The sequence below is a fragment of the Nocardioides mangrovi genome, from assembly GCF_020073815.1.
In the GTDB taxonomy this organism is placed as follows: Bacteria; Actinomycetota; Actinomycetes; order Propionibacteriales; family Nocardioidaceae; genus Nocardioides; species Nocardioides mangrovi.
Map to the genome: position 1 here is coordinate 511,336 of NZ_JAIQZJ010000001.1, position 55,299 is coordinate 566,634.

Sequence of the window (55,299 nt, forward strand, 5' to 3'; positions counted from 1 at the left end):
GGTCCACGACCCGCCGCCCAGGTCGGACGACGCCTCGAGGAGCGAGTCCGGCACCCGCTCGAGCCCGGCGTACACCGGCAGGATCATGTAGGGCAGCCACAGGTAGGACAGCGTGATGATCACGGCCGGGAGACCGTAGCCCGGTGTGTCCAGCCCGAAGGGGTTCGCGATCCACGCGATCGGCCCGTCCGCGGAGAGCATGCCGCGCCACGCGTAGGCCTTGACGAGGTACGACGCCCACAGCGGCGTCAGCACCGCGATGACGAGGAGCCGCTGCGTCCGGGGTGAGGCGACCTTCGCCATGTAGAGCGCGATCGGGAAGGCCAGCACCGCGTCGACGACGGTGACGAGCGCGGCGATCCCGATCGTGCGCAGCGTGATCGTCCGGTAGACGTCGACCGTGAACAGCTGCCGGAAGTTGTCGAGCGTCCAGATCCGCTCGATGTTCCCGGTGAAGTCGTCCTGGGTCCACAGGGAGGTGACGAGGAGGGCCGCCAGGGCCCCCAGGTAGGCCACGCCCAGCCACAGCATCGGTGGCGTGAGCAGCAGTCCCACCCGGAGGCCCGGGCGACGGTCGAGCATCGACAAGGTGTCGGAGTCCTAACCCTTGATCTCGGTCCAGGCGGTCGTCCAGTCGCCGTAGTCGGTGCACTCGGTGTCGGTGCGGCCGTCCAGGCACTGGGAGATCGGCGTGGTCCAGTAGTGGATCTGCGAGGCGAAGTCGGAGTCCTCGGCGTGGTACGTGTCGCAGAACGACGTGTCGGTCGTCAGGTCGCAGGCCTTGGTGTTGGCCGGCGCCTCACCGAAGTACTCCGCGACCTGCGCCTGCGCCTCCGGGCTGGTGATGTAGTCCATCCAGAGGTAGCCGCAGTTGGGGTTCTTGGCCTCGGAGCTGATCATCCAGGTGTCGGACCAACCGGTGGAGCCCTCCTCCGGGAGGACCGCCGCGACCGAGTCGCCGATGGTGGAGGCGATGACCTGCCAGGTCGTCCCGATCACGGAGTCGCCGCTCTTGAACGCCGCGACCTCCTTGAGGTAGTTCGACCAGTACTCCGAGACGTTCCCCTTCTGTGCCTTGAGCAGGTCCACCGCGGCGGCGAGCTGGTCCTGGTCGAGGGCGTAGGGGTCCTCGATGCCCAGGTCGGGCTGGGTCGCCATCAGGTAGAGCGCGGCGTCCGCGATGTAGATCGGCGAGTCGTACGCCGTGACCTTGCCGGCGTACGTCGACGCGTCGTCGAAGACCGCACCCCAGCTGGTCGGCGCCGGCTTGACGACGTCCTTGTTGTACATGAGGAGGTTCGCGCCCCAGCCGTGCGGGACGCCGTACATCTGCCCGTCGACGGAGTTGAACTTCTGGTCCTTGAGGAACGGCGCGATGTCGGCGTAGTTCGTCAGCAGGTCGGTGTTGACCGGAGCGACGTCGCCGCCCGCGATCAGGCGCAGCGTCGCGTCGCCGGACGCCGACACCACGTCGTACTCGCCGGTCTTCATCAGCTGCACGGCCTGGTCGGAGGTGTCGAAGTACTTCACGTTGGCCTGGCAGCCCGACTCCTTCTCGAAGGGCGTGACCCAGTCGATCGACTTGTCGGTGCTGCCGTCCTCGGCGTAGCCGGGCCAGGCCAGGATGTTGACCTGGCCCTCCGGGTCGCCGATCGACTCCTGCATGGGGACGTCGGGGGCGGTGAAGCCGCCCTGGTCCGCGTCGGCCTTGGTGCCGCCGTCGCTGCCACCCGAGCTGGTGCCGCACGCCGAGGCCAGGGCGAGCACGCCTGCGCATGCCACCGCCGCCAGGGTCTTGCTGCGGGTCTTCCTCATGCCGTCTCCTTCTCCGTCGCGACCGGCTCCGCCAGTCGGACCAGGTGGTCACGTCGCCAGGTGAGGACGACGCGCTGCTCGCGCCGCTCGAGGGCGGCGTCGATCGTGGTGTCGGTGTTGGGGTGCGACACCGTCATCGTGGGACCGGCGTCGAGCTCGACGACGGTGCTGGTGCTGGCGCCGAGGTAGACCACCTCGCGCACCACGCCCGGCGCGACGCACAGCCCTGCGGCGTCGGCCGGGACGTCCTGGCTCTCCGGGCCGAGGCCCACCTTCTCCGGGCGGATCACGAACGTGCCGTCCTCGCCGACCACCTGCCGGGCGGCCTCGCCGTGCAGCAGGTTGGAGGTGCCGACGAAGCCGGCCACGAAGGCGCTCGCCGGCTGGTCGTAGAGCTCGACCGGCGTCGCGAGCTGCTCGATGCGCCCCTCGTTGAAGACCGCGATGCGGTCGCTCATCGTGAGCGCCTCCTCCTGGTCGTGGGTGACGAAGACGAAGGTGATGCCGACCTCGCGCTGGATCTCCTTGAGCTCGATCTGCATCTCGCGGCGCAGCTTGAGGTCGAGGGCGCCGAGCGGCTCGTCGAGCAGCAGCACCTTGGGCCGGTTGACCAGCGCCCGGGCCAGCGCCACGCGCTGCCGCTGGCCGCCCGAGAGCTGGTGCGGCCGACGCTCGCCGTACCCGCCCAGGCGGACGGTCTCGAGCGCCTCGGTCGCGCGCTGGCGACGCTCGGCCTTGGCGACCTTCTTGACCCGCAGGCCGTACTCCACGTTCTGCAGCACCGTCATGTGCGGGAAGATCGCGTAGTCCTGGAAGACGGTGTTGACGTCACGCGCGAAGGCCGGGCGCCGGGTCACGTCGTCCTCGCCGAGCAGGATGGTGCCGGCCGTCGGGTCCTCGAACCCCGCGATCAGCCGCAGCACGGTGGTCTTGCCGGAGCCGGACGGGCCGAGCATCGAGAAGAACTCACCGTCGGCGATCTCGAGGTCGAGCTCGTCGACCGCCCGGACCGGGCCGAAGTGCTTGCTCACTCCGCGCAGGGAGATCGCGGTCGCCGTCATCGAGCTCCTCGTCATTGCCGTGTCATTGCTGGCACTGTGCTGGTCATCAGTGCTGTCGCTCAGGGGTGGACGGCTCTTAAGATATGGAACCAGACATTAGATTGAACAGACCTGGTTCGGTAACAACTCTGTTGCGAGGGGACGCGATGAGCGAGGTACGCCGGCACGGCAGCCGCGCTCACAGCGCGATCTTCGCTCCGCTGAGCGACGTCGGCCGCGCCGGACAGGTCGAGCAGCGGCTCGCCGAGGCGATCCGCTCCGGTGTGCTGGTCGAGGGCGAGCGGCTGCCCAGCGAGCCTGAGCTCGCGGGGATGCTGCGGGTCGCGGTCGTCACCGTGCGCGAGGCGCTCACCGGCCTGCGGGCGCAGGGGCTGGTCACCACCACCCGCGGACGGGGAGGCGGCACCTTCGTCGCCGCCGGCGCCTCGGCCGACGAGGACGCCCTCGCCGACCGCCTGGGGTCGATGACCCGCGCGGAGCTCCAGGACCGCGGCACGCAGTACGCCCTCGTGCTCGCCGGCTGCGCCGAGCTGGCCGCCGAGCGCGCCGACGCCGGCGAGGCCGCGGTGCTGCGCGGGCTGCTGGCCGAGGAGGACGACCCGGTCGGGACCTGGCGGCACGCCGATGCCGAGCTGTGGCTGTCGGTCGCGGCGCTCACGCAGTCGGCACGGGTGACCCGGGACGTGGTGCGCCTGGAGGCCGACTTCGGCATGATCGTGCGCATCCCCCTGAGCGACCCGGAGGTCCGGGCCCGCACGCTCGTCGGGCTGCGGCGCCTGATCGGCGCCGTCGAGGCCGGCGATCCCGAGGGCGCCCGCCGGGTCGCCCGGACCCACCTGCAGGAGACCCTGGACCGGATCGCCCGGATCCAGGCCGACGTCCACGCCCGCGACGCGATGCCGAGGAGCGCCTCATGACCAGCTTGCCCAGCACCGTCTCCGACTCCCTGTCCGGCTCGGTCGCGCGCTGCGCGATCGCCGTCACGGCGTACTTCGGCGCCCTCTTCGGCTCGCTCGAAGGCATCGGTGAGCAGGTGCTGCAGACCTTCACCCAGGGCCGCACGGTCTCGGCCGCCGCGCTGAGCGAGGTCGTCGAACCGCTCGCCCGGACCACCCTGGCGGGCCATCCGGTCGTCGGCGCGGGCTTCGTCGTCACGCCCGGCGTGCTCACCGACCGCGAGCTGCACCTCGCGTGGTGGCAGGGCGAGGAGCAGCAGCCGCTGCCCGAGCGCGGCGTACCGATCGGCCACCACGTCTTCGACTACACGCGGCACGAGTGGTTCCGGACCCCGCTCGCCACCGGGCTGCGCCACGTCACCGGGCCGTACGTCGACTACGTGTGCACCGACGAGTACGTCCTCACCGCGACCGTGCCGGTCCTCCTCGACGGCCGGATGATCGGCGTCGCGGGCGCCGACACGCGGCTGGAGACCTTCGAGCAGCTGATGCGCGCGCCCCTGCAGGACGCCGGTGCGGTCGCGCTGGTCAACACCCACGACCGGATCGTCGTCGCGGCCGACCCGCTGCTGCGCTCGGGCCAGAAGGTCGACCCCGCGTCGTACGCCGTCGCCCACCCACTGCCGGGCCTGCCCTTCCGGGTGCTCGACCAGACCTAGTGTCGCGGGCGGAGAGTATCTGGATGGTTGGTGTCGTCAGGGTGCGTGCCTGGCACGGCGGCGTCGCGCCGGGCTACCGGGCGTCACTCCAGCGATGCCAACGCAGCCAGGTGCGTGCCATGGCGGCTCGAACCGTCCAGCGACTCTTCGCCCGTGACCGTAGTGTCGAATCCGGCCGAGCTCGCCCGTCACCCTGGGTGAGACCACCCGACCGAGGAGGACCCGTGTCCGACGATCGCCGCTACCTGCTCCTGCTGCCCGCCCCCGAGGCGGAGTGGGCCGAGCTGCCCGAGTCCGAGCACGAGCTGGGGATGGAGAACCACCGACGCTTCCACGAGGCGCTCGCCGCGCGGGGTCACACCCTGGTGCTCGCGAGTCCCCTCGAGCCGTCGAGCGCCGCGATCTCGCTGCGCAACACCGGACGCGGGTCGGCCGTCGTGACGGACGGGCCGTTCGCCGAGTCCGCCGAGCAGGTCGTCGGCTTCTACCTCGTCGCGTCCGCGGACGAGGACGACCTGCTCGAGGTCGTGCGCGCGTTCGCCGAGGGCGGCGACCACGTGGAGCTCCGTCGGTTGGCCTGACGATCGCTGGCCGGGCTCGGCAACCCGGAGCGCCCCTGCTGCGTCGCACGCACGGACAGGTCGGCAGGATGGGGTGATGGGTGTGCGCCGGTGCTTCGTCGCGGCCGCGACGCTGCTGCTCGGCGTGGTCGCCCTCCCCTCCGCTGCGGGTGCGCCGCGGGACCGGAAGGTCGAGCCCTGCTCCCGCGGCCTGGTCGCGCTCACCTTCGACGACGGTCCGTCGGCCTCGGTGACTCCCCGGCTGACCGCGCTGCTGCGCCGCGAGAAGGTGCCCGCGACGTTCTTCATGATCGGCGAGCACGTGGCGGCGCACCCCGAGCTGGTGCGGATGGTCGACCGCCGTGGCTTCACGATCGGCAACCACACCTGGGCACACACCGACATGACCACCCAGACCCCGGCCCAGCTCCGCCGCGCGATCCAGGAGACGGCCCAGGCGTTCGAGGACGCCGGCGTCGAGCCGACCGACCTGGTGCGGCCGCCGTACGGCGCGATCGACGACGGGGTGCGCCGGGTGATCGCCCGGGTCGGGCTCGAGCCGGTGCTCTGGACCATCGACTCGCGGGACTGGACGGGGCTGACGCCCGCCCAGATCCGGACCGGCGTCGTCTCGGCGGTGCGTCCGCACGCGACCAACGTCGTGCTGCAGCACGACGGCGTCACCAACTCCCCCGCCACGCTGAAGGCGCTGCCCGGTGAGATCGCGACGCTGCGAGAGCGGGGCTACTGCTTCGCGGGCCTCGACGCCGACGGCGACCCGACCCCTCCGGTCCCGGTCGTGAGCGTGGTGCCCGACCGTCGCCGGGTCATCGAGGGCGGCCGGGTCCGGCTGACGGTGCGGCTGGACCGGCCGACCACGCGGGTGACCGCGGTGCGCACGGTCGCGGGGACGGTGCGGATACCGGCCGGCGACCAGGTGGCGCACCAGTCGTGGCGGGTTCCGCAGGACCGGGTCGACGAGGCACCGGAGGACGTCACGGTCCACGGGCACACCGTCGTGCGCGTCGTCGACGACGATCCGGCGCCGGTGGTCAGCCTGCGCGACGTGGAGGTGGCCGCGTCGCCGCTGATGCCGACCGCGGTCCAGGTCGACGTCGACCTGGACCGCCCTCGCGACCGGCCCCTGCGGGTCGACGTGCACAGCACGCTCGGCACGACGGAGGTCGTGGTCCCCGCGCGGGAGCAGCACGCGACCGGCAGCCTCGCCGTACCCCGGGGTCGCCCCGATGACAAGATCCGCCGGATCACGCTCCGCGGAGCCGGCGCCGCGGCGACACTCACGGTCCGGCCGCCCGACCAGACCTGGCTCCAGGCCGCCCGCGCGGCGGTGGCGCAGGTGCGCTGGCCGACGATCTCGGTGCCGCGGGTCTTCTGAGCTGGATCAGGGGCGGAGCGCGACCAGGACCGGACGGAGACCGGGCGCCAGGTCCTCTGCGGCCGGGTCGTCGCGGCCGACCATCGACCGTCGGATCCGGCCGACGTCGCGGCGTACGGCGCCGCCGGGAGGCTGGTCCAGCTCGTGCAGAGCACGGACCGCGGCCAGCTGGGCGCGGGCCCGCGGATGGCTGCGCGCACCGGCGCGCAGCGTGGGGGCGAGCTGGTCGAGGGCGGCGAGCGCGTCCGGGAAGGACCCGTCCTGGTCGTTGATCGCGCGGAGACAGTCGGCCACCCGGGCCCGGAAGACGTCGCGGGTGCGGACCGGCAGCACCCACCACGCCGCCGCCAGGCCGATCGCCGAGCCGAGGAGGACGCCGACCATGCGCTCGCGGAGCTGCTCGGCACCGCTCTGGCCGAAGCTGCCGTAGTAGGCGTGCAGCAGGGACAGCATCGCGGTCATGCCCGCCGCCCAGAAGGCGTAGCTCCAGTGCCGCAGCACCAGCGCCACCGCCATCACCACGAAGAGGACGACCAGCGTCGACCGCTCCCCCGGCGGGACGTGCAGGACGCCGACGGTGGCGAGCACGGTGCCGGAGACGGCACCGACCACCCGCAGCCCGGCCTTGTGCGCGACGTCGCCGCGGCCGCGGTTGCCGGAGGCGACGACGTAGGCCGACAGCACGCACCACGCCCACCGGTCGTCGAAGAGCAGGCGGCCGACGACGAGGGCGACGGCGAGCCCGACGAACATCTGGACCGCCATCCGGGTCGGGGTGTCGATCCGGCGCCGGCCGGCTCGCGGCGGCCGTTCGGCAGCAACATCGACGCTCCGGAACCGGGCGGTCAGGGCGGCCCAGGCGATGGCGACCAGCGCCGCGACCGTCGACCAGACGAAGAGGTCACCGGTGGAGCCACCACCGGCCACCACGGGCACCGGTGTCACGAGCAGCGCCAGGAAGGGGAGCGCCACGACGCGACCGGCCCGTCGGACGACGCCGGACCAGCGGCGCGCGAGGATGCCGATGCTCAGCCCCACGACGAGGAGGGCCTCCCCCAGGCTCCGCGCGTGGAGCAGCAGCCAGGCGACCCCGGACGCCGCGACGGACACGACCACCACCTCGGCGGCGGTCTCCAGACCGACGTGCAGGCCCCGCTCGGCCGTGCGGCCGAGCATCAGGGAGAGCACGACCGCGAGCACGCTGGCCTGCGCCGGTACGTCGGTCACCTGCCCCAGGAGCAGCGTGGTCACCAGCGCGCCGAGGACGACAGCCATGGTGGCGGCCGCACTCCGGACCGCCGCGCCGACTGCCGGGGTCACGGCTCGACCGGGACGACGCGGTCGCCGTACGCCGCGACGCGCAGCATCACCTCCGCCGCCCGGGCCAGGAGCTCCTGCTCCTCGACGGTGCAGACGGCGTTCACCGCCTCGGTCAGCCAGCGGTCGCGCGGCGCCATCTCGTCGCGCATGGCGCGGCGCCCGGCGTCGGTGGCGTCGATCAGCGAGCCGCGCCCGTCGGCCGGGTCCGGGGTCCGGCGGACGAGTCCGTGGCTCTCGAGGCTCGCCAACGGCCGGGTCAGGGACTGGGGCGTCATCGCGAGCTGGGCGCCGATCTCACCCGGCGTCAGCGGGCCGTCGACGAGGACGCGGCCGAGCACCGCGACGTGACCGAGGCTCAGGTCACCGCCGCGCTCGGCGCGCGCCCGCGACGCCAGCGCCGTGACCGACCGGCGCAAGAGCGCCGTCGAAGTAGTACGCACATGCGTACTATATCCGTTCGGCCGACTCCGCGGCGCCCATCGCCTGTAACGCCTGGTTACGACTTGTTCTCACGGTGCTGCAGCACCGTGGGAGGAGGAGGTAACCGGGCGTTACAGGCGGAGCCCCGCTCGGTCAGAGCTCCTTGATGCCCCACGGGCTGCCGTACTCGGTGAGCAGGTCGAGGAACGGCACGGCGTCGAAGGCCTCGGGGCCGAGGACGCCGTCACCGCTCCAGGTGCCGCGCGCGAGCAGCTCGAGCGCGACGACCGGGTTGATGGCGGTCTGCCAGACCACGCACTGGTGGCCGTACTCCCGCATCGTCCACTCGTTGTCCACCACGTGGTAGAGGTACGTCGAGCGGGCGGCCCCGTCCTTGTCCTTGCCGGTCACCCACAGGCCCGCGCAGGTCTTCCCCGTCATCCGCGGCCCGACGGTCGCCGGGTCCGGGAGCACCGCCGCGACGACGTCGCGAGGCGACACCTCGACGCCCTTCACGCGCACCTTCTCGGTCCGGTCGAGGCCGAGGGTGTTGAGCACCCGGAGGATGTTGATGAACTCCTCGCCGAGGCCGTACTTGAAGGTCGCCCGCTTGCAGTCGACCCACCGCGGCATGAGGAGCACCTCCTCGTGCTCGACGTTGACGCACTCGACCGGGCCGATGCCCTCCGGGAAGTCGAAGACCTCCGGCTCGCTGAAGGGCGCGGTCGTGTGCCACTCGCCGTCCTGCCAGATCACCGGCGGGTTGAGGCACTCCTCGATCGTGGTCCACATCGAGAACGACGGCGCGAAGATCTCGTTGCCGTCGTCGTCGGTGACGACCAGGTTGGCGCCGTCGCGGGTGCCGAGCTCGTCGATCTCGCTGAAGAGGTGGTCGGCGGCGTACCGGGCGAAGACGTCCGAGAGACCCGGCTCCACGCCGATGCCGACGAGGGCGAGCCGGCCGGCCGTCGCCCAGTCGTCGGCCACCGCGAACTGCTCGTCGCCGAGCTTCACGCCGGTCTTCTCGTACGGCGAGGTCGGGTGCGGCTTCGACAGCGACATCGCCATGTCGAGGTAGTCGGCGCCGGCCTCGAAGGCCCCGTTGAAGATCGGCATGTTGAAGACCGGGTCGACGGCGTTCATCACGTGCGTGATGCCGTGGTCCCGGACCAAGGCACTCACCGCCTCGGCCGACGACGCGTCGATCTGCGCGGCGACGTACCGCTCGTCCTGGGCAGCCGCCTTCTCCGCCCGCTCGAGCGAGTAGTCGGCGACCACGATCGTCTCGAAGAAGTCGCGGCGAGCAGCGATGGCCGCGAACGCGGACCCGACGCCACCGGCGCCGACCAGCAGAATTCTCATGACGGGCTCACTCTCCGATGAACGACATGACGTGCTTGATGCGGGTGTAGTCCTCGAAGCCGTAGCCGGAGAGGTCCTTGCCGTAGCCGGAGTGCTTGAAGCCACCGTGCGGCATCTCGGAGACGAACGGGATGTGGGTGTTGATCCACACCGCGCCGAAGTCGAGCTTGCGCGACATCCGCATCGCGCGGGCGTGGTCCTTGGTCCACACGCTGGAGGACAGGCCGTACTGCACGTCGTTGGCCCAGGCGAGGGCCTGCGCCTCGTCGTCGAACTTCTGCACGGTCATCACCGGGCCGAAGATCTCGGTCTGGATCTGCTCGTCGGTCTGCTGCAGGCCGGAGAGGACGGTCGGCTCGTAGAAGTAGCCGCGGTCGAACTTGCGGGCGCCGCCGGTCGCGATGCTCGCGTGGTCGGGCAGCCGGTCGACCATGCCGGAGACGTGGGCGAGCTGGTTGGCGTTGTTGAGCGGGCCGTAGTACGTCGCCTCGTCGTCCGGCAGGCCGGTCGGCATCCCCTGCGCGGCCTCGGCCAGCGCGGCGACGAACTCGTCGTGGATGCCGGCCTGCACCAGCACCCGGGTCGCGGCGGTGCAGTCCTGGCCGGCGTTGAAGAGGCCGGCGCCGGCGATGCCCTCGGCGGCGCTCGCGATGTCGGCGTCGTCGAAGACCACGACCGGCGCCTTGCCGCCGAGCTCGAGGTGCACGCGCTTGAGGTCGTGCGAGGCCGCCTCGGCGACCTGCATGCCCGCGCGGACCGAGCCGGTGATCGCCACCATCTGCGGGGTCTTGTGGGCGACGAGCGCGCGGCCGGTGTCGCGGTCGCCGCAGACGACGTTGAGCACGCCCGGCGGCAGGAACTCCTGGCAGATCTCGGCGAGCAGCGTCGAGCTGGCGGGCGTCGTGTCGCTGGGCTTGAGGACGACGGTGTTGCCGGCGGCCAGCGCCGGGGCGATCTTCCAGATCATCATCAGCAGCGGGTAGTTCCACGGCGTCACCTGGCCGACCACGCCGATCGGCTCGCGGCGTACCCACGAGGTGTGGTCCGCCATGTACTCCCCGGCCGCCTTGCCCTCGAGCAGCCGGGCGGCGCCGGCGAAGAACTTGAAGTGGTCCGAGGCGTAGGGCATCTCCTCGTCCATCGTGAGCTGGACCGGCTTGCCGGTGTCCTTGCACTCGACGGCGTTGATCTCCTCGACCCGCTCCTCGATCGCCTGGGCGATCTTGAGCAGCGCGTTCGAGCGGTCCTGCGGCGTGGCGTAGCCCCATCCCTCGAACGCCGCGTCGGCGGCGGCGTAGGCCCGGTCGATGTCCTCGTCGCCGGACCTCGCGGCCTGGGCGTACACCTCGCCGGTGGTCGGGTCGATGACGTCGTAGGTCTCCCCCGACGCGCTGTCGACGAGCTCGCCGTTGATCACGTTCTTGAAGGTCTGGTCGGCCATGCGTCAAACCCTAGTGATCCGACAACGGAATCTGTAGGGTCAGATCGCATTCGAAGACGGAATTCGTTGAATCGAGGCACTCATGCCGTTGGGTACGACGATCCCGGCCCTTCCGGCGGCCGACGTACCGGCGGCCACCGCCTTCTACGTCGAGCGGCTGGGCTTCACCATGCTGCACAGCGACGGCCACTTCAGCGTGCTGCGCCGTGACACGTCGACGATCCACCTCTGGGAGTCGGCGGACACGTCCTGGCAGGGCCGCGACGACCTCGCCGCACGCCCCGTGGTCAGCGGTGCCGAGTCGTTCCTCGCCGGCACCGCCAGCTGCCGGATCGAGGTCGACAGCTCTCGGGCGATCGACGATCTCTACGTCGAGATGGACGCCGCCGGCGTGCTGCACGGGGTCAGTGGCAGCGGCCCCGTGGACACCGACTACGGCACCCGCGAGTTCCACGTGCTCGACCTCGACGGCAACCTGCTGACCTTCTACCTCTGGCGGTAGACCGCCTCCCCGTCGACCCAGGTCGACACGACCGCGGTCGCGCCGATCTCCGCGGGCGACCCCGCGAACGGGTCGCGGTCGAGCACGACGAGGTCGGCGACCGCGCCCTCCCGCAGGACTCCGGCGTCGTCGCGGTGATTGATCCACGCCGAGCCGGAGGTGTACGCCGCGAACGCCGACTCCAGCGAGATCGCCTGGCCGGGCAGGAAGGGCTCGTGGCCGGCCGGGCCGTCCTCGCCGTACGCCGTGCGGTTGACGGCGACGTGGATCGCCTCGAGCGGGTTCGGCGTGCTGACCGGCCAGTCGCTGCCGGCGACGAGCCGGGCGCCGTACCGCTCGAGGTCGCCGAAGGGGTACTGCCAGGCTGCCCGCTCCGCGCCGATGAACGGCAGCGTCAGCTCGATCATCTGCTGGTCGTAGCAGGCCCAGAGCATCTGCAGGTTGGCCGCGACGCCGAGCGCGGCGAACCGTGGCAGGTCGACGGGGTCGACGAGCTGGAGGTGGGCGACGTGGTGGCGGCGCGCCGGGTCGGTGCCCTCGAAGGCGTCGAGCGCCTCGCGGGCGCCGCGGTCGCCGATCGCGTGCACGTGCACCTGGAAGCCGGCGTCGTCGAGCAGCGCGACGTACCGACGCAGCGCCCCGGGGTCCACGAAGGAGTGACCGCGGTTGGCGGTGGCGTGGCCGCAGCGGTCGAGGTAGGGCTCGGCGAGGGCGGCGGTGTAGTTCTCGGCGACGCCGTCCTGCATGACCTTGATGCTGGTCGCGCGGAAGCGACCGTGGGTGTAGCGGGTGCGGCGCGCCACCAGGTCGGCGACCTGCTCCTCGCCGCGGGCGCGGTCCCACCACAGCGCACCGACCACGTGGGCGGTCAGGTCCCCCGCCTGCGCCGCACGCAGGTACGTCGGCCCGGGGTCGTCCATGCCGGCGTAGTCGCCGACGATCGCGTCCTGCCAGCCGGTCACGCCCACCGAGTGGAGGTAGTGCTGCCCCTCGAGGAGAGCGGCGTAGTACTCGTCCTCGGTCGTGTCGGGCGCGTGCCGAGCCACCAGCGCCATGGCGCCCTCGTGCAGGGTGCCGGTGGGGTGGCCGTCGACGTCGCGCTCGATCCGGCCGTCGGCGGGGTCGGGGGTGTCGCGGCCGATCCCGGCGACCTCCAGCGCCCTGCTGTTGACCCAGGCGCCGTGGTGGTCGCGGTTGGGCAGGAAGACCGGACGGTCCGCGACGACGGCGTCGAGGTCGGCCGCGGTCGGCGTGCCGCCGGGGAAGGCGGACATCGCCCAGCCGCCGCCGAGCACCCACGGCAGGTCGGGCCGTGCCTCGGCGTACGACGCGACGATCCGGAGGTACTCCTCGCGGGTGGCGCCGTCGGTCAGGTCGCAGCGGGTCCGCTCGAGGCCGCCCTGCACCGCGTGCACGTGGGCGTCGGTGAAGCCCGGCGCGAGCAGGCCGCCGCCGAGGTCGACGACCTCGACGTCGCGGCGGTCGGTCCCGGCGAGCGATCCGACGGCGACGACCCGGTCGCCGTCGACCAGGACCTCCCCGGCGCCGAGGTGGCGATGGCCGTCGAAGAGGGTGCCGTTCGTGAACAGGATCGCCATGACGTCATTCCTACAACGAAATCAGCGAAAATCACATGTCACAACCACGGATTCACTTGCATTGCCCCCCTCGCGCGGCGCACCATGGGGGCATGACCTCGGACTACGAGCACCTGCAGCGCGCCGCGAAGGACCACCTCTGGATGCACTTCACGCGGCACTCGTCGTACGCCGATGCGGACGTCCCGATCATCGTCCGCGGTGAGGGTGCCTACATCTACGACGCGCAGGGCAAGCGCTACCTCGACGGCCTCGGCGGTCTCTTCGTCTCCCAGCTCGGCCACGGGCGCACGGAGCTGGCCGAGGCCGCGGCCGCGCAGGCCAAGGAGCTGGCCTTCCACCCGCTGTGGTCCTACGCCCACCCCAACGCGATCATGCTCGCCGAGAAGATCGCGGGCTACGCGCCCGGCGACCTCAACCGCGTCTTCTTCACCAGCGGCGGCGGCGAGGCCGTCGAGACCGCGTGGAAGCTCGCGAAGAACTACTTCAAGCTCACCGGCAAGCCGATGAAGCACAAGGTGATCTCGCGCGCGATCGCCTACCACGGCACCACCCAGGGCGCCCTGTCGATCACCGGTCTGCCGGGCCTCAAGCAGCAGTTCGAGCCGCTGGTGCCCTCCACGTTCCGGGTCCCCAACACCAACGTCTACCGCGCCGACCAGATCACCGGCGGCCTGCTCGACGGCAGCGACCCCGAGGCCTTCGGCCGCTGGGCCGCGGACCAGATCGCGGTCGCCATCGAGAACGAGGGCCCCGACACCGTCGCCGCCGTCTTCCTCGAGCCGGTGCAGAACGCCGGCGGCTGCTTCCCGCCGCCCCCGGGCTACTTCCAGCGGGTGCGTGAGATCTGCGACCAGTACGACGTGCTCCTCGTCTCCGACGAGGTCATCTGCGCCTACGGCCGGCTGGGCCACATGTTCGGCGCCGAGCGCTTCGGCTACGTGCCGGACATCATCACCTCCGCCAAGGGCATCACCTCCGGCTACGCCCCCCTCGGCGCGATGATCGCCTCGGACCGGCTGATGGAGCCCTTCCTGGCCGACGGCGAGATGTTCGCCCACGGCTACACCTTCGGCGGCCACCCGGTCTCGACCGCGGTCGCGCTGAAGAACTTCGAGATCTTCGAGGAGGAGAACATCCTCGACAACGTCCGCTCCAACGAGGCGGCGTTCCGCTCGACCCTCGAGCGCCTCAAGGACCTGCCGATCGTCGGCGACGTCCGCGGCGAGGGCTACTTCTACGGGATCGAGCTCGTGAAGGACAAGGAGACCAAGGAGTCCTTCAGCGACGAGGAGTGCGAGCGCATCCTCTTCGGCTTCGTCTCCAAGCAGCTCTACGCCGAGGGCCTCTATTGCCGCGCCGACGACCGCGGCGACCCGGTCATCCAGCTCTCGCCGCCGCTGATCTGCGACCAGTCGCACTTCGACGAGATCGAGCACGTGCTGCGCACCGTGCTCGACAAGGCCGGCTCGATGTTCTGACCGCCGAGTCGGCGCTGACTCACCCGCGAGCCGGCGCTGACTCACCCGCGAGCCGTCGCTGACTCACCCGCGAGCCGTCGCAGAATCACCCACTATCCACAGCCAGCGCTGCCCCGTGGTGCCTTACGGCACCAGCGGGGCAGTGCTGCTGCATGGACAAGCGCACCTGGTTCGACCGACTCGACGACCTGCCACCCGGCAGGCCGTTCACCACGGCCGACGCCCGCGAGGTCGGTCTCAGCCACAACGCGCTGCACCGCCTGACGAGCGGCGGGATCCTCCGACGTCCGATCGCCGGTGTGTACGTCGGCGCCGCGGTCGAGGACACGCTGATGCTCCGCTGCGCCGTCCTCCGTCTCGTCGTCCCCGACGACTGCTTCGTCAGCGACCGCTCCGCCGCCTGGCTGCATGCGGGCGACCGCGCGCTGGCTCCGGGCGAGCACCTGAGCATCCCGAGCATCTCGTGCTTCCGCCCGAGCGACGGCGGCCGGCTGCGCAACGGGATCACCGCCAGTGGCGAGCGAGCCGTGCTGCCGCGCGACCTGATGGACGTCGACGGGTTGCGGGTCACCACTCCCCTCCGTACGGCGTTGGACCTCGGCCGCCTTCAGCGGACCCAGGACCTCAAGCTCCATGGCATGGACACCATGCTGTCGCTCGGGCGCTTCTCGCACGAGGAGCTGGTCCACGAGGTGTCGCGTTTCAACCGCCAGCGCGGCGTGGTCGAGCTGCGGGTGCTCGCCCCGCTCGCCGACCCGGGCTCCGAGTCCTTCGGCGAGACGGCCCTCCGTCTGCGCTGGGTCGGGGCCGGCCTACCGCGGCCCGAGACACAGATCTCGATCCGGGTCGACGGGCGCGAGGCTTATCGGATCGACCTGGGTCTCGAGGAGCTCCTCCTCGGCGCCGAGTACTTCGGCCAGCAGTGGCACGACGACGGCACGCGTGCGTACGACGACGAGCGTCTCGAGTGGCTCGACCGAGAGCGCGGCTGGCTGATCGAGGTCTTCCGCAAGCAGCACGTGTTCGGCATCGACCAGGACGCCGAGCGGCGCTTGCGGGCGGCCTTCGACGCCGCCCGAGCGCGGCGCGGACTCCCACGGCGGTTCTTCTGAGGTGAGTCAGCGCCGACTCGAGGGTGAATCAGCGCCGACTCGCGTCAGCTGGCGGTGGCGAGGGCCTTCGACCGGCGGCGGTTGTTCAGCTCGCCGCCGACCACGATCAGCACCGAGATCGCGAACATGACGGTGCCGACGACGTTGACCTGCATCGGGATGCCGCGCTGGGCGACACCCCAGACGTACATGGGGAAGGTCGTCGTGTTGCCGGCGTTCAGGTTCGTGATGATGAAGTCGTCGAAGGACAGCGAGAAGCTGAGCAGCGCGGCGCCCAGGATGCCCGGGAAGACCAGCGGGAAGGTGATCCGCCAGAAGGTCTCCCGTGGAGTGGCGTAGAGATCCATCGCCGCCTGTTCGAGGTTGTCGTCCATGCCGGCGAGCCGGGCGCGCACGGTGACGACGACGAACGACACGCAGAACATGATGTGCGCGATCAGGATCGTCCAGAAGCCCAGCTGGCCGGAGAAGCCGGTGGCCACGAAGAGCGCCAGGAGCGAGGAGCCCATCACGATCTCGGGGGTGGCCATGGGCAGGAAGATGAGCAGGTTCATCGACGACCGGCCGAGGAAGTCGTGGCGGACCAGCGCGAAGGCCATCAGGGTGCCGAGGATCGTGGACCCCAGGGTGGCGAGCAGGCTGATCTGGATGCTGGTGCCGAGGGCGCTGCACAGGCCCTCCGGCTCGCACGGGTGCAGCCAGTTGTCCATCGTGAAGCCGTCGAACCGGTAGATCAGACGGCTCGACGGGTCGTTAAAGCTCATCAGCACGACCACGAAGATCGGGATGAAGGTGTAGAGCAGGATCGCGATCCCGAGGATCAGCACCACGTGCTCACGTAGCCAGCGCATCAGAGCAGCTCCTCGGTCCCGGCCCGGCGTACGTAGAACAGCACCATCGCGATGATCACGACCATCAGGATCATCGAGAGCGCCGCCGCGGCCGGGTAGTCGTTGGCGTCGGTGAAGAGGTTCTGGATGACGTTGCCGATCATCCGCTGGTTGGTGCTGCCGAGCAGCTGGGCGTTGATGTAGTCGCCGGCTGCCGGGATGAAGGTGAGCAGGGTGCCCGAGACGACGCCCGGCAGCGAGAGCGGCCAGGTGACCTTGAAGAAGCCCACGAACGGGTTGGCGTACAGGTCGCCCGACGCCTCGATCAGCCGGTGGTCGATCTTGTCCAGGCTCGCGTAGAGCGGCAGCACCATGAAGGGCAGGAAGTTGTAGACGATGCCCGCGATGACCGCGACCGGGGTCGCGAGGAGCCGGCCGTCGGCGCCGAGGATGTGCACCGCCTGCAGCACGCTGACGACCGGGCCGTCGTCGCCGAGGATCAGCTTCCAGGCCAGGGTGCGGACCAGGAAGCTGGTGAAGAACGGCGCGATGACGAGCACCAGCATGAGGTTCTTCCAGCGGCCCGCCTTGAACGCGATGGCGTAGGCCAGCACGTAGCCGAGCACGAGGCAGATCACCGTCGAGAGGCCGGCGTACCAGAAGGACCGCAGCAGCGGACCCCAGTCCGACCAGCTGTTCGGCTTGCCGTACTCCTTCAGCGCGTCCCAGTAGTTCTGGACGTGCCAGGTCATCTCGTAGCCGCTGAAGACCGAGCCGCCGGGGTCGAACAGGCTGGCCGCGACGAGCGAGTAGAACGGGATGACGAAGAAGAGGGCGAGCCAGACGACTCCCGGGACCAGCAGGAGGTAGCCGGTGAGGCCGCGGCGTCGGGTCATCTCCGCCATCAGTCGGTGCCCTCCTGCGCACCGGCCTTGGCGTCCTGGCTGGCATCGAGGAGGAAGGCGTAGTCGGGCCGCCAGGACAGCTCGACCGACTCCCCGGGCCGGTAGATCCGGCGATGTCCGGTGTTCTGCGCGAAGACCTGGATCTCCTGGCCCCACGGCATCCGGACCTGGTACTGCGTGCTCACGCCGACGAAGCTGACGTCGGTGACCACGCCGCCGGGGATGGAGTTGCCCGGCGCGTCCAGCTGCTCGCCGGGATCGCCGATCAGCACCTTCTCCGGGCGGATGCCGATCCAGCCCTCGTCGCCGTCGGCGTGGCAGCGCGCGGCCGGGATGGAGACGTCGACGCCGTGCATGTCGACGGTGACCACGTCGGCCGCGCGGCTCTTGATCGTGCCGCCGATGAGGTTGGACTGGCCGAGGAAGTTGGCGACGAACGTCGTCCGCGGGTTCTCGTACAGCTCCTGCGGTGCGCCCATCTGCTCGATGACGCCGGCGTTCATGACCGCGACCGTGTCGGCCATGGTCATGGCCTCCTCCTGGTCGTGGGTGACGTGGATGAAGGTCAGCCCGACCTCGGTCTGGATCCGCTTCAGCTCCAGCTGCATGTTGCGCCGCAGCTTGAGGTCGAGCGCGCCGAGCGGCTCGTCGAGCAGCAGCACCTCGGGCTTGTTGATCAGCGCGCGCGCGAGCGCGACCCGCTGCTGCTGGCCGCCGGACAGCTGCGCGGGCTTCTTGCGCGCCTGGCTCTCCAGCTCGACCAGCTCGAGCATCTCGGTGACCTGCGCGTCGACGTTGCCGACCTTGCGGCGCTTGAGACCGAAGGCGACGTTCTCGTGGATGTCGAGGTGCGGGAAGAGCGCGTAGCTCTGGAAGACGGTGTTGACCGGCCGCTTGTACGGCTTGGCGTAGGTGATGTCGTTGCCCGCGAGGGTGATGCCGCCGGAGGTCGGCGTCTCGAGGCCGGCCACCATCCGCAGCGTCGTGGTCTTGCCGCAGCCCGAGGGGCCGAGCAGCGCGAAGAAGGATCCGCGGGGTACGTCGAGGTCGAGGTCGTCGACGGCGGTGAAGCTGCCGAAGGACTTGGTGACGTTCTCGAGTCGCAGCCCGTCGAAGGAGTCGGTCCGAGCAGTGGCGCGCGCGGCGCCCTGGTCGGCGAGGTCAGCCGGCGATGACATTGTTGAAGTCTCCTTCGTACTGCTGGGACTGCTGGTCGGTCAGGGGCATGAAGTCGAAGGCGTCGGCGAGGTCCTCGGTATCGGGGAAGATGAGCTTGTTGTCGACCAGCGAGGGATCGATCTTCTCCATCTCCTCCTTGGCTCCCTCGACCGGACAGATGTAGTTGACCCAGGCGGCGAGCTTCGCGGCGGTCTCGGGCTCGTAGTAGTAGTTGATCCACTCCTCGGCGTTGGCCTGGTGGGTCGCGAGGTTGGGCACCATCATGTTGTCGGCCCAGAGGGAGAGTCCCTCCTCGGGCGTCACGAACTTGATGTCCGGGTTGTCGAACTGCGCCTGGATGACATCGCCCGACCAGGCCTCGCAGGCGACGATGTTGCCGGCCGCCAGGTCCTGGATGTACTCGTTGCCGGTGAACGAGCGGACCTGACCGCTCGCGACGACCTTCTCGAGGCGCTCGATCGCGCTGCTCCACTCGGCGTCGGTGAACTTGTCGGGGTCGGCGCCGACGACGCGGAGCATGAACGCCATCGTGTCGCGCATCTCGGTCAGCAGGGTCATCCGGCCCTTGAGGTCCGAGCGGGTCAGCAGCTCCTCGAAGCTCTTGATCTCGGGCACCTTCGCCGCGTTGTAGGCGATGCCGGTCAGGCCGGCCTGCCACGGCGCGCTGTAGGTGCGCTTGGGGTCCCACTGCCGGTTGCGCAGCGGCTCGATGAGGTTCTGGTGGAGGTTGGGCACGCTCTGCGCGTCCAGCGGCTGGATCCAGCCGAGCCCGATCATCCGGGCCGCCATCCAGTCGGTCATCACGATCATGTCGCGGTTGATCGGCTCGCAGGAGCCCATCTGGTTCTTCACCTTCGCGAAGAACTCCGCGTTGTCGTTGACGTCGTCGGTGTAGTCGACGGTGATCCCGGTCCGCTGCTGGAAGACCGACGTCGTCGACGTCGACTTCTTGCGCGGGTCGATGTACGCCGGCCAGTTGGAGATGATCAGCTCCTTCTGGCTGCTCGACACGTCGGTCGCGCGGCACTGCGCCGGGTCCTGCTTGGCGCCGGAGACGCCGAACATCGGCAGCTTGAGCGCGGCGATGCTCAGGCCGGCGAACGCGACCCCACCCCCGGTCTTCAACAGGCCACGCCGCGAGAAGCGAGCGCCACCCACTCCCGCGGTCGGATCTGGTCGGTCCACCATGCACCCATCCCTTCGCCGAACCTCAGCAACCCTCGGATCGTGCCACGGGTAGCGCCCCCCGACAAGCGATCCCGTCGATCCGAAACATCCTCGCAACGAAATCCTTCGTCAAAGGCCACGTTGACCCCGTCGCCACCGCTAAGGAACCATGTCCCACCATGAGGAAGGGCGAACGCGCGGCCGTGACCTTGGACGACGTCTCCAAGGCGATCATCGAACAGCTCCAGCAGGACGGGCGCCGCTCGTACGCCGCGATCGGCAAGGTCGTGGGCCTCTCCGAGGCCGCGGTGCGCCAGCGCGTCCAGCGGCTGATCGAGTCCGGCGTGATGCAGGTCGTCGCCGTCACCGACCCGCTCGAGCTCGGCTTCGCCCGGCAGGCCATGGTCGGGGTCCGGGTCACCGGCCCGCTCGAGCCGGTCGCCGACGTCATCGCCGCGCTCGAGGAGGTCGACTACGTGGTCGTCACCGCCGGCAGCTTCGACCTCCTCGTCGAGGTCGTCGCCGAGAGCGACGAGCACCTCCTCGAGATCATCTCGGGCCGGATCCGCACGATCGACGGCGTGGCCAGCACCGAGACCTTCATGTACCTCCGACTGCGCAAGCAGACCTACTCGTGGGGAGTCCGCTGACCGCCGTGTCCGACCCCGATCCGCACTGGGAGCGTCTCTCCCTCTGGCACGATACGGTCGGCGAGCCGACGCCGTGGACCCCACGCCCGGCCCTCGACGGCGACACCGACGCCGACGTCGCGATCGTCGGCGCCGGCCTCACCGGCCTCTGGACCGCCCGCTACCTGGCCGAGGCCGACCCCGAGCTGCGCGTGGTCGTGCTCGAGGCGGAGACCGCCGGCTTCGGCGCCTCCGGCCGCAACGGCGGCTGGTGCTCGGCGCTCTTCCCCGCCTCGCTCGGCACCCTGGCCGGGATGTCCGACCGGACCGGCGCGCTCGCGCAGCACCGCGCGATGCGGGAGACCGTCGGCGAGGTCGCCCGGGCCGCCGCGGACGAGGGGATCGACGCCGATCTCGCGAAGGGCGGCACGATCGTGCTCGCCCGCAGCCGGGCCCAGTGGCGCCGGGCGCGCGCCGAGGTCGCGGAGGCCCGTGAGTGGGACCGCGGCGAGGACGACCTGCGGCTCCTCGACCGCAGCGAGGCGACCGCCGTGCTGCGGGGCAGCCGCACCGTGGGCGCGACGTACACCCCCGACTGCGCGGCCCTCCACCCCGCGCGCCTGGTGCGCGGCCTCGCGTCCGCGGTCGAGCGCCGCGGCGTGACCGTCCACGAGCGCACCCGTGTCACGGCGATCGAGCCCGGCACGGTGCACACCCGGCAGGGCCGGGTCCGGGCCCGGACCATCCTGCGCGCGACCGAGGGCTACACCTCCGGCCTGAAGGGCGAGTCCCGCACGATGGTGCCGGTCTACTCGCTGATCATCGCGACCGAGCCGCTGCCGGCCGCGGTGTGGGACGAGATCGGACTCGCCCGGCGCGAGACCTTCTCCGACCACCGCCACCTGATCATCTACGGCCAGCGGACGGCCGACGACCGGCTGGTCTTCGGCGGTCGTGGTGCGCCCTACCACCTCGGCTCACGGATCCGGCCGGAGTACGACCGGGACGAGCGCGTCTTCGCGCGCCTCTACGCCACGCTGATCGACCTCTTCCCGATGCTCTCCGGCACCCGCGTCACCCACGCCTGGGGTGGCGCGCTCGGCATCCCCCGCGACTGGTGCGCCTCGGTCGGGCTCGACACCGAGACCGGGCTCGGTTGGGCCGGCGGGTACGTCGGCGACGGGGTGAGCACGACGAACCTCGCCGGCCGCACCCTGCGCGACCTCGTGCTCGGCCACGACACCGAGCTCACCCGACTGCCGTGGGTCGGCCACCGCTCGCCCCGGTGGGAGCCGGAGCCACTGCGCTGGCTCGGCATCAATGCCGGCCTGCGCGCCATGACCTTCGCCGACGCGGAGGAGTCGCTCACCCGGCTGCCGAGCCTGACCGCGAAGGTGGTCAGCCCGCTGCTGGGCTGAGGTCCCCCAGGCCGTTGGCCTCGGTGTCGGCCGGCTTCGTCGAGCTGTGCAGCCAGGCGTCGAAGAAGCCGCCGAGGTCGAGGCCGGTCTGCTCCTCGGCGTACGCCTCGAACTGCGCGGTCGAGCCGTTGCCCCCGGCGTGCGCGGCCGCCCAGCCGCGCAGCAGCGCGAAGAACGCGTCGTCGTCGCCGATGAGGTTGCGCAGCGCCTGGATCGCCATCGCGCCGCGCTGGTAGACGAAGCCGTCGAAGATCCAGTTGACGCAGGCGTCGTGCTCGGGGCACGGGTCGGCGACCTCGTGGTGCCAGAAGTCGTCGACGGCCAGGCGGTCGTCGTACTGCTGGCGCAGCGCCTCGTTGGCGGTCTGGTCGCCGAGGTGCTCGGCCCAGTAGTCCTCGAAGAAGGTCGCGAGCCCCTCGTTGAGCCAGATGTCCTGCCAGTGGTGCACGGCCACCGAGTCGCCGAACCACTGGTGCGCGAGCTCGTGGACCACCGTCGAGACCATCGCCGGACCCGCGCCCCACCACTCGTACGTCGGACGGGTCTGGTTCTCGAGCGCGAAGCCGGGGCTCAGGTTGGTGATCACGCCGCCGGTCGACGAGAACGGGTAGTCGCCGAGCGACTGCTCCAGCCAGGACAGCAGCTCCGGCGTGCGCTTGACCAGCTGCATCGCCTTCTTCTCGGTGCCCGGACCCCAGCCGCTCTGGTCGAGGCGCTTCGACACCGCGACGTACCACGGGGTGCCGTCGTCGCCGGTGCCGTGGGCCACGGCGTACGGGCCGGCGGCGAAGAACGCGAGGTAGGGCACCATCGGCTCGTCGGCCTTCCAGTGCGTGGTCGCCAGGCGACCGTGGACGGTCCGGCCCTTGCGGGTGCCGTTGGCGACCACGGTCTTGCCCTTCGGCACCGTGACGTGGATGTCGACCAACGCCTTGTCGAGCGGGTGGTCGTTGGAGGGGAACCACCAGGGCGCCATGTGCGGCTGGTTCATCGCGACCACCTCGTGGCCGTCGGCCAGCCAGTTGCTCTCGCCCTCGTAGGAGTAGCGGCCCGGGTGGCCGGCGTAGCGGACGACGAGCCTGGTCTTCTCCCCGGCGTCGAGCGGGAGCTTGATCCGCAGCTCGTGGTCGGCCTGTCCGCTGCGGGAGAAGGACAGCTTCCTCCCGGACGACGTGACCTTGCTGACCGGCAGCAGGAAGTCGAGGTCGAAGCCCTTGAGGTCCTCGGTCGCCGTCAGCGTCACCCGGGTCCAGCCGCTCAGCCGGCGGCTGTCGAAGTCGTAGCGGTCGTGGATCTCGTAGCGCTGGACGTCGATCCCGCCGTTGCCGTCGAGCGGGAAGTAGGGGTCGCCGATCCCGGGGGCACCCCACGTCGCCCCCGCCTCGGCGCCCTCCGCCGTCGGGGCGACGACCGGGTTCAGCAGCAGGGCCGCGGCGGCAGCGGTGGCGAGAGCGGCGGTACGGCGGATCACGCGGTCAACCTAACCGACCCGCCGGGCCGGGGTGTCGCCACGCGACGCCCTCACTGCGATGACTCTAGTTATGCACTCGACTTCGACGGAGGTGCCACGGAGGTCCTCCCACTGGAGGTCCCCGGTCCGGGGAACCGCTGCTACGTGGTGCACGACGGACGGACCCGGCCGGTCGCACCCCCGGGCGGGGCGTTCCTGTCGTGCTGGCCGGCGACCTGCATGAGTCCCCGGTGCACCGGGGACTCCCGCACCTCGGGGTTGCAACGGCCCCGAGGTGCCAGGACTGCCCGAACGCTGTGACCAGTGGGGCTGTCGGGGCGGGCCGAGTGAGCGGAAATTCGGTTGCCGCCTGTCGTACCGAGGTCCCACACTCGCTACCAGCGTCCGGAGGAGCCGGGTGCCCGGTGAGAGGAGCGTGACATGTCCGTGACTGTCCTTGGCCTGTCCGCAGACCACTTCTCTCACCTCTGGAGCACCTCCACCGATGTCTTCCGACTTCACGTACTACCCCTCTGACACCTCCGACCTCTCCGACGTCGATCCCCGCTTCGTCTTCGACTTCCGGGCCGCCGACGACCTCGCCGACGGCCAGCGCTGGTCGACCTGGCTCTCCGTGGAGCCGCTCTCCCGCGGCCCCGAGCCCCGCCCCGACTGGGTGGTGACGTCCCAGGCGGCCGTCGACACCGAGCTCGGGATCCTCAAGACCGGCAAGGAGGCGGACGCGTTCCTCCTCGAGCGCGCCGTCCCCGGCTCCACTCCGCCCGATCAAGGGGAGCCGGGCGAGGCGGTGGTGATGGTGGCCAAGCGCTACCGGTCCACCGACCACCGCACCTTCCACCGGGCCGCGGCCTACACCGAGGGCCGCAGCATGAAGCGCTCGCGCGACGAGCGGGCGATCAAGCGCAAGAGCACCTTCGGCAAGCTGGTCGCCACCGGCGAGTGGGCCGTCTCGGAGTGGGACGCCCTCAAGCGCTGCTGGTCGCTCGGCCTGCCGGTCCCCTACCCCGTGCAGATCGACGGCACCGAGATCCTCATGGAGTGGATCACCGACGACGACGGCGAGAGCGCCCCGCGGCTGGCGCAGACCCGGCCGGAGCCGACGCTGCTCGCGTCGTACTTCGACCAGCTGCGCGACGCGATGGCGATCCTCGCCCAGCACGGGCTCGTGCACGGCGACCTGTCGGCGTACAACCTGCTCGCCGCCGGCGAGCGGCTGGTGATCATCGACCTGCCGCAGATGGTCGACCTGGCGGGCAATCTCAACGGCGCCGACTTCCTGATGCGCGACTGTGCCAACGTGTGCGGCTGGTTCCGCTCCCGGGGACTCGACGTCGACGAGCACGCGCTCTTCGCCGAGCTGCTCGCGGTCGCCTTCTAGGGTCTGGGGTGTGCGCAGACGCAAGGTGGTGCGGGGCGAGCCCGACGAGCTGGTCCTCCGGCTCGAGCGACGGGTCGCGGCCGCGCCGGAGATCCCCGTCGACGCGGCGCGGGAGCGGCTCTACTCCCCCGGCGAGCTCTACGACACCCCGGCGTACGCCGACTCGCTGGACGCCCGGGCCCACGACTGGGCCCGGGCGCCCCGCACCCCCGAGGACGCCCTCTGCCGGGCACTGCACGACCACGCGATCGACGTCGCGCTCGAGCAGTGGGTGGCGGGCCGGCACCTGGTCGGCGTGATGGGCGGCCACCGGGTCGATCGCGGCGAGGCGGCGTACGCCGACGCGGCCCGGCTCGGCGCCGGGCTCGGTCGCGACCACGTCGTCGCCACCGGCGGCGGCCCGGGCGCGATGGAGGCGGCCAACCTCGGCGGCCACTTCGCCGACGCCCCCGACACCCTGGCCGACGCGCTCGAACGACTCGCGGCGGTACCGTCGTACCACCCCTCCGTCGACGCGTGGGTCGGGCTCGCCTTCGGAGTGCTGGCCGACCACCCCGGCGGCCGCGACAGCCTGGGCATCCCGACCTGGCACTACGGGCACGAGCCACCCAACCCCTTCGCCACGGCGATCGCGAAGTACTTCCGCAACTCCCTGCGCGAGGCGATCCTGCTCGAGGTCTGCGACGCCGGGATCGTCTTCCTCCCGGGCGTCGGCGGCACCGTGCAGGAGATCTTCCAGGACGCCTGCGAGAACTACTACGCCGACGAGGAGCACGTCGCGCCGATGGTGCTGGTCGGCACGTCGTACTGGACCGAGGAGCTGCCGGCCTGGCCGCTGCTCCGCGAGCTGGCCCGGGGGCGGCCGATGGAGCGCCACGTGCACCTCGTGCCCGACGTCGACGCCGCAACACACCTCATTGTTTCGGGGACGTGAACGCCGGGCGAAGCATAGATTGACGCGGTGCAGATCTCTCGTCGTGACCTCTTCAAGACCAGCGCCGTCCTCGGCGGCACCCTCGCCCTCGGCGGCCGCGGCCTGGCCGACGCCGCCGTCGCCGGCACCACCAGCGCACCCCGCGCCACGGCCAAGGTCGCGACCCTCGCGAAGACCCTCGACAAGGGCACGCCCGGCGCGGGCGGCTGGGTCGAGGTCGTCGAGCTCGCGGGCGAGCCGCACCGGGTCCGCACAGGCCTCGGTGCCTCCGCCGGCAAGAAGCGGGCGGCGAAGCGCAAGGGCCTCCTCGCCTTCGCCCAGCTCTCCGACGTCCACGTGATCGACGCCCAGTCGCCGGTCCGGGTCGAGTACGCCGACGAGGGCGTCAGCAGCAGCGCCTACCGGCCGCAGGAGATGCTCAGCGCGCACGTCGCCGACGCCATGGTCCGCGAGATCAACGCCATCGGCACCGGCCCGGTCACCGGGAAGCCGCTCGCCTTCGCCCTCCAGACCGGCGACAACTCCGACACCACGCAGTACAACGAGATCCGCTGGAACATCGACATCCTCGACGGCCAGACCGTCCGGCCGGACTCCGGCGACCTGACCAAGGTCGAGAGCGTGATGGACCAGGACCCGGCCTACTACAACGCCTCGTTCTGGCACCCCGACGGCACCCCGGACGGGTTGACCGACGACATCTACCGGAGCACCTACGGCTTCCCGACCGTGCCCGGTCTGCTGGACGCGGCCCGCGCCTCCTTCCAGGCCGAGGGCCTCGACATGCCGTGGTACGCCGCGATGGGCAACCACGACGGGCTCGTCCAGGGCAACTTCACCGTCACCGACAGCTACAACGCCCAGGCCATCAGCGCCACCAAGAAGGTCTGGGACCCGAGCGGAACGGTGGTCAACCGCCCCATCACCGCCGACCCCGACCGTCGCCTGCTGCACCGCACCGACTGGGTCGCCGAGCACTTCACCACGGCCGGCACCCCCGTCGGTCACGGCTTCACCGCCGAGAACCAGGCGAAGGGCACCGCCTACTACACCTTCGACCAGGGCAAGGTCCGCTTCATCGTCCTCGACACCGTCGCGACCTTCGGCGACAAGGGCGCCCTGGACGCGGCGCAGTTCGCGTGGCTGAAGAAGCTGCTCGCCCGGAGCACGAAGAAGCTCGTGGTGGTCGCCAGCCACCACCCGCTCGCGTCGTTCTCCGACCACTCGCTGGCCGGCCAGATCAAGAACACGCTGCTCAAGTACGACAACGTGATCGCCTGGGTCAACGGCCACACCCACACCAACCAGATCTGGGCGCACCCCAAGAAGAAGAAGGTCAAGGGCAAGAAGAAGCCCGTCAGCGGCTTCTGGGAGATCAACACCGCGTCCCACATCGACTGGCCGCAGCAGTCCCGTCTCATCGAGATCGTGGACAACAAGGACGGCACGGTGTCGATCTTCACCACCATGCTCGACCACGCGGCGGCGACGACGCCCGACCTCGAGGACCTGAGCGACCCGATGAACCTGGCGTCGATCTCGCGGCTCATCACCGCCAACGACTACCAGGAGCGGGACAACCACCGACGGGGCGCCCGCAACGCGCGCAACGTCGAGCTCCTGGTGCCTGCCCCGGCGTTCCTGCGCTAACCGGTCGTCACGCGACCGGGGCCGGAGCGGCGCTCAGGCCTCGGTCGCGGCCAGCTGGCCGCACGCGCCGTCGATCTCGCGGCCGCGGGTGTCCCGCACCGTCGTCGGGATGCCCTTGGCCTCGAGCCGGCGGACGAACTCGCGCTCGTCGGCCGGGTCGGACGCCGTCCACTTCGAGCCGGGGGTCGGGTTCAGCGGGATCAGGTTCACGTGCACCCAGCCCCAGTCGCCGCGCTCGCGGAGCACGTCGGCGAGCAGGTCGGCGCGCCAGGCCTGGTCGTTGATGCCGCGCATCATGGCGTACTCGATCGAGACCCGGCGCTTGGTGACCTTGGCGTAGTTCCACGCGGCGTCGACGGTCTCGGCGACCGAGAAGCGGGTGTTGATCGGGACCAGCTCGTTGCGCAGCTCGTCGTCGGGGGCGTGGAGGCTGAGCGCGAGGGTGACCGGGATGCCCTCGTCGGCCAGCTGCAGCATCCTCGGCACCAGGCCGACCGTCGAGACGGTGATGCCGCGCGCGCTCATGCCGAGGCCGTCGGGGGTCGGGTCGGTGAGGCGGCGGACGGTGCCCATCACGGCCTTGTAGTTGGCCAGCGGCTCACCCATGCCCATGAACACGACGTTGGACACCCGGCCCGGGCCGCCCGGCACCTCGCCACGGGCCAGGGCCCGGGCGCCGGCGACGACCTGCTCGACGATCTCCGCGGTCGACATGTTGCGCTGCAGGCCGCCCTGGCCGGTGGCGCAGAAGGGGCAGGCCATGCCGCAGCCGGCCTGGCTCGAGACGCACATGGTGGCGCGGTCGGGGTAGCGCATCAGCACCGACTCGACCAGCGCGCCGTCGAAGAGCTTCCACAGCGTCTTGCGGGTGGTGCCCCGGTCCGCCTCCATGGTGCGGAGGGGGGTCATCAGCGAGGGCAGCAGGCCCTCGACGAGCTCGTCGCGCTGGCCGGCCGGCAGGTCGGTCATCTCGGCCGGGTCGTCGACCAGGCGGGCGAAGTAGTGGGTCGAGAGCTGCTTGGCCCGGAAGCCCGGCAGGCCCAGCTCCTCGAGGCGGGCCTTGCGCTCGTCGGGGGTGAGGTCGGCCAGGTGCCGCGGCGGCTTCTTGCGACCGCGCGGCTCGTCGAACACCAGGGGCAGGGGCTTCGGCTCGGACATCGCCACCGATCATCCCACCCGGGCGGCCGCGGCCGCGATTCGTCAGCTCTGGTAGGTGACCATGTACCAGAGCACGAGGGCCGCGACCCCGGCAACCACGATCGCCGTGACGAGCATCCCGACCAGCATGAAGAGGCCGAACCGCCGCGTCCGCGGCACGACCACCAGCCCGATCGGGATCACCAGCGTGACCAGGACGAAGGGGAAGAGGTCCTCGGCGGTGTTGTAGGAGAAGAGCAGGTTCAGGATCGCGATGAAGAGGCCCGGCACCAGGATCACGAAGCCGAGACCGGTGAAGAAGCCGGTGAGCGCGGTGAACGTCGGGTGGTCGCGGTGCCACCAGTTGGGCTGCCGCTCCTCGCCACCCGCGTCGTCCGCGGACCCCTGCTCCTGCTCGGGGCTCCGCTCCTGGTCCGTGCTCATCCCACCCACCCTAGGCGGCACCACCGCAGGTCGACGTACGCCGCTCCGGGGCCGGTCACACGTCCACCTCGATGACGTCGGGCATCGCGAGGGTCCGCCACCGGTCGAGGTCCGGGGCGGTGCCGGTCAGGTCGGCGACCAGCACCGTCCAGGCGGTGCCGTGGCCGACGAGGACCAGGTCGCTCCCCCGGTGCTCCGCCAGCAGCGTGCGCACCGCACCGACCACGCGGGTCCGGGTCACCTCGATCGGTTCCCAGCCCGGATGGGCGGACAACCCCGGCTCGGCGAGGGCACGGCGGACGACGGCCGGCAGGTCGCTGATCCAGTCGGCGGTGTCGCGCACCTGCTCCCGCAGGGCGTCCACGACGCCGACGTCGGCCTCCGTCAGCAGCTGGGCCGTCGCGATGGCCTTCGGCTCCGGCGAGGTGAACCACAGCGCCCGCGTCGGCAGCCGTCCGGACTCCCGCAGCGCCCAGACGTCGTCGAAGCCGGCCGGGTCGAGCTCCCAGGCAGCGGGCAGCAGCCCCTCCTCGACGAGCGGTCGGCCGTGCCGGACCAGGTAGAGCATGGGCGCCTCGGCTCCGGAGCTAGAACACCGCGTAGTGGAGCAGCAGCCAGATCGGGGCGACCGTCGCGAGCAGCGAGTCGAGCCGGTCCATCAGGCCGCCGTGACCGGGGATGACCTGGCTCATGTCCTTGATGCCCAGGTCGCGCTTGATCACCGACTCGCACAGGTCCCCCAGTGTCGCCATCACGACGGCGATGACGCCCAGGGCCAGACCGACCCACCAGTCGCCGTCGAGCAGGTAGACCACGAGGGCCCAGCCGGCGACCAGGCAGAAGACGGCCGAGCCGGCGAAGCCCTCCCAGGACTTCTTCGGCGAGATGACCGGGGCCATCGGGTGCTTGCCGAAGAGCACGCCGGCGACGTAGCCGCCGGTGTCGGAGGCGACGGTGATCGCGATGAAGGTGATGATCCCCTGGACGCCGGGGTCGTCGAGACCGGCGGCGTTGAAGCCGCCGCCCTCCGCGAGCAGCAGCGCCACGAACGAGCCGAGGAACGGCACGTAGATGAGGCTGAAGACCGCCGCCGTGGCGTTCTGCACGTAGCCGTCGACGCCGCGGCGCAGCAGCCACAGCATCGTCATCAGCGCGGTGACCGCGGTCGCCGTGACCAGGGCGGGGGCACCCCAGACGTAGGCGACGACGACCATCACCGCACCGCCGATCATCAGCGGCTGCTCGGGGATGTCGATGTCCTTGGCCTGCAGCCCGCGGTGCAGCTCCCAGATCGCCACCACCACGGCGATCGCGACGATCACCATGAAGGCCGTCTTCCAGAAGAGGAGCGACAGCAGGATCGCGCCGATCAGGACGGCAGCGGACGTGATGGCGGCCGGCAGGTCGCGACCGGCGCGGCCGTGGTCCTTGACCTCGGTCATCGAGATGGGTGCCGAGCTGCTCAGACCTCGAGCAGCTCGGACTCCTTGTTCTTGAGCATCTCGTCGATCGCGTCGGTGTGCTTCTTGGTCATGACGTCGAGCCGCTTCTCGGCGCCGGTGACGTCGTCCTTGCCGACCTCACCGTCCTTCTCCAGCTTCTCGAGGCTCTGCTTCGCCGTCCGGCGCAGGTTGCGGACAGCGACGCGACCGTCCTCGGCCTTGCCCCGGGCGACCTTGATGAACTCCTTGCGGCGCTCCTCGGTCAGCTCGGGGAAGACGCAGCGGATGACCTTGCCGTCGTCGGCCGGGTTGACCCCGAGGTCGGAGTCGCGGATGGCCCGCTCGATGGCCTGCATCGCGCTCTGGTCGAAGGGCTGGATCAGGATGACCCGCGCCTCGGGAGCGGTGAACGACGCCAGCTGCTGGAGCGGCGTCGGGGTGCCGTAGTACTCGGCCACGATCTTGTTGAACATGCTCGGGTGGGCGCGACCGGCCCGGATCGCCGCGAACTCCTCGCGCGTCGACTCGACCGACTTGTCCATCTTGCCGTCGGCCTCGTTGAGGATGTCGTTGATCACGGGTTCTGCTCCTTCGGTGGTCGCGGTCAGCCAGCGCTGACGAGCGTGCCAATCTTCTCACCCTGCACGACGCGCAGGATGTTGCCCTCGGGCTCCATGCCGAAGACGACCATCGGCAGCTTGTTCTCGCCGCAGAGGGCGAACGCGGTCTGGTCCATGATCCGCAGACCCCGCGAGATCGCCTCGTCGTAGGACAGCTCGTCGAACTTCGTGGCGGTCGGGTCGACGTGCGGGTCGGCGGTGTAGACGCCGTCGACGCCGCTCTTGGCGACCAGCACCACGTCGCACTTGCTCTCCAGCGCCCGCTGGACGGCGACGGTGTCGGTGGAGAAGAACGGCATGCCCATGCCGGCGCCGAAGATCACGACGCGGCCCTTCTCCATGTGCCGGATCGCGCGCCGCGGGATGTACGGCTCGGCGACCTGGCCCATCGTGATCGCCGTCTGCACCCGCGTCTCGACGCCCATCTTCTCCAGGAAGTCCTGCAGCGCGAGGCAGTTCATCACGATGCCGAGCATGCCCATGTAGTCGGCGCGCACCCGGTCCATGCCGCGCTGCTGGAGCTCGGCACCGCGGAAGAAGTTGCCACCGCCGGTGACGACCGCGATCTGGACGCCCGCCTCGACGACGGCCGCGATCTCGTGCGCCACCTTCTGGACGACGTCGGGGTCGACGCCGACCTTGCCACCGCCGAACACCTCGCCGGACAGCTTGAGCAGGACACGCTTGTACCCGGTCACGTGGGTCTCCCTGGTCGTCTCGTCGGAGTCGGCCGGCCCGGACAGGGCCTTGGAGCAACCTATCCGATGGGGCTAGGCCAGAGCGAAGAGCGCGATCACCAGGGCGACCAGCGCCACCGCGGCGACGACGGCCGCCGTGATCTTCACCGCACTGTAGGGCCGGTCGCCGACGACCTCGCCGGTGTTGGCGTTGACCAGCACCGTCCACGACTTCCCGTTGTAGAGGTACGTCGCGATCCACAGCGGCATCAGCACCAGCTTGAACATCGCCTGGGAGTAGGTGATGTCCATGTCCGAGACGCGCTGCTCGTCGCCGCCGATGTCGGAGCGGCAGTCGTCCTCGACGACGTCCGCCATCCGCTGGCGTGCGAGCGCGGAGCCGTCGTCGGGGTCGACGTCGTAGCGCAGGGCGGAGTAGCCGGTGAGGAAGTCGGACTGGAAGGGACGCGCGTCCTCCAGCCGCCACGGCCCCATCTTCTCGACCTTGTCGGGCTCGATCCGGTGGCTGCCGACCACGAGCACGTCGTCGAACGAGCGGGCGACGTGCCCCGAAGCCCGCGACCAGCGCGTGTGCCGCTCCTGGTAGGTCTCGGTGCGCGTGCCGCCCTGGCCGTCGGAGACCTGGCGGGTCTTCGTCACGTAGTAGTAGTCGCCCCGCTCACCGACGTAGTCGGTCTCCGTGTGGGCGTCGTAGGTCCAGTGCGGCAGGTAGGTGCCCTGCAGACCTTCGGTGGAGTTGACCGCCTTGAGGGCGTCGGGCGCGAACCAGCGCGACTTCACCCAGCCGCCGAACGCGTCCTGGGCGCCGCGCCGGTCGACGTGGAAGGGGATGATGGCCTCGGGCTGCACCAGCCCCTCCGGCTGCTCGACGGCGATGAGGGCGCCGCCGCAGAACTGGCAGGAGCCGGCGATGTCGACCGTCTCGGTGCTCGCGCCGCATCCCTGGCAGCGCAGCACGTGGGCGCCGATGGTCGCCACGTCGGTGCGGCCGTGGGCGGCGTGCCACTCGTCGTACGAGTGCTCGCGGATCACGGCCGTCGAGGCCGCGATCTGCTGCTCGCTGCCGCAGGAACCGCACTTGAGCACGGTCGTCCCCGGGGCGTACTCCGTCTGCGCCCCGCAGGAGGGGCAGGTCGCGGTCGCCACGTCAGGCCTGCGGCGGGAGCGGCGGCGGGGTCGCGCCGAAGAGGTCCTTGACGCCGGGCGTCTCGCCCGCGGGCGTCCACGCGCCCATGCCCTGCTGCCAGACCAGCGTGGCGGGGGTCAGCTCCCCCGACGCGACCTTGGCGGGCAGCTGGTCGAGCGGGAAGGGCCCCGCCTGCTGACCGTTGACCGCCAGGAACCACGGCTGGGCGGCCCCCGGGATCGGCGGCGGCGCGGCCGCGGCAGGGGGCGCCGGCGGTGCGGCCTGCTGCTGGTTGAGCGCGTTGGCCATCTGCTGGCCCATCGCCATGCCCATGCCCAGACCCATGCCCTCGCCGGCTCCGCCGGGGTTGTTGGCAGCGTCGCCGATCGCCTCGGCGGTCTGGAACTTGGTGTACTGGTCGAGGTTGCCGAGGACGCCCATCTGGGTGCGCTTGTCGAGCGCCGCCTCGACCTCGGGCGGCAGCGAGATGTTCTCGATGATGAACCGCGGGATGCTGATGCCCATCTCGGTGAGGTTCGCGGTCAGCGTCTGCGCGAGCGCGGTCGCGATGCCCTGCTGGTTGGCGGCCAGGTCGAGCATCGGGATGTTGGCCGCGGCGATCGCCGTACCGACCTCGGAGACGATCTGCTGGCGGAGGTACTCCGCGACCTCGTCGGTGCGGAACTGCGGGTCGGTGCCGACGAGCTGGCGCAGCAGCTTGCTCGGGTCGACGACCTGGAGCTGGTAGGTGCCGAACGCGCGCAGCCGGACCATCCCGAACTCCGCGTCGCGGAGGGTGACGGGGTTCTGGGTGCCCCACTTCATGTCGGTGTAGAGACGGGTGCCGACGAAGTAGACCTCGGCCTTGAACGGCGAGTTGAAGCCGTACTTCCAGCCCTTGAGGGTGGAGAGGATCGGGATGTTCTCGGTCTCGAGCGTGTAGGTGCCGGGCCCGAAGACGTCGGCGATCTCACCCTCGCTCTCGAAGACCGCTACCTGACCCTCGCGGACCACCAGCTGGGCGCCCATCTTGATCTCGTTGCCCTGGCGGGGGAACCGCCACACGAGCGTGTCGCGGCTGTCATCGAGGAACTCGATGATGTCGATGAACTGTCCACGGACCTTGTCCATGAATCCCATGTGCGAGCTCCCCCGGGGATAGGTGGCGGTCCGACGTGGACCGCAGACGGACAGTACTCGACATCGGTGTCCGCGGAGCGCTCCTGAGGACAAATGCAGCGGCCGGGCCGACGATCTCTCGTCGGCCCGGCCGCTACGGGTGCTGCGGTGGTGCGGGCGTCAGGCGCCGACCTCGAACCGGGCGAACTTGGTCACCTGGGTGTTGGCGGCGTCGAGCACCTGCTTGACCGACTTCTTGGCCTCGAAGACCGACTCCTGGTCGAGCAGGACGATCTCCTTGAAGAAGGCGTTGATGCGACCCTCGACGATCTTCGCGACGGCAGCCTCGGGCTTGCCCTCCTCGAGCGTCTTCTTGGTCAGCACGTTCTTCTCGGCCTCCACGACGTCGGCCGGGACCTCGTCGCTGGTGAGGTACTGCGCCTTGAGGGCCGCAGCCTGCTGGGCGGCCTGCTTGGCGGCGGCCTCGTCACCCTCGAACTGGACGAGCACGCCCAGGGTCGGGGGCAGGTCGCTGGCCTTCTTGTGCAGGTAGACCGTGGTCGCGCCGTCGAAGTAGGCGACCTCGCCGAGCTCGATCTTCTCGCCGATCGTGCGGGCGAGCTCGTCGACGGTCTCGCCGACGGTCTTGTCACCGAGCGAGACGGCCTTGAGCGCCTCGGCGTCGCCGACCTGGTTGGCGTCGGCGGCGTCCGCGATCTGCTGCGCGGCGGAGATGAAGGCCTCGTTCTTGGCGACGAAGTCCGTCTCGGCCTTGAGGCTGATCAGGGCGTTGCCGGAGGCTGCGACCAGCCCGGCCGAGGCCTCGCGCTCCGCGGCGCGGGCGGCGGCCTTGGCCGCACCCTTGACGCGGAGCAGCTCGACGGCCTTGTCGAAGTCGCCGTCGGTCTCGTCGAGCGCCTTCTTGCAGTCCATCATGCCGGCCTGGGTCAGCTCACGGAGCTTCTTCACGTCGGCTGCGGTGTAAGCCATGTTCCTTCTTCCTCGAATTCCTCGAAGTGGTCCGAAGTGGTTGCGGTGCTCAGGCCTGCTCGGCCGGAGCCTCGGCCGGGGCGTCGGTCGCCTCGGCGGCGGCCTCGGTGGCCTCGACGGCCTCAGCGGCCTCGGTGGCGGCACCGGTCGCCTCGGCGGCGGGGGTCTCGGCGTCGGCGTCGCCGGTCGCCTCGGCGGCGGCCTGCTCGGCGTCACCGGTGAGGAGCTCGCGCTCCCACTCGGCCAGCGGCTCCTCGGCACCCACGGCCTCGGTGCCCTCGGAGGCCTTGGCACCGGAGCGGGCGATGAGGCCCTCGGCGACGGCGTCCGCGACCACGCGGGTCAGCAGGCCGACGGCGCGGATCGCGTCGTCGTTGCCCGGGATCGGGAAGTCGACCTCGTCGGGGTCGCAGTTGGTGTCCAGGATGCCGATGATCGGGATCCGGAGCTTGCGGGCCTCCTCGACGGCGAGGTGCTCCTTCTTGGTGTCGACGATCCAGACGGCCGACGGGGTGCGACCCATCTCGCGGATACCGCCGAGGGTCTTCTCCAGCTTGTCGCGCTCCCGCTTCATCTGCAGGAGCTCCTTCTTGGTGCGACCGGAGCCGGCGACGTTGTCGAAGTCGATCTCGTCGAGCTCCTTGAGGCGGTTGATCCGCTGGTGCACGGTCGAGAAGTTGGTGAGCATGCCGCCCAGCCAGCGCTGGTTGACGTAGGGCATGCCGACGCGGGTCGCCTGCTCGGCGATCGCCTCCTGGGCCTGCTTCTTGGTGCCCACGAACATCACGGTGCCGCCCTTGGCGACGGTCTCCTTGATGAAGGCGTACGAGCGGTCGATGTAGGCCAGCGACTGCTGCAGGTCGATGATGTAGATGCCGTTGCGCTCGGTCATGATGAAGCGCTTCATCTTCGGGTTCCAGCGACGGGTCTGGTGTCCGAAGTGCACGCCGCTCTCGAGAAGCTGGCGCATGGTCACGACTGCCATGTGAATCTCCTGGTGTGTGGAGCCCGCGCCCGTTGGCGCCCGACCTTGGGACCCCATCGCTGGTGACCAGTGACGGGGAGGTCGGACCGAGGCGTGCTCGCGTGTGGTTTTCAGTTGCTGCCTCGGGCGGGTGCCCTCGGCCCTGACGCCTGCGCGCGACCCGACCGGCTGCTCCATCGCTGGAGACCGGACTGAGGGTCACGCCCACGGGTGGCCGGGTCCTCGGAGTGCCAGGTCCCGTCGCGGTCTGCGGACGTGCGAAGTCAACCCATGCGGGTTGCGCCGACAAGAGTAGTCCACAGGCGTCGCTCAGGCGAATCGCCGGGAACCGTCCACAGGCTGGCTCCGGAGCGGCGTTTCCACAGGTCAGCGCGCCCGTGGTCGCGGCCGTCGCCGGACCGTCGCACGCTCGTCCCATGACACCACGACCCGCGCTCGGCGCGCTCCTCGTCACCGCCCTCCTGCTGGTCGCCGCGCCCGCCGTGGCGGACCCGGACCCGGTGGGCGTGTGGCCGCTGGCGCCGCAGCCGGAGGTCGTCGCCGGCTTCGACCCACCCGACGACCCGTGGGGTGCCGGCCACCGCGGGGTCGACCTGCTCGGGAGCCCGGGTCAGGCGGTGCACGCTGCCCTCCCCGGCCGGGTGTCGTGGGCCGGGGTGCTCGCCGGCCGCGGCGTCGTCGTGGTCGACCACGGGTCCACCCGCACCACCTACGAGCCGGTCGAGGCGACCGTCGGGACGGGCGACGTCGTCGCGGCCGGCGACCGGATCGGCCGGCTCTCCACCGCCGGCTCCCACTGCCTGCCCCAGGCCTGCCTGCACTGGGGCTGGATCGAGGACGAGACCTACCTCGATCCGCTGCGCCTGGTCGGCGCCGGGCCGGTGCGGCTCCTCCCGCTCTGGCAGGACCAACCGGTGCCCGCGGCGCGCGCGACGGCTCCCACCTCGCCGTACGCCGGGTGGCGACCGCCGCTCGACGCCCTCACGCCCGCGGATGTGCTTGCTGGTAGGCCCGTCGCAGCCGGTCCGTGGTGACGTGCGTGTAGAGCTGGGTGGTCGCGAGCGAGGCGTGGCCGAGCAGCTCCTGGACGGACCGGAGGTCGGCGCCGCCCTCGAGGAGGTGGGTCGCGGCGGTGTGGCGCAGCCCGTGGGGACCGATGTCGGGCGCACCTGGCACGTCGGCGATGCGCCGGTGGACCATGCTCCGCACCGCGCGCTGGTCGATGCGCCGTCCCCGGGCGCCGAGGAAGAGCGCGGCGCCCGATCCCTCGACCGCCAGGGCGGGTCGACCGTGCCGCGCCCAGAAGTCCAGCGCGCGGGCGGCGGGCCGCCCGAACGGCACGGTCCGCTCCTTGCGGCCCTTGCCGAAGACGCGGACCACGTTGCGCTCGCGGTCGACGTCGTCGACGTCGAGCCCCACGAGCTCGCCCACCCGGATGCCGGTGGCGTAGAGCAGCTCGAGCATCGCGATGTCGCGCAGCCCCACCGGGCTGCCGTCGTCGGCGGCCTCGGTCGCGGCGTGGATGAGGTCGACGGCCTCGTCGGTGCGCAGCACCGGCGGCAGGGTCTGGTGGGTCTTCGGTGAGCCGAGGCTGGCGCCGGCGTCGGTCTCGGCGCGACCGGTGCGCGCCAGCCACGCGGTGAACACCCGGGCCGCGGTCGCCCGACGAGCGATCGTGGTGCGGGACCGGCCCATCGTCTGCTGCTTGGCGAGCCAGCTGCGCAGGGTGCGCAGGTCGAGCTGCCCGACGGTCGTGTCCCCGAGCCGGGCTGCGTGGTCGAGCAGGCTCCCGACGTCGGCGAGGTAGGCCCGGACCGTGTGCTCGGTGAGGTCCCGCTCGACTGCGAGGTGTCGCTCGTAGTCGGCGAGCACCTGGGCCATCGGCTCCGGCAGCTCGTCCGGGGCGGCTGGGGTCGCCTCACTCACGTCCTCACTCTAGGTTCGCGCCCGACGGCGCGCCGTGAGGCCGCGCCGCGCTCAGTCGATGGCGAGCGCCGCCAGGCGCCATCCGTCGGCGGACTCCTCGACCATCCCGGTGACCTCCAGCTCGCGGAGCGTGGCGTGGGTGCCGTCGGCCGTCAGTCCCGCCACGCGCGCGATCGACAGCGGCGAGGCGCCGCGGCCGAGAGGCACCGCGTCGAGCACCACCCGCTGCCGGTCGGTCAGCGCGTCCCGCGCGCGGTCTCGCCCCCGGGGTCGGTCGAGGAGGTGCTCGCCGGCCGAGCCGAGCACCTCGAGCACCTCGGCGCCGGAGGTCACCAGGCCCGCCGCACCGCTGCGGACCAGCTCGTGGACCCCGCCCGACGCGGCGCTCGTGACGGGGCCGGGGACGCCGAGCAGGTGCCGGTTGAGACGGCCCGCCCAGTTGGCGGTGTTGAGCGCACCACTGCGCAGCGCCGCCTCGACGACCACCGTCCCCTCGGTCATCGCGGCGATGAGGCGGTTGCGGGTCAGGAACCTGACCCGCATCGCGGCGCCACCCGGCACCGTCTCGGAAACCACCGCACCGGTCGTCGCGATGTGGGCGAGCAGGTCGGCGTGCCGCGGCGGGTAGACGCTGTCCGCGCCGCACGCCAGCACCGCGACCGTCGGGACGTCGACCGAGATCGCACCGCGATGGGCGGCCTGGTCGATGCCGTAGGCCGCGCCCGAGACCACGACCCGTCCGGACTCCGCCACGTCGGCGGCCAGCTCACGGGCGATGTCGACGCCGTAGGTCGTGGCCGCCCGCGAGCCGACGACGGCCAGCGACCCGGCGATCCGGTCGAGGCGCAGCGGGCCGCGGACCCACAGCCCCAGCGGGACTCCCCCGCGCTCCTGCACCGGGCCCGCGTGCGCGAGGTCGTCGAGACCGCCGGGCCACTCCTCGTCGCCCGGGACGACGAACCGCAGCCCGGCACGGGCGGCGCGCTCGAGATCCCGCTGGGCGTCGACCTCCGCCTGGAGCACCCGTGGCCTCGTCTCCGGACTGGCGCGCAGGCCGTCGAGGACAGCGACCGCGCCGACGTCGGTCACGGCGCCGAGCATCGAGAGCCGTCCGGGCTCCACGATCCGGCCCAGGGTCATCCGGGCGAGCCGGTCGGCGTCGGTCATGAGACCCGCTCCAGCATCGCCACCAGCAGCGGGTCGCCGGTCCGCAGGCACAGGGCGGTCTCCACCTCGGCGATCCCCGGGGAGGAGAGCCGACGCAGGTCGGCGACCGTCCAGGCGACCCGGTGGACCCGGGTCGCCCCGCGTCGCGAGAGGGCACCGCCGTAGACCTGGTCGTCGAGCAGGCGCTGACCCCGCGGCGGAAGGGGCCACCGCTCACGCAGTGCCGGACCCGGCGCGTGGGCGTTGAGGCGCCAGCTCTCCCGGCCGAACCGGTCGGCCTGCCGCAGCCGCGCCTCCTCGACCCGGGCCCGGATGCTCGCCGACGACTCCGGCACCGAGAGCGGATCGGGTCGGTCGCCCCTGCGCAGGGCCCGCAGGTTGCGCACGATGTCGACCCGGTCGGCCACGGGTCCGGTAGCCCGCATCTGGTAGTCACGCACCGCCCGCGGCGCGCACTGGCACCGGCTGCTGCGCTGGTCCTTGGTCCACTCGCCGCAGGGACACGGGTTGCACGCGAGCACCACCATCCCGCGGGCGGGGAGCGTCACCGACTCCTCCTGGCGGGCGATCGTGACGTCACCGCTCTCGAGCGGCTGCCGGAGGGCCTCGATCACGTCGGAGCGGAAGAGCGGGAACTCGTCGAGGAAGAGCACGCCCGCGTGGGCGCGGCTCACCTCTCCGGGCCGGACGGCACCGCTGCCGCCTCCGATGAGGCTGGCCTTGCTCGCGTCGTGGTGGGGCGCCGAGAACGGCGGCCGGACCAGCATCCCCGCGCTGGGGTCGAGGATGCCGGCGAGGGAGTGGACCGCCGTCAGCTCCAACGACTCGGAGCGGGTCAGGTCGGGCAGCAGCCCCGGGATCCGCTCGGCCACGCTGGTCTTGCCCGAGCCCTTGGGCCCCGACAGCAGCAGGTGGTGGCCGCCGGCCGCCGCGACCTCGACCGCGAAGCGGACGTCCTCCATGCCGAGCAGGTCGGACATGTCCGTCTCCTCGAGCCGGTCCTCGCCGCGCCAGCTGAGCAGCCGGGCACCGGACATCGGCGCCACCGGCGGCGCCTCGGGCACCTCCTCCCCACGGAGCTCGGCGACGACCTGGGCGAGGGACCGCATCCCGAAGACCTCCATGTCGGGCACCATCGCGGCCTCCCGCGCCTGCGGCTCGGGCACGAACACCCGCCGGATGCCGCGCTCGGCGGCCGCCAGGACCATCGGCAGGGCGCCGGCGACCGCGCGGAGGTTGCCGTCGAGGGTGAGCTCGCCGATGAACGCGGTCGCCTCGAGCGGCTCCACCGGGACCGAGCCGTCGGCGGCGAGCACCGACACCGCGACCGCCAGGTCGAAGTGGGTGCCTCGCTTGACCAGGTCGGCCGGCGACAGCAACACCGTGATCCGCTTGGTGGCGGGCCAGGTGAGCCCGCTGTTGACGACGGCCATCCGGCACCGGTCGGGCGCCTCGTTGAGCATCGAGTCGGGGCGCCCCACCAGGGTCAGGCCGGCCTGACCGGGAGAGACGTCGGTCTGGACGTCGACGAGGTGGCCCACGGCGCCGTTGAGGGACACGGCGCGGGTCGTGGAGACGGCCATCAGCCGATCCCCCGCACGTGCTCGACGACCGAGGGGCCGCGCCGCGGCCGCAGGACCGCGACCAGGTCGACCCGCACGTCGGGCACCGTCACCCCGTGGGCGGCCTGCCAGGCCGTGCCGAGCCGGCGCAGCCGGTCCAGCTTGGCGTCCCCGACCGCCTCGTGCGGGGTGCCGTGGTCGAGGCTGCTGCGCGTCTTGACCTCGCAGACGACCAGCACGTGCCCCTCACGCAGCACGAGGTCGATCTCGCCCGCGGAGCACCTCCAGTTGCGGTCGAGCACGACCATCCCCGCCGCCACGAGGTGCTGCTCGGCGATCCGCTCGCCCATCTCCCCCAACGCGTGCCGCTGGGCTGCCGTTGTACCCGTCATGTCCGTGACCTCCTGACCGCCAGGGTGGCGGCCGGGACGGACGGGCGGGCCGAGGTCAGGACCGAGCTGTGGAGAAGCTGGTCAGAGGCGCCGCTGTGGAGAGAAAGTGGCTCCGCAGAAGGGTCAGCTCTTGGGCAGGTCGATCTCGGAGGGGCTGAGCTCCTCGACGTTGACGTCCTTGAAGGTCAGCACCTTGACGTTCTTGGCGAAGCGGGCCGGGCGGTACATGTCCCAGACCCAGGCGTCGCTCATCGAGACCTCGAAGAAGACGTCGCCGGCCTCGGTGCGGGCCTTCACGTCGACCTGGTTGCACAGGTAGAAGCGACGATCGGTCTCGACCACGTACTTGAAGATCCCGACGACGTCGCGGTACTCCCGATAGAGCGTCAGCTCCATCTCGGTCTCGTACTTCTCGAGGTCCTCCGCGCTCACGACGCCGACTCTATCCCGGTCGGGCTACCGTGCCGGGATGGTCGCGGGTGTCGTGCTGTGCGGGCCGCGCCGCGGAGGGCTGGACGGCCGGCCGACGGGGACCTACGAGCGCCTGATGGCCCGCTTCCTCGCTCGCACCCACGCCGCCGACCGTGCCGGGATGGTCGCCCTGGGTCCAGATCAGTACGCCGTCTAGAGCAGGGTCTCCACGACCTCGTCGCCGTCGAGCGCGTCGGCGGGGACGGCGAGCGGCGCGTCGCCGGCTCCCTCGCCCCACGGGGAGTAGGTGCCGGGCAGCCGCCAGGACATCCGGTGGTGCGGGCTCGGGCCGTGCTCGGCGAGGGCCGCGATGTGCTCGGGGGCGGAGTAGCCCTTGTTGACGGCCCAGCCGTACTCCGGGTGCTCGTCGGCGAGCTCGACCATGATCTGGTCGCGGGCGGTCTTCGCGAGGATGCTCGCGGCGGCGACGGCCGCGCAGCGCAGGTCGGCCTTGATCATGGTGACCACCGGCGGGACGGTCTCCACCACCACCGGTGGCCCGAGGAGCGTGCCCTGCTCCGGGGACGTCAGGTAGTCGTGGTTGCCGTCGAGCAGCACCGTGTCCGGGAGCACCGACAGCTGCGCCATCGCCCGGTGCCCCGCGAGCCGGAGGCCGGCGATGATGCCGAACTCGTCGATCTCGGCCGGGCTCGCGTGCCCGACGGCGTACGGCGCCGCCCAGCGCTGGATCCGCGGCACCAGCCGCCGGCGGGCCTCCGCGGTCAGGAGCTTGCTGTCGCGGACCCCCTGCGGTGCGGTCCTCGTGGTCTCGGTGACGACGACCATGCCGACGGTGACCGGGCCGCACAGCGCGCCCCGCCCGACCTCGTCGCTGCACGCGAGCGAGGTGATGCCCCCGCGGAGCATGCGCCGCTCGATGCGGAGGGACGGAGGTGTGGTCGGGGCCAACGGGACCTCAGGAGGGGTCGGGGACGTCCGCGAAGGTGTCGGGCCGGTGCAGGAACGTGAAGCGGTCGCGCGGCCACAGCAGCGTGAACACCTTGCCGACCACGTCGTCGACGTCGACGTACGGGTTGCGGGTGCAGTCGGTCTCGTCCGGCTTGCACATGTGCGCCGACGAGTCGGCGGAGTGGCTGCGGTTGTCGCCCATCACGAAGAGGTGCCCGGCCGGGATCGGGCCGATCGTCCAGTTCTTGGTGCAGTCGTCGACCATCGGCCCGTAGCAGTCCTGGCCGTCGAGCTTGGCGTAGTCCTTCTCGTTGAGCGGCTGGCCGTTGACCAGGAGCCGGCCCTGGTCGTCGCAGCACTTGATGGTGTCGCCGGCGACGCCGATCACCCGCTTCACGAGGTGCCCGCCGGTCGGGTAGAGGCCCACCTTGGCGAGCAGCTTGCCGACGCCGGAGGTCGGGCCCGCCGACTCCTCGGCGTCGAGCCAGCCGCCCGGGTCGTCGAAGACGACGACGTCACCGCGCTGCGGCGTCCCGCCCAGCCAGTACGACGGCTTCTCGACCAGGATCCGGTCGTTCTTGACCAGCCCGGGCTCCATCGACTCCGACGGGATGTAGAAGGCCTGGATGAAGAGCGCCTTGATGACGATCGCCAGGACCAGCGCGACCCCGAGCAGCAGGATCGTCTCCTGCCACACCGGCAGGTGCTTCTTCTGCTTCTTGCCCGGCTTCCCCGGCGTCGCGGCCGCCTCGTCGGAGGCCTGGACGGCAGAAGACCGCGACTCCGGCTCGTCGGGTACGACGGGGGCCGGGTCGCGGTCTTCGATGTTCACGCGGTGAGGTTAGACGAGGTGCCTGAGAGGCTCTCAGGCCTCCCGGCGCTCCTTGATCTTGGCCTTCTTGCCGCGGAGGTTGCGCAGGTAGTAGAGCTTCGCGCGGCGGACGTCACCGCGGGTGACGACCTCGACCTGCTCGAAGATCGGGGAGTTCAGCGGGAAGGTGCGCTCGACACCGACGCCGAAGGAGACCTTGCGGACGGTGAAGGTGCGACCCACGCCGGAGCCGTGGACGCGGATGACGACGCCCTGGAAGACCTGGATGCGGGACCGGTTGCCCTCGACGACCTTGACGTGCACCTTGACGGTGTCACCGGCGCGGAACTCCGGCAGGTCGGTCCGCTTGATCGAGTTGCCGAGCTCGGCAATGACGTTGCTCATTGTTCTCCTCGCGAGTGCCACAGGTCAGCCGCGGTACGGGGATGGTCATGCAGTTGTCGCTGGTCCGAGCCTGGTGGCCGGCGGCGCCACGCTCCCCCTGTGGCAGGAGGTGGTGCGGATCCCGTCGGATGTTCTGTCGGGCGATCCTTGTTTGGCCGGCTGGACCGAGGGTCAAGTCTGCCACAGCCGCTTCAGCCGCGGCGAATCCGCTGAGGTGACGCAGGTGGGGGCTGTCGAGCTGGTTGTCGTCACGGTGCGTGCATGAGTGCCGCCGACGAGGGAGCCGTGCCGGAGGCACGGCGACTGAGGAGAAGGTGCTCAGGTGCGTGCCGGGGCGGCAGCCAGCCGACTCTGCCCTACCTGGGTCGCCTCTTGGTCAGGCGTACGGCGCCGGGGATCGGCTCGCCGGGCTGGAGGCGGTAGCCCGCCTTCTTGTACATCCGCTGGTTGCGGGCGCTGCCCGCGCCGGTGAAGAGCGAGTACGTCGTGGCGGCGGCGGGCGCGAGCTCCTCGATCCGCTCGAGCAGCGTGCGGCCGAGCCCGCGGCCGGCGAGGTCGGGGGCGACCATGAGCCGGCCGATCTCCCACTCCTCGCCGTCCAGCGACGCACGCACCGCGCCGACGAGGCGGCCCGCCGAGCGGGCGACGAGGACCGTGTCGCGGGCGATCCAGGCGCGCAGCTCGTCGTACGACTCGTGCAGCGCGGGGATGCGGACGCCCGGGTTGTCGTGCATCTCCTGCACCCAGCAGGCGCGCTGGAGCGTGTAGAGCTCGCCGGCGTCGGCGGGCTCGACGGGCCGGATCTCGACGTCGTCGAGGAGCGTCGAGGCCGGCAGCAGGTCCGGGCGTCGCGCCGCCGTACGACGGACCGCCTGGTCGCGCCGCCAGGCCGCGATCGCGGCGTGGTCGCCGGACAGCAGCACCGGCGGCACGTCGAGGCCGCGCCACGACGCGGGCTTCGTGTAGACGGGGTACTCCAGCAGCCCGTCCTCGTGGGACTCCTCGGTCAGCGACTCCGCGTTGCCCATGAAGCCGGGCACCAGCCGCACGACGGCCTCGGTGACCGCGAGCGCGGCGACCTCTCCCCCGTTGAGCACGTAGTCGCCGAGCGAGATCTCCCGCACCTCGGCGCGGCTGCCGACCTCGTCGATCACCCGCTGGTCGATGCCCTCGTAGCGCCCGCAGGCGAAGACGATCCGCTCCCGCGTCGCCAGCTCGCGAGCCACGGCCTGGGTGAAGGGCTGCCCCGACGGGGTCGTGAAGACCACGGTGGCGGGGCCGTCCGCCAGCAGCTCGTCGAGGGCCTCGCCCCACGGCTCCGGCTTCATCACCATGCCGGCGCCGCCGCCGTAGGGCGTGTCGTCGACGGTGCGGTGCCGGTCGTGGGTCCACGCGCGCAGGTCGTGGACCCGGACGTCGATGAGGCCCTTCTCCCTCGCCTTGCCCGCGAGCGAGAGCTCGAGCGGGGCGAGGTAGTCGGGGAAGATCGTGAGGACGTCGATGCGCATCGGTCGCCCTCAGCCCTCGTCGGGCAGCGGGGTCACCAGTCCCGGGCGGTCGGCGATCACGACCCGGCCGCCGGCGACGTCGACCTCGGGCACGAGCGCCTTGACGAAGGGGACGAGCGTGTCGCGCCCGTCCGGGGTGCGGACGGCCAGCAGGTCCTGGGCGCCGCCGTGGACGACGCCGGTGACCTCGCCGAGGTGCGTGCCCTCGACGTCGTACGCCGCCAGCCCGGTCAGCTGGTGGTCGTAGAACTCGTCGGGGTCGTCCGGCGACGCGTCGGCGGGGATGTCGGCGCGCAGGAGGATCCCGCGGGCCGCCTCGGCGGCGCTGCGGTCAGGGATCTCCTCGAAGCGCACCAGCAGCACCGACTGGTGCCACTTGGTCGTCGCGACCGTGAGCGTCCGGTGCGGGGTGTGCGACCCGCGCGGCGGCTCGACGCGGAGCACCGCCCCACGGGCGAAGCGTCGCTCCGGCTCGTCGGTGCGGACGTCGACGGTGACGTCGCCCCGGATGCCGTGCGGCTTGCCGATGCGGCCCACGAGGACCTCGATCGTCTCCACTCACTACCTCTCGATGAAACCCGGGAATGCAGAACGGGTGCCGCCCCCGGAGGGGCGACACCCATTCAAGCGGTGTTGCTGCGTCTCAGCGACGCCGGTCCACGTCGACGAAGTCGATGCGTGCCCCACCACGACCCGCGAGCGCGGAGATCACGGTGCGGAACGCCGTGGCGGTGCGCCCGCCCCGGCCGATCACCTTGCCGAGGTCGTCGGGGTGCACCCGGACCTCGAGGATCGAGCCACGGCGGAGCTGCTTGTCGCGCACGACGACGTCGTCCGGGTTGTCGACGACGCCGCGGACCAGGTGCTCCAGCGCCTCGGCGAGCATGGCGCTCAGGACTCGGCCTTCTCGGCGTCGCCCTCGGCGGCGGCCGGAGCCTCGTCAGCGGCAGCCTCGGCGGCCGGGGCCTCCTCGGCGGGGGCCTCCTCGGCGGGAGCCTCCTCGGCGGCCGGGGCCTCCTCGGCGGGCTTCTCGTCGGCCTTCTTCTTGGCGGCGGACTTCTTGGTCACCGCGTCGCCCTTGGGCTCGTTCGCGGCGTCCTTGAGGGCCTCGTTGAAGATCGCGAGCTTGTCCGGCTTGGGAGCGGCGACCTGGAGGGTGCCCTCCTGGCCCGGCAGGCCCTTGAACTTCTGCCAGTCGCCGGTGATCTTGAGGATCGCCTCGACGGCCTCGGACGGCTGGGCGCCGACGCCGAGCCAGTACTGCGCCCGGTCGGAGGTGACGTCGATGTACGACGGGTCCTCCTTGGGGTGGTACTTGCCGATCTCCTCGATCACGCGACCGTCGCGCTTCTTGCGCGAGTCGACGACGACGATGCGGTACTGCGGCACCCGGATCTTGCCCAGGCGCTTCAAACGGATCTTGACGGCCACGTTTGTGGTGTCTCCTCGGAAGTTGTGTGTGGTGAGGAACCGCGCACCGGGTGGGGAACACCAGGTCGGGACCTCGATGGGCACTGCGCCACCGGGTGAGAGGGTCCGAGGGCGCAGGACTCAGCCGAGAAGTCTGCCAGACGTACTGCCGACCGGAGAAATCGGCCGCGGTGCGACGCCGGCGCGAAGCGGCACGGAGCGGAGCTCCGTTGCGGGGCGCCGCAATCCGGGTGAGGGTGGCTGCGTGAGCCAGCCGCCGCCGTCGTACCCCGTGCCGTCCGGCTACCCGCCCGGCTACCCGGCGCGGCCGGTCAAGTATCGCCCCAGCTGGGTGTGGTTCGTGGTCGGCGGCGGGCTCATCGTGGTCGCGATCGTGGTCGCGATCGGGCTGTTCGTGTGGGCGCTCGCGGGCTTCCTCGACTCCGACGCGACCGTCCGGGCCGACGGGAGGCCGCACACGGTCACCGTCGGCACCGACGGCGACCGGATGCTCTGGCTCGACGACGCGCGCCAGACCTGCTCGATCACCGACCTCGAGACCGGGCAGCCGATCGACTACCGCCCCGTGAGCGGCTCCTTCGAGCGCAACGACTCCCACGGCGACCTCGAGGGGCTCTACCGCTTCGACCCCGGCTCCGGCCACCTGAGGGTGCAGTGCGACCCGGCCGGCATCGCGCAGACCGAGTCGGTGCTGATCGGCCCGATGCCGAAGATCGGCAGCTTCGTCCTCGCGATCGCGCTCGGCATCCTGATCCCCGGACTCCTCGGCCTGACCGGCATCGTAATCCTGCTCGTCACGGGCATCCTCTTCGCGACGCGCCAGTCGCGTCCGAAGGCCTGACGCCGGGGCGTCGGGCTGGGATACTCCTCGCCGTGTCGGATTCGGGGGTGGTCACGCGGCCGGTCGCCCTCGTCATCGAGGACGACCCGGACGTCTCCGACCTCCTCGACCTGGTGCTGACGCAGGCCGGGTTCACCGTCCACACCGCCGCGAGCGGCGCCGAGGGCGTCGAGCTGGCCCGCGAGCACCGGCCGATCCTGGCCACCATCGACGTGCAGATGCCGCAGATGGACGGGCTGGAGGCGACCCGGCGGATCCGCGAGTTCAGCTCGACGTACATCGTCATCGTGAGCACCCGCTCCCAGGAGAGCGACGTGCTGGCCGGCTTCGAGGCCGGTGCCGACGACTACGTCACCAAGCCGATCCGGCCGCGCGAGCTGCGGGCCCGGCTCGCCGCGGTGGCGCGCCGTCCGCCGACGGAGCTGCTCGCCGGCACCGCCCCCGCCTGGGAGCCCGCCCAGGAGGACGCCGAGCGCGCGCAGCTCCTGCGGGAGATCAGCGAGGGCGCGCCCGCGCCGATCCCGGACGAGCCGGAGCCGGTGGCCGAGGTCGACGAGACCGCACCCGCGCCCGAGGGCGGCCAGGACGGTCGCGACGGCATGCTCGAGGTCGGCATGCGGTTCGTCGGCGGCTGGGTCGACTTCCGCGGCCTGCGGATCAACCCCGCCCGCGGGCTCGTCGTGGTCGACGACCGCACCGTCGAGCTGCCACCGACCCAGGTCACGCTGCTGGAGACGCTCATGTACGCCGGCACGCGGGTGCTCACGTCCCGCCAGATCGGGCTGCGGCTGCGCCACCAGACCGAGGAGACCTCGACCTCGACCAAGCTGCAGGACGAGCGGATGGTCGCCGGCCTGGTCGACGGGCTCCGCGTCCTGCTCGGCGAGAGCATCGAGTCGCCCCGGTGGTTCGAGGAGCTGTCCGGCACCCGCTACCGCCTCGTGCGCCCGGACGGGACCGCTCCCACCGGCCCTGGCGGTCAGGTCCCCGACGAGCCTCCCGACGAGGGCGCGGGAATCTGACAGCGCCGTTGTCGCTGCGCCATACTCCACGGGTGTCAGTTCAGGAGGTGGCCGCTCGGCCGGTCGCGCTCGTCATCGAGGATGATCCCGACGTCTCGGACCTCCTCGACACCGTGCTCACCATGGCCGGCTTCTCCGTCGTCACCGCCGAGAACGGCCTCGAGGGCATCGCGATCGCCCGCGAGTACGAGCCGGTGCTGGTGACCACCGACGTCGCGATGCCCGAGATGGATGGTCTCGAGGCCACCCGCCGGATCCGCGAGTTCAGCCCGGCGTACATCGTCGTGATCAGCACCCGCTCGCGCGAGGACGACATCCTGGCCGGGTTCGCCGCCGGGGCCGACGACTACCTCGCCAAGCCGATCCGGCCCCGCGAGCTGCGCGCCCGGCTCGCGGCCGCCGGCCGCCGCCCGGTCAGCGAGATGCTCCCCGAGGACGTCTCCGGCTGGAACCTCGCCGAGGTCGAGCGGCTGCGCGCCGACATCGCCGCGGCCGACGGCGACGCCCGCGACCTGGCCGGCATGCTCGAGCTCGGCATGCGCTTCGTGGGCGACTGGGTCGAGTTCCGCGGGCTGCGGATCGACCCCGACCGCGACATCGTCGTGATCGACGACCGCGAGGTCGTGCTCCCCGTCGAGCAGGTCGACCTGCTCGAGGTGCTGCTCTACGCCGGCACCCGGATGGTCACCTCCCGCCAGGTCGCGCTGCGGCTGCGCGCCGAGACCGAGGCCACCGCGACGGCGTCCCGCGAGGACGACGACCGCTGGGTCGAGGGGCTGGTCGCCGCCCTGCGCACGTCGCTCGGCGAGTCCGTCGAGGCGCCGCGGTGGTTCGAGGAGGTCGCGCCCGGGCGCTTCCGCCTGGTCCGGCCCGAGGGCGACTAGTGCCCTGAGTCAGAAGTTCGTGTGCGCTTCGCGCACACATCGCACGCACCTCGCTGCGTTGCCGTCGCTCGCTGGACGAACGAGTAGAGCCGCGCTCCCGCGCCTTGCGATGCACGCACCCTGAGCACGCCCGGTGCGCATGAACTTCCGGCTCAGGACACTAGCCGCCGACCACCTTCCCGCGCAGCACGATGCACGCGGGGCGGAGCAGCACCGACAGGTCCTCGAGGGGATCGGCGTCGTAGACCACGAAGTCGGCCGGCGCACCCTCGGCGAGGTCGGCGTTCCAGCCCAGCCACTCCCGCGCGCGCCACGACGCGGCGCCGAGGGCGTAGTCCCGCGGCAGGCCCATCGACGCCAGCCCGATCACCTCGCCGGCCAGGTTGCCGTGCCGGCTGACACCGCCGTTGTCGGAGCCGGCGTAGAGCGGCACGCCCGCGTCGTACGCCGCCATCAGCGTGTCGCGGCGGTGCACGAAGAGGTCGGTCATGGTCCGGGCGTAGGTGGGGAACTTGCCGCGTGCGGCCCAGGCGTACTCCGGGAACTTCTCGGTCTGCATGACGGTCGGCACGAGCGCGACCTGCCGCTCGGCCATGTGGGCGAGGTGCGACTCGTCGAGGCCGGTGCCGTGCTCGATGCAGTCGATGCCGGCCTCGAGCAGCCCGGTGAGCACGTCACTGCCGAAGCAGTGGGCGGTGACCTGGGCGCCGTGCTGGTGGGCGACCTCGATCGCGGCGGCGAAGTCGGCCGCCGGGAAGGACGGCACCAGGTCGCCCTCCTCACGGGAGATCCAGTCCCCCACGAGCTTGACCCAGCCGTCGCCACGCTGCGCCTCGACCGCGACCTGGGCCGTCAGGTCGGCCGGCTCGACCTCGTGGGCGTAGCCGCGCAGGTAGCGCTTGGTGCGCGCGATGTGGCGGCCGGCGCGGATCAGCCGCGGCAGGTCCGCACGCTCCTGGACCCAGCGGGTGTCGACCGGCGAGCCGCAGTCACGGATCAGGAGGGTGCCGCCGTCGCGGTCCTCGATCGCCTGCTGCTCGGTCTCCTCGTCGCTGATCGCGCCCTGCTCCCCCAGCCCGAGGTGGCAGTGCGCGTCGACCAGGCCCGGGACGATCCAGCCGTCGAGCGCGCGCTCGGCACCCGCGACGGGCTCGTAGGTGACGGTGTCCCCGACGACGTACAGCTCACGCCGTTCGCCGTCGGGGAGCACCGGACCGGAGAACTTCAGCACGGGGTCAGCCATGCCTCCGGAGGCTAGCGCCTCGTGCTCAGACCGAACCCGTAGCGGTAGAGCGGGTGGTAGTGCTTGTCGCCGATGTTGATCGGCTCCTGGGCGACGCTCCGCGGCCAGGTCACCGGCAGCTTGCCGGTGAAGGGACGGCGTCCGTAGAGCACGTCCGCGACGCCCGCACCCTCGCTGCCGGGCAGCCACGAGGCGACCAGGGCGTCGATCTGGTTGAGCAGCCCCGGCGGGATGATCATCGGCCGGCCCGACACGACGAGCACGGTGCAGGAGACCGTCCGCGCGCAGACCGTCTTGACCGCCTGGGTGTCGGCGTCGGAGAGCTGCATCGTCTGCTCCGGACGCGGCACGCCGTTGTCACCGGGGTCGTAGGCCCACTGGGGACCGCCGACGTCGCCGAAGCCCTCGGCGTACGGCGTCTCCCCGACGACCACGACGCCCGCAGAGCCCCGCGGGATCCGGGCGGAGGCGTCCTCGCTGTAGACGACCTTGCCGTGGGCGGCCTGCTCGATGCCGTCGAGGATGGTGGTCCCCGGGATCACGTTGGTCGAGCCGCCCTGCCAGGTCAGCGTCCAGCCGCCGGCCTGGTTGCCGATGTTGTCGGCGTTGCTGCCGGCGACGTACACGTCCTGGTGCGACTTCAGCGGCAGGGTGCGCTGCTGGTTGCGGAGCAGCACCTGGCTCTCCGAGGCCGCCCGGCGGGCGACCTGGTGGTGGGCCTTGCTGCCGACCTGGTCGAGGTGGGTGCGGTCGGTGAGCGGGTGCTCGAAGAGCCCGAGCTCGAACTTCGCGGTCAGGATCCGCGAGACGGCGTCGTCGATGCGGTCCATCGAGACGTCGCCGTCCTCGACGAGCTGGGTGAGGGTCGGGATGAAGACGTCCCAGCCGTCGGGGTTGTTCGGCGCCTGGATCGGCTCCATGAACATGTCGACGCCGGCGTTGACCGACGCCTCGACCTGCTCGGCGTACGTGCCCGGCAGCTGCCGGATCGCGCGCCAGTCGGAGATCACGAAGCCCTCGAAGCCCTGCTGCTCCTTGAGCCAGCCGGTGATCAGCTCCTGGTTGGCGTGCATCTTCACCGCGTCGTCGGTGTCGCCGCCGTTGAAGTCGGTGCTGGAGAAGGACGGCATCACGGTCCCGACGTGGTGCTTCTTGACCGCCGGGACGTACGGCGCGAGCGCGAGCCTGGCGAACTCCGCACGGCTGACCCGGTCGATGCCCTGGTCGATCGGGTAGGCACCGGTGCCGGCCGCCGACTCGTCGTAGCTGGTCAGGCCGTCGCCGGCGAAGTGCTTGGCGCTGGCGAGCACGTGGTCGGACCGGTCGAGCTGGCCCGGCTTGCCCTGGAGGCCGTCGATCGAGGTCTCCATCGACTCGACGAGCTGCGGGGTCTCGCCGTAGCTCTCGTAGGTGCGGCCCCAGCGGTCGTCGCGGGCGACGCAGATGCACGGCGCGAACGCCCACTGCGGCCCGGTCGCGCGGGTCTCCTCCGCGGTGATGTGGCCGATCTTCTCGACCAGCGCCGGGTCGCGGGTGGCGCCGAGCCCGATGTTGTGCGGGAAGACCGTGGCGCCCTGGAGGTTGCCGTGGCCGTGGACGGAGTCGACGCCGTACAGGAGCGGGATGCCGAGCGGCGTGGCGAGCGCGGCCTCCTGGTAGCGGTCGACCATGTCGGCCCACGCCTCGGGCGTGTTCGGGTCGGGGACCGAGCCGCCTCCGGACAGCACGCTGCCGAGGTAGTTGTCGGTGATGAGCGAGGTGTCGGCGTCGACGTCGATCCGCTCGGCCTGGGTCATCTGGCCGATCTTCTCGGCGAGCGACATCCGGCCGAGCAGGTCGGCGACGCGCTGCGCGGTGGGCAGCGACGGATCCTGGTAGGGCAGCGGGTCGTCGGCGGTGGCCGGCGACGTGGGCTGGAGCAGGGCGGTGGCGAGGACGCCTCCGCTGATGAGGGCGAGCGCCGTACGGCGCCACCGGCGCGACCTTCTGGGGGCGTGACTGGACAATGGCCTCTCCTTGCCGAGATCAAGGGGTGTGACAGCCGTCACGTTAGGAACGCCGATAATTCCGGGTCAATGCGAAAAGAACCCGATCCGCCCGGTTGTTAGTGCGACTTCCGGACTAATCGGCGTACGGTCGGCGGCATGCCGAGCAGCAGCTCCCTCGAGCGGCTCCGCGACACCAACCGCCGCGCGGTCACCGCACTCCTCGCCGCCGAGGGGCCGATGAGCCGGGCCGACCTCGGGCGCCGCACCGGTCTGTCCCGCACCACGGTCTCGAGCCTGGTCGGCGAGCTGCTGACCGCCGGTCACGTCGTCGAGACCGACCGGGGACGGCCGCACAAGGGCGGCAGCGGGAGGCCCCCGCTGCTGGTCGCGCTGGCCACGCCGGCCGGGGTCGTCGCCGGGGTCGACCTCGGTCACCGCCACGTGCGGGTGGCGCTCGCCGACCGGGCCGGCGTCGTGCAGCACGAGCAGACCGCGGCCGCCGACGTCGACGAGCACGGCACCGACGCCCTCGACCGCGCGGCCGACGCGGTGCGGGGCCTGCTCGCCGCGGCCGGCATCGACCGCGACCAGCTCCAGGCCGTCGGGATGTGCGTGCCCGCGCCGCTCGACCGGCGATCCTCCCGGATCCGCGCCGGGATCCTGCCCGGCTGGCGCGACGTCTCCCCCGCCGACGAGCTGCGCCGCCGGCTCGACGTACCGGTCCACGCCGACAACGACGCCAACCTCGGCGCACTCGCCGAGCTGACCCACGGCGCCGCGCGCGGCTGCGGGGACGTCGTCTACGTGAAGGTCTCCAGCGGCCTCGGCGCCGGCATCGTGCTCGGCGGCCGGCTGCACCGCGGCGCGACCGGGATCGCCGGGGAGATCGGCCACGTGCAGGTCGGCGAGGACGGCCAGGTGTGCCGCTGCGGCAACCGCGGCTGCCTCGAGACGATGGTCGCGGCGCCGCGGCTGCTCGAGCTCCTGCAGCCGGCGTACGACGAGCCGCTCTCGGTCGAGCGTGTGCTGGAGCTCGCCGCGGACGGCGACGCCGCGACCGCGCGGGTGCTGAGCGACGCGGGCCGGTCGATCGGTCGCGCACTGGCCGACCTGGCCAACAGCCTCAATCCCGAGGCGATCGTGGTCGGCGGCTCGCTCGGGACCGCCGCGCCGCTGGTGACGGGCATCCGGGCCGCGGTCGACCGCTACGCCCAACCGGACACCGCCGCCGCCGTCCGGGTGGTGTCCGGAGAGCTCGGCGAGCGGGCGGAGGTGCTGGGCGCGGTGTCGTTGGCGATCGGCCGGGTGGCCGCCGGTTAGGCGGCCTTGGCCAACTCCGGCGTCCGGGTGACGGCGAGCGCGGCGCGGAGCCGGCGCTGGTGGGTGGCGACCAGCGTCACGGCGAGCGCCATGGCGGTCACGGTCACCGCGAACGCGGCGGTGTGGCCGTGCGCGTCCGCGAGCCGACCGGCGACGCCGGAGCCGAGTGCGTAGCCCAGACCCGTCGAGCTCGCGAGGACGGTCATCGCGGTCGCGATCCGGCTCGGGTCGACGACCCGCTCGGCCAGGGTGAAGACACCGATCATGAACGGCGCGACCGCGCAGCCGAGGACGCCGACCGTGACGACGAGGGCCGGGAGCCCATCGACGAGCAGCAGCGGCGTCGAGAGCACGAGCAGCGCGACCGCGGCGCCGAGGATGCGGCGCTCGGGTCCGATCCGCTCGGGGATGAAGACGGTCGCGACGCCGGCGAGCGCGCTGCCGAGGCCGAGCGTCGCATGCACGAGCCCGGCGAGGCCGGGCTGGCCGACCTGGGTCGCGAGCACGGTGGTGCCGGTCTGGGTGGCGCCGAAGAGCGTGCCGATGAGCAGCTGTGCGCCGACCAGCACGACGAGCACCGGGGTGAAGAGCCGGCCGCTCGGCAGCGCCGGGCCGTCGCCCCGGGTCGACCGGGCCGTCGGGTGCAGCGCGAACGCCGTACCGAAGAGGGCGAGCATGGCCGCCGCGAGCAGCAGCGCGCCGCTCGGCGAGAACGCGACCACGCCGAGGCCGACGAGGGCCGGGCCGATCGCGAACGAGGCCTCGTCGGCCGCGCCCTCGTAGGAGAAGGCCACGTCGACCAGGCGGCGCTGGTGGGCACCGGTCCGCGCGGTGATGGGGCGCCAGCGCACCCGGGCGAGAGGGCCGACCTGCGGCATGGTGAGACCGGCCAGCGCGGCGACCGCGACGACGGCCGCGTCCCCGGCGCCGCCGTGCACGAGGCTGACGAGGAGGGTCAGCGACGCGGCGCCCGCGAGCGACTGGACGAGCACGACGTGGCGCTGGCCGACCCGGTCGGCGAGCGAGCCCGCGACGGGCGCGCCGAGCGCGTTGGCGACGGCCAGCGCGCCGGCCGCGAGGCCGCCGACGCCGTAGCTGCCGGTCGCGCCGGAGACGAGGAGGAGGGTCCCGAGCTGGCTCATCGCGAGCGGCAGCCGGGCGAGGAAGGCGACCACGACGTACGTCGTCCCAGCAAGCTGGAAGAGTCGCCGGTAGGAGGCGAGGGGTGACACGGGAGGGCCTTTCGGGTGCGTCGGAACGACGCGCCGAACCCACCTCCAAGGACGCGTGAAACCCTGTGCTGCCACCAGTGTACGAGTGGCGGTCGTCACGGGCCTATTCGACGATCGCGAGCAGCCAGGACGGCGTCATCACGGTCGCGCCGTACCGCTCGACGCGGCCCATCAGGATCCGGTCGGCGGTGACGACGAAGACCCGGTCGCCACGCTCGGCGGCTGCCTTGGCCTCGGCCACGATCGTGTCGTCGCCGGCCTTCGGTGCGTGGACGGTGCGGACGTGGGCGTCGCGACCGGCACGTACGCCGCCCTTGGCCGCGCCCTCGAGCACCATCACGACCTGCTCCTGCGGGACGTCGGCGACCAGCAGCTGCTCGTG

57 protein-coding genes (2 of these 57 cut by a window edge) are annotated in these 55,299 nt (G+C 71.6%); 18 read left to right on the forward strand and 39 right to left on the reverse strand.

Translation table 11 applies throughout. The annotated features are described in order from the left end of the window. The 3 genes in view from K8U61_RS02370 to K8U61_RS02380 are tightly spaced (at most 18 nt apart) and all read right to left on the reverse strand, a layout consistent with a single transcriptional unit that may run on beyond the window. A protein-coding gene (locus tag K8U61_RS02370) for an ABC transporter permease (RefSeq protein ID WP_224121359.1) crosses the window boundary here: on the reverse strand, positions 1–582 show its 5' portion. 261 nt of this gene lie to the left of the window's left edge; only the first 582 of its 843 coding nucleotides appear in the window; it begins with the start codon at positions 580–582; its stop codon lies off the left edge, out of view. An 18-nt stretch (positions 583–600) separates the two neighbouring features. Then, entirely contained in the window at positions 601–1,815 is a 1,215-nt protein-coding gene (locus K8U61_RS02375; RefSeq protein WP_224121360.1) for an ABC transporter substrate-binding protein, read from the reverse strand. Further along, complete coding sequence (locus tag K8U61_RS02380) at positions 1,812–2,876, reverse strand: ABC transporter ATP-binding protein (protein ID WP_224121361.1); 1,065 nt, start codon at positions 2,874–2,876, stop codon at positions 1,812–1,814. The genes K8U61_RS02375 and K8U61_RS02380 overlap by 4 nt, the downstream gene beginning before the upstream one ends. Positions 2,877–3,022: 146 nt before the next feature. Here K8U61_RS02380 and K8U61_RS02385 point away from each other — a divergent pair, with 146 nt between their 5' ends. The 4 genes from K8U61_RS02385 (at position 3,023) to K8U61_RS02400 (ending at position 6,447) form a co-directional block, all read left to right on the forward strand. Beyond that, positions 3,023–3,793 (forward strand): FadR/GntR family transcriptional regulator, encoded by a 771-nt coding sequence (locus K8U61_RS02385; protein WP_224121362.1) that lies wholly within the window; start codon positions 3,023–3,025, stop codon positions 3,791–3,793. Continuing rightward, the gene (locus tag K8U61_RS02390) at positions 3,790–4,491 is read left to right on the forward strand and encodes a cache domain-containing protein (protein WP_224121363.1); all 702 of its coding nucleotides are present in this window, start codon (positions 3,790–3,792) and stop codon (positions 4,489–4,491) included. The genes K8U61_RS02385 and K8U61_RS02390 overlap by 4 nt, the downstream gene beginning before the upstream one ends. 224 nt (positions 4,492–4,715) lie before the next feature. Beyond that, positions 4,716–5,072 carry a YciI family protein gene (locus K8U61_RS02395; protein WP_224121364.1) on the forward strand — a complete coding sequence of 119 codons (357 nt, stop codon included), beginning with the start codon at positions 4,716–4,718 and terminating at the stop codon, positions 5,070–5,072. Positions 5,073–5,148: 76 nt separating this feature from the next. Continuing rightward, entirely contained in the window at positions 5,149–6,447 is a 1,299-nt protein-coding gene (locus K8U61_RS02400; protein WP_224121365.1) for a polysaccharide deacetylase family protein, read from the forward strand. A gap of 6 nt (positions 6,448–6,453) precedes the next feature. On the opposite strand, the gene K8U61_RS25320 is transcribed toward K8U61_RS02400, so the two are convergent. The 4 genes from K8U61_RS25320 to K8U61_RS02420 all read right to left on the reverse strand — a co-directional run bounded on the left by K8U61_RS25320 (position 6,454) and on the right by K8U61_RS02420 (position 10,990). Further along, positions 6,454–7,767: an FUSC family protein gene (locus K8U61_RS25320; protein WP_224121366.1), complete on the reverse strand. Its 1,314-nt coding sequence runs from the start codon at positions 7,765–7,767 to the stop codon at positions 6,454–6,456. Then, positions 7,764–8,207, reverse strand: coding sequence for a MarR family winged helix-turn-helix transcriptional regulator (locus K8U61_RS02410; RefSeq protein ID WP_224121367.1), 444 nt, complete (start codon positions 8,205–8,207; stop codon positions 7,764–7,766). Before K8U61_RS02410 ends, K8U61_RS25320 begins: the two co-directional genes overlap by 4 nt. Positions 8,208–8,340: 133 nt before the next feature. Further along, on the reverse strand, positions 8,341–9,549 hold the full coding sequence (locus K8U61_RS02415) for a saccharopine dehydrogenase family protein (protein ID WP_224121368.1): 1,209 nt from the start codon (positions 9,547–9,549) through the stop codon (positions 8,341–8,343). A gap of 7 nt (positions 9,550–9,556) precedes the next feature. Continuing rightward, positions 9,557–10,990 (reverse strand): gamma-aminobutyraldehyde dehydrogenase, encoded by a 1,434-nt coding sequence (locus K8U61_RS02420; RefSeq protein WP_224121369.1) that lies wholly within the window; start codon positions 10,988–10,990, stop codon positions 9,557–9,559. An 82-nt stretch (positions 10,991–11,072) separates the two neighbouring features. Here K8U61_RS02420 and K8U61_RS02425 point away from each other — a divergent pair, with 82 nt between their 5' ends. Next, entirely contained in the window at positions 11,073–11,492 is a 420-nt protein-coding gene (locus tag K8U61_RS02425; RefSeq protein ID WP_224121370.1) for a VOC family protein, read from the forward strand. On the opposite strand, the gene K8U61_RS02430 is transcribed toward K8U61_RS02425, so the two are convergent. After that, positions 11,477–13,090: an amidohydrolase gene (locus K8U61_RS02430; protein ID WP_224121371.1), complete on the reverse strand. Its 1,614-nt coding sequence runs from the start codon at positions 13,088–13,090 to the stop codon at positions 11,477–11,479. The two genes, K8U61_RS02425 and K8U61_RS02430, sit on opposite strands and share 16 nt — an antisense overlap. Positions 13,091–13,182: 92 nt before the next feature. On the opposite strand from K8U61_RS02430, the gene K8U61_RS02435 reads away from it, so the two are divergent. Beyond that, entirely contained in the window at positions 13,183–14,571 is a 1,389-nt protein-coding gene (locus K8U61_RS02435; RefSeq protein ID WP_224121372.1) for an aspartate aminotransferase family protein, read from the forward strand. 152 nt (positions 14,572–14,723) lie between these two features. Beyond that, on the forward strand, positions 14,724–15,683 hold the full coding sequence (locus tag K8U61_RS02440) for a type IV toxin-antitoxin system AbiEi family antitoxin (protein ID WP_224121373.1): 960 nt from the start codon (positions 14,724–14,726) through the stop codon (positions 15,681–15,683). Positions 15,684–15,727: 44 nt separating this feature from the next. On the opposite strand, the gene K8U61_RS02445 is transcribed toward K8U61_RS02440, so the two are convergent. The 4 genes from K8U61_RS02445 to K8U61_RS02460 are packed head-to-tail and all read right to left on the reverse strand — an operon-like array spanning position 15,728 to position 19,722. Then, on the reverse strand, positions 15,728–16,534 hold the full coding sequence (locus K8U61_RS02445) for an ABC transporter permease (protein WP_224121374.1): 807 nt from the start codon (positions 16,532–16,534) through the stop codon (positions 15,728–15,730). Further along, the gene (locus K8U61_RS02450) at positions 16,534–17,418 is read right to left on the reverse strand and encodes an ABC transporter permease (RefSeq protein ID WP_224121375.1); all 885 of its coding nucleotides are present in this window, start codon (positions 17,416–17,418) and stop codon (positions 16,534–16,536) included. Before K8U61_RS02450 ends, K8U61_RS02445 begins: the two co-directional genes overlap by 1 nt. Continuing rightward, positions 17,418–18,596 (reverse strand): ABC transporter ATP-binding protein, encoded by a 1,179-nt coding sequence (locus K8U61_RS02455; RefSeq protein ID WP_224121376.1) that lies wholly within the window; start codon positions 18,594–18,596, stop codon positions 17,418–17,420. Before K8U61_RS02455 ends, K8U61_RS02450 begins: the two co-directional genes overlap by 1 nt. Then, positions 18,580–19,722 (reverse strand): polyamine ABC transporter substrate-binding protein, encoded by a 1,143-nt coding sequence (locus tag K8U61_RS02460; RefSeq protein WP_224121377.1) that lies wholly within the window; start codon positions 19,720–19,722, stop codon positions 18,580–18,582. The genes K8U61_RS02455 and K8U61_RS02460 overlap by 17 nt, the downstream gene beginning before the upstream one ends. Positions 19,723–19,943: 221 nt before the next feature. Here K8U61_RS02460 and K8U61_RS02465 point away from each other — a divergent pair, with 221 nt between their 5' ends. After that, positions 19,944–20,414, forward strand: a complete 471-nt coding sequence (locus K8U61_RS02465) for an Lrp/AsnC family transcriptional regulator (RefSeq protein WP_224121378.1) — start codon at positions 19,944–19,946, stop codon at positions 20,412–20,414. A gap of 5 nt (positions 20,415–20,419) precedes the next feature. Next, complete coding sequence (locus tag K8U61_RS02470) at positions 20,420–21,811, forward strand: NAD(P)/FAD-dependent oxidoreductase (RefSeq protein ID WP_224121379.1); 1,392 nt, start codon at positions 20,420–20,422, stop codon at positions 21,809–21,811. Here the strand turns inward: K8U61_RS02470 and K8U61_RS02475 are convergent. After that, positions 21,792–23,282 (reverse strand): M1 family metallopeptidase, encoded by a 1,491-nt coding sequence (locus tag K8U61_RS02475; protein ID WP_224121380.1) that lies wholly within the window; start codon positions 23,280–23,282, stop codon positions 21,792–21,794. The genes K8U61_RS02470 and K8U61_RS02475 overlap by 20 nt on opposite strands. Before the next feature lie 484 nt (positions 23,283–23,766). Here K8U61_RS02475 and K8U61_RS02480 point away from each other — a divergent pair, with 484 nt between their 5' ends. Genes K8U61_RS02480 through K8U61_RS02490 form a run of 3 tightly spaced genes read left to right on the forward strand, consistent with a single transcriptional unit; the run spans position 23,767 to position 27,244 of the window. Next, positions 23,767–24,660: a serine protein kinase RIO gene (locus K8U61_RS02480; protein ID WP_224121381.1), complete on the forward strand. Its 894-nt coding sequence runs from the start codon at positions 23,767–23,769 to the stop codon at positions 24,658–24,660. A gap of 10 nt (positions 24,661–24,670) precedes the next feature. After that, positions 24,671–25,594, forward strand: coding sequence for an LOG family protein (locus K8U61_RS02485; protein WP_224121382.1), 924 nt, complete (start codon positions 24,671–24,673; stop codon positions 25,592–25,594). A 27-nt stretch (positions 25,595–25,621) separates the two neighbouring features. Next, on the forward strand, positions 25,622–27,244 hold the full coding sequence (locus K8U61_RS02490; RefSeq protein WP_224121383.1) for a TIGR03767 family metallophosphoesterase: 1,623 nt from the start codon (positions 25,622–25,624) through the stop codon (positions 27,242–27,244). 33 nt (positions 27,245–27,277) lie between these two features. Here the strand turns inward: K8U61_RS02490 and rlmN are convergent, their stop codons facing one another. The 10 genes from rlmN to rpsB all read right to left on the reverse strand — a co-directional run bounded on the left by rlmN (position 27,278) and on the right by rpsB (position 35,805). Then, complete coding sequence (rlmN, locus tag K8U61_RS02495) at positions 27,278–28,402, reverse strand: dual-specificity RNA methyltransferase RlmN (protein ID WP_224121384.1); 1,125 nt, start codon at positions 28,400–28,402, stop codon at positions 27,278–27,280. Between the two features lie 42 nt (positions 28,403–28,444). Beyond that, complete coding sequence (locus K8U61_RS02500) at positions 28,445–28,825, reverse strand: hypothetical protein (RefSeq protein ID WP_224121385.1); 381 nt, start codon at positions 28,823–28,825, stop codon at positions 28,445–28,447. A 55-nt stretch (positions 28,826–28,880) separates the two neighbouring features. After that, on the reverse strand, positions 28,881–29,393 hold the full coding sequence (locus K8U61_RS02505; RefSeq protein WP_224121386.1) for a histidine phosphatase family protein: 513 nt from the start codon (positions 29,391–29,393) through the stop codon (positions 28,881–28,883). Positions 29,394–29,412: 19 nt separating this feature from the next. Then, positions 29,413–30,267 carry a phosphatidate cytidylyltransferase gene (locus tag K8U61_RS02510; protein WP_224121387.1) on the reverse strand — a complete coding sequence of 285 codons (855 nt, stop codon included), beginning with the start codon at positions 30,265–30,267 and terminating at the stop codon, positions 29,413–29,415. Between the two features lie 20 nt (positions 30,268–30,287). Continuing rightward, the gene (gene frr / locus K8U61_RS02515) at positions 30,288–30,842 is read right to left on the reverse strand and encodes a ribosome recycling factor (protein ID WP_224121918.1); all 555 of its coding nucleotides are present in this window, start codon (positions 30,840–30,842) and stop codon (positions 30,288–30,290) included. A 29-nt stretch (positions 30,843–30,871) separates the two neighbouring features. Then, positions 30,872–31,585: a UMP kinase gene (gene pyrH / locus K8U61_RS02520; protein ID WP_224121388.1), complete on the reverse strand. Its 714-nt coding sequence runs from the start codon at positions 31,583–31,585 to the stop codon at positions 30,872–30,874. A gap of 72 nt (positions 31,586–31,657) precedes the next feature. Then, positions 31,658–32,731, reverse strand: coding sequence for a TFIIB-type zinc ribbon-containing protein (locus tag K8U61_RS02525; RefSeq protein ID WP_224121389.1), 1,074 nt, complete (start codon positions 32,729–32,731; stop codon positions 31,658–31,660). A 1-nt stretch (position 32,732) separates the two neighbouring features. Then, positions 32,733–33,851: an SPFH domain-containing protein gene (locus tag K8U61_RS02530; protein ID WP_224121390.1), complete on the reverse strand. Its 1,119-nt coding sequence runs from the start codon at positions 33,849–33,851 to the stop codon at positions 32,733–32,735. A 159-nt stretch (positions 33,852–34,010) separates the two neighbouring features. Beyond that, on the reverse strand, positions 34,011–34,820 hold the full coding sequence (gene tsf / locus K8U61_RS02535) for a translation elongation factor Ts (RefSeq protein ID WP_224121391.1): 810 nt from the start codon (positions 34,818–34,820) through the stop codon (positions 34,011–34,013). Positions 34,821–34,869: 49 nt separating this feature from the next. Further along, a complete protein-coding gene (rpsB, locus tag K8U61_RS02540) occupies positions 34,870–35,805 on the reverse strand; it encodes a 30S ribosomal protein S2 (RefSeq protein WP_224121392.1) in 936 nt (311 codons plus the stop codon). 416 nt (positions 35,806–36,221) lie between these two features. Here rpsB and K8U61_RS02545 point away from each other — a divergent pair, with 416 nt between their 5' ends. Next, a complete protein-coding gene (locus tag K8U61_RS02545; RefSeq protein ID WP_224121393.1) occupies positions 36,222–36,839 on the forward strand; it encodes a M23 family metallopeptidase in 618 nt (205 codons plus the stop codon). On the opposite strand, the gene K8U61_RS02550 is transcribed toward K8U61_RS02545, so the two are convergent. The 5 genes from K8U61_RS02550 to K8U61_RS02570 form a co-directional block, all read right to left on the reverse strand. Then, entirely contained in the window at positions 36,787–37,686 is a 900-nt protein-coding gene (locus K8U61_RS02550; protein WP_224121919.1) for a tyrosine recombinase XerC, read from the reverse strand. The two genes, K8U61_RS02545 and K8U61_RS02550, sit on opposite strands and share 53 nt — an antisense overlap. A gap of 96 nt (positions 37,687–37,782) precedes the next feature. Beyond that, positions 37,783–38,898, reverse strand: coding sequence for a DNA-processing protein DprA (gene dprA / locus K8U61_RS02555; RefSeq protein ID WP_224121394.1), 1,116 nt, complete (start codon positions 38,896–38,898; stop codon positions 37,783–37,785). After that, positions 38,895–40,481, reverse strand: coding sequence for a YifB family Mg chelatase-like AAA ATPase (locus tag K8U61_RS02560; protein ID WP_224121395.1), 1,587 nt, complete (start codon positions 40,479–40,481; stop codon positions 38,895–38,897). Before K8U61_RS02560 ends, dprA begins: the two co-directional genes overlap by 4 nt. Then, positions 40,481–40,852 (reverse strand): YraN family protein, encoded by a 372-nt coding sequence (locus K8U61_RS02565; RefSeq protein ID WP_224121396.1) that lies wholly within the window; start codon positions 40,850–40,852, stop codon positions 40,481–40,483. The genes K8U61_RS02560 and K8U61_RS02565 overlap by 1 nt, the downstream gene beginning before the upstream one ends. 123 nt (positions 40,853–40,975) lie before the next feature. Beyond that, a complete protein-coding gene (locus tag K8U61_RS02570; protein WP_224121397.1) occupies positions 40,976–41,284 on the reverse strand; it encodes a DUF2469 domain-containing protein in 309 nt (102 codons plus the stop codon). Between the two features lie 37 nt (positions 41,285–41,321). Here K8U61_RS02570 and K8U61_RS02575 point away from each other — a divergent pair, with 37 nt between their 5' ends. Beyond that, positions 41,322–41,480 carry a hypothetical protein gene (locus K8U61_RS02575; protein ID WP_224121398.1) on the forward strand — a complete coding sequence of 53 codons (159 nt, stop codon included), beginning with the start codon at positions 41,322–41,324 and terminating at the stop codon, positions 41,478–41,480. On the opposite strand, the gene rnhB is transcribed toward K8U61_RS02575, so the two are convergent. The 7 genes from rnhB to rpsP all read right to left on the reverse strand — a co-directional run bounded on the left by rnhB (position 41,477) and on the right by rpsP (position 46,387). Beyond that, entirely contained in the window at positions 41,477–42,190 is a 714-nt protein-coding gene (rnhB, locus tag K8U61_RS02580) for a ribonuclease HII (RefSeq protein WP_224121399.1), read from the reverse strand. The genes K8U61_RS02575 and rnhB overlap by 4 nt on opposite strands. 49 nt (positions 42,191–42,239) lie before the next feature. Further along, positions 42,240–43,064: a signal peptidase I gene (gene lepB / locus K8U61_RS02585; RefSeq protein ID WP_224121400.1), complete on the reverse strand. Its 825-nt coding sequence runs from the start codon at positions 43,062–43,064 to the stop codon at positions 42,240–42,242. Positions 43,065–43,097: 33 nt separating this feature from the next. Continuing rightward, positions 43,098–43,448, reverse strand: a complete 351-nt coding sequence (gene rplS / locus K8U61_RS02590; protein WP_224121401.1) for a 50S ribosomal protein L19 — start codon at positions 43,446–43,448, stop codon at positions 43,098–43,100. Positions 43,449–43,804: 356 nt separating this feature from the next. Beyond that, positions 43,805–44,956, reverse strand: coding sequence for a tRNA (guanosine(37)-N1)-methyltransferase TrmD (gene trmD / locus K8U61_RS02595; RefSeq protein WP_224121402.1), 1,152 nt, complete (start codon positions 44,954–44,956; stop codon positions 43,805–43,807). A 9-nt stretch (positions 44,957–44,965) separates the two neighbouring features. Beyond that, a complete protein-coding gene (rimM, locus tag K8U61_RS02600; RefSeq protein WP_224121403.1) occupies positions 44,966–45,514 on the reverse strand; it encodes a ribosome maturation factor RimM in 549 nt (182 codons plus the stop codon). Positions 45,515–45,599: 85 nt separating this feature from the next. Then, positions 45,600–45,842 (reverse strand): RNA-binding protein, encoded by a 243-nt coding sequence (locus tag K8U61_RS02605; RefSeq protein WP_224121404.1) that lies wholly within the window; start codon positions 45,840–45,842, stop codon positions 45,600–45,602. Positions 45,843–45,847: 5 nt separating this feature from the next. Then, positions 45,848–46,387: a 30S ribosomal protein S16 gene (gene rpsP, locus K8U61_RS02610; RefSeq protein ID WP_224121405.1), complete on the reverse strand. Its 540-nt coding sequence runs from the start codon at positions 46,385–46,387 to the stop codon at positions 45,848–45,850. A gap of 244 nt (positions 46,388–46,631) precedes the next feature. Here rpsP and K8U61_RS02615 point away from each other — a divergent pair, with 244 nt between their 5' ends. The 3 genes from K8U61_RS02615 to K8U61_RS02625 are packed head-to-tail and all read left to right on the forward strand — an operon-like array spanning position 46,632 to position 49,134. Continuing rightward, a complete protein-coding gene (locus K8U61_RS02615; protein WP_224121406.1) occupies positions 46,632–47,228 on the forward strand; it encodes a hypothetical protein in 597 nt (198 codons plus the stop codon). 32 nt (positions 47,229–47,260) lie between these two features. Then, positions 47,261–48,250 (forward strand): response regulator, encoded by a 990-nt coding sequence (locus tag K8U61_RS02620; protein ID WP_224121407.1) that lies wholly within the window; start codon positions 47,261–47,263, stop codon positions 48,248–48,250. A 32-nt stretch (positions 48,251–48,282) separates the two neighbouring features. Beyond that, positions 48,283–49,134, forward strand: coding sequence for a response regulator transcription factor (locus tag K8U61_RS02625; protein ID WP_224121408.1), 852 nt, complete (start codon positions 48,283–48,285; stop codon positions 49,132–49,134). Between the two features lie 160 nt (positions 49,135–49,294). On the opposite strand, the gene K8U61_RS02630 is transcribed toward K8U61_RS02625, so the two are convergent. Continuing rightward, entirely contained in the window at positions 49,295–50,377 is a 1,083-nt protein-coding gene (locus tag K8U61_RS02630) for an amidohydrolase family protein (RefSeq protein ID WP_224121409.1), read from the reverse strand. A gap of 11 nt (positions 50,378–50,388) precedes the next feature. Further along, positions 50,389–52,383 carry a glycoside hydrolase family 3 protein gene (locus K8U61_RS02635; protein WP_224121410.1) on the reverse strand — a complete coding sequence of 665 codons (1,995 nt, stop codon included), beginning with the start codon at positions 52,381–52,383 and terminating at the stop codon, positions 50,389–50,391. 138 nt (positions 52,384–52,521) lie between these two features. On the opposite strand from K8U61_RS02635, the gene K8U61_RS02640 reads away from it, so the two are divergent. Further along, positions 52,522–53,685 (forward strand): ROK family transcriptional regulator, encoded by a 1,164-nt coding sequence (locus tag K8U61_RS02640; protein ID WP_224121411.1) that lies wholly within the window; start codon positions 52,522–52,524, stop codon positions 53,683–53,685. On the opposite strand, the gene K8U61_RS25325 is transcribed toward K8U61_RS02640, so the two are convergent. Together K8U61_RS25325 and K8U61_RS02650 are read right to left on the reverse strand one after the other, a co-directional pair. Next, a complete protein-coding gene (locus tag K8U61_RS25325) occupies positions 53,682–54,917 on the reverse strand; it encodes an MFS transporter (protein WP_224121412.1) in 1,236 nt (411 codons plus the stop codon). The two genes, K8U61_RS02640 and K8U61_RS25325, sit on opposite strands and share 4 nt — an antisense overlap. 103 nt (positions 54,918–55,020) lie before the next feature. Beyond that, on the reverse strand, positions 55,021–55,299 hold the 3' portion of the coding sequence (locus tag K8U61_RS02650; protein WP_224121413.1) for a hypothetical protein. Its footprint extends 93 nt past the window's final position; only the last 279 of its 372 coding nucleotides appear in the window; the start codon falls outside the window, past its right edge; the stop codon is at positions 55,021–55,023.

Bases quoted from the DNA above. Each gene is read 5' to 3' on its own strand.
- K8U61_RS02390 (WP_224121363.1), top strand. From the start codon at position 3,790: ATGACCAGCTTGCCCAGCACCGTCTCCGACTCCCTGTCCGGCTCGGTC.
- K8U61_RS02440 (WP_224121373.1), top strand. From the start codon at position 14,724: ATGGACAAGCGCACCTGGTTCGACCGACTCGACGACCTGCCACCCGGC.
- K8U61_RS02640 (WP_224121411.1), top strand. From the start codon at position 52,522: ATGCCGAGCAGCAGCTCCCTCGAGCGGCTCCGCGACACCAACCGCCGC.
- rpsB (WP_224121392.1), bottom strand. From the start codon at position 35,805: ATGGCAGTCGTGACCATGCGCCAGCTTCTCGAGAGCGGCGTGCACTTC.
- K8U61_RS02480 (WP_224121381.1), top strand. From the start codon at position 23,767: ATGTCTTCCGACTTCACGTACTACCCCTCTGACACCTCCGACCTCTCC.
- K8U61_RS02605 (WP_224121404.1), bottom strand. From the start codon at position 45,842: ATGCTCGCCGAGGCGCTGGAGCACCTGGTCCGCGGCGTCGTCGACAAC.
- K8U61_RS02375 (WP_224121360.1), bottom strand. From the start codon at position 1,815: ATGAGGAAGACCCGCAGCAAGACCCTGGCGGCGGTGGCATGCGCAGGC.
- K8U61_RS02425 (WP_224121370.1), top strand. From the start codon at position 11,073: ATGCCGTTGGGTACGACGATCCCGGCCCTTCCGGCGGCCGACGTACCG.
- K8U61_RS02420 (WP_224121369.1), bottom strand. From the start codon at position 10,990: ATGGCCGACCAGACCTTCAAGAACGTGATCAACGGCGAGCTCGTCGAC.
- K8U61_RS02380 (WP_224121361.1), bottom strand. From the start codon at position 2,876: ATGACGGCGACCGCGATCTCCCTGCGCGGAGTGAGCAAGCACTTCGGC.
- tsf (WP_224121391.1), bottom strand. From the start codon at position 34,820: ATGGCTTACACCGCAGCCGACGTGAAGAAGCTCCGTGAGCTGACCCAG.
- K8U61_RS02450 (WP_224121375.1), bottom strand. From the start codon at position 17,418: ATGGCGGAGATGACCCGACGCCGCGGCCTCACCGGCTACCTCCTGCTG.
- K8U61_RS02545 (WP_224121393.1), top strand. From the start codon at position 36,222: ATGACACCACGACCCGCGCTCGGCGCGCTCCTCGTCACCGCCCTCCTG.
- K8U61_RS02575 (WP_224121398.1), top strand. From the start codon at position 41,322: ATGGTCGCGGGTGTCGTGCTGTGCGGGCCGCGCCGCGGAGGGCTGGAC.
- K8U61_RS02560 (WP_224121395.1), bottom strand. From the start codon at position 40,481: ATGGCCGTCTCCACGACCCGCGCCGTGTCCCTCAACGGCGCCGTGGGC.
- K8U61_RS02465 (WP_224121378.1), top strand. From the start codon at position 19,944: ATGAGGAAGGGCGAACGCGCGGCCGTGACCTTGGACGACGTCTCCAAG.
- K8U61_RS02430 (WP_224121371.1), bottom strand. From the start codon at position 13,090: ATGGCGATCCTGTTCACGAACGGCACCCTCTTCGACGGCCATCGCCAC.
- dprA (WP_224121394.1), bottom strand. From the start codon at position 38,898: ATGACCGACGCCGACCGGCTCGCCCGGATGACCCTGGGCCGGATCGTG.
- K8U61_RS02445 (WP_224121374.1), bottom strand. From the start codon at position 16,534: ATGCGCTGGCTACGTGAGCACGTGGTGCTGATCCTCGGGATCGCGATC.
- rnhB (WP_224121399.1), bottom strand. From the start codon at position 42,190: ATGCTCCGCGGGGGCATCACCTCGCTCGCGTGCAGCGACGAGGTCGGG.
- K8U61_RS02565 (WP_224121396.1), bottom strand. From the start codon at position 40,852: ATGACGGGTACAACGGCAGCCCAGCGGCACGCGTTGGGGGAGATGGGC.
- K8U61_RS02550 (WP_224121919.1), bottom strand. From the start codon at position 37,686: ATGGCCCAGGTGCTCGCCGACTACGAGCGACACCTCGCAGTCGAGCGG.
- K8U61_RS02630 (WP_224121409.1), bottom strand. From the start codon at position 50,377: ATGGCTGACCCCGTGCTGAAGTTCTCCGGTCCGGTGCTCCCCGACGGC.
- K8U61_RS02415 (WP_224121368.1), bottom strand. From the start codon at position 9,549: ATGAGAATTCTGCTGGTCGGCGCCGGTGGCGTCGGGTCCGCGTTCGCG.
- K8U61_RS02400 (WP_224121365.1), top strand. From the start codon at position 5,149: ATGGGTGTGCGCCGGTGCTTCGTCGCGGCCGCGACGCTGCTGCTCGGC.
- K8U61_RS02510 (WP_224121387.1), bottom strand. From the start codon at position 30,267: ATGACCGAGGTCAAGGACCACGGCCGCGCCGGTCGCGACCTGCCGGCC.
- K8U61_RS02500 (WP_224121385.1), bottom strand. From the start codon at position 28,825: ATGAGCACGGACCAGGAGCGGAGCCCCGAGCAGGAGCAGGGGTCCGCG.
- K8U61_RS02505 (WP_224121386.1), bottom strand. From the start codon at position 29,393: ATGCTCTACCTGGTCCGGCACGGCCGACCGCTCGTCGAGGAGGGGCTG.
- K8U61_RS02455 (WP_224121376.1), bottom strand. From the start codon at position 18,596: ATGTCATCGCCGGCTGACCTCGCCGACCAGGGCGCCGCGCGCGCCACT.
- rlmN (WP_224121384.1), bottom strand. From the start codon at position 28,402: ATGTCCGAGCCGAAGCCCCTGCCCCTGGTGTTCGACGAGCCGCGCGGT.
- K8U61_RS02385 (WP_224121362.1), top strand. From the start codon at position 3,023: ATGAGCGAGGTACGCCGGCACGGCAGCCGCGCTCACAGCGCGATCTTC.
- K8U61_RS02435 (WP_224121372.1), top strand. From the start codon at position 13,183: ATGACCTCGGACTACGAGCACCTGCAGCGCGCCGCGAAGGACCACCTC.
- rplS (WP_224121401.1), bottom strand. From the start codon at position 43,448: ATGAGCAACGTCATTGCCGAGCTCGGCAACTCGATCAAGCGGACCGAC.
- trmD (WP_224121402.1), bottom strand. From the start codon at position 44,956: ATGCGCATCGACGTCCTCACGATCTTCCCCGACTACCTCGCCCCGCTC.
- K8U61_RS02530 (WP_224121390.1), bottom strand. From the start codon at position 33,851: ATGGGATTCATGGACAAGGTCCGTGGACAGTTCATCGACATCATCGAG.